General features: G+C 68.8%; 60 protein-coding genes, 3 tRNA genes and 1 pseudogene (1 of these 64 only partly in view). 7 read left to right on the forward strand and 57 right to left on the reverse strand.

The features are described 5' to 3' along the window. The 29 genes and pseudogenes from ACWDA7_RS20445 to rpsJ all read right to left on the reverse strand — a co-directional run. Nucleotides 1-347, reverse strand: a pseudogene (locus ACWDA7_RS20445) (DNA-directed RNA polymerase subunit alpha); the annotation flags it as partial. A 149-nt stretch (nt 348-496) separates the two neighbouring features. Beyond that, a complete protein-coding gene (gene rpsK, locus ACWDA7_RS20450) occupies nt 497-901 on the reverse strand; it encodes a 30S ribosomal protein S11 (protein ID WP_003956432.1) in 405 nt (134 codons plus the stop codon). 65 nt (nt 902-966) lie between these two features. After that, nucleotides 967-1,347: a 30S ribosomal protein S13 gene (gene rpsM / locus ACWDA7_RS20455; protein ID WP_037680379.1), complete on the reverse strand. Its 381-nt coding sequence runs from the start codon at nt 1,345-1,347 to the stop codon at nt 967-969. A 186-nt stretch (nt 1,348-1,533) separates the two neighbouring features. Further along, complete coding sequence (gene rpmJ, locus ACWDA7_RS20460) at nt 1,534-1,647, reverse strand: 50S ribosomal protein L36 (RefSeq protein ID WP_003998809.1); 114 nt, start codon at nt 1,645-1,647, stop codon at nt 1,534-1,536. A 59-nt stretch (nt 1,648-1,706) separates the two neighbouring features. Beyond that, nucleotides 1,707-1,928, reverse strand: coding sequence for a translation initiation factor IF-1 (infA, locus tag ACWDA7_RS20465; protein ID WP_003948620.1), 222 nt, complete (start codon nt 1,926-1,928; stop codon nt 1,707-1,709). A gap of 172 nt (nt 1,929-2,100) precedes the next feature. Then, nucleotides 2,101-2,937 carry a type I methionyl aminopeptidase gene (gene map / locus ACWDA7_RS20470; RefSeq protein WP_450605673.1) on the reverse strand — a complete coding sequence of 279 codons (837 nt, stop codon included), beginning with the start codon at nt 2,935-2,937 and terminating at the stop codon, nt 2,101-2,103. Between the two features lie 202 nt (nt 2,938-3,139). Continuing rightward, nucleotides 3,140-3,802: an adenylate kinase gene (locus tag ACWDA7_RS20475; RefSeq protein ID WP_450605674.1), complete on the reverse strand. Its 663-nt coding sequence runs from the start codon at nt 3,800-3,802 to the stop codon at nt 3,140-3,142. Further along, nucleotides 3,802-5,115 carry a preprotein translocase subunit SecY gene (gene secY / locus ACWDA7_RS20480; protein ID WP_450605675.1) on the reverse strand — a complete coding sequence of 438 codons (1,314 nt, stop codon included), beginning with the start codon at nt 5,113-5,115 and terminating at the stop codon, nt 3,802-3,804. The genes ACWDA7_RS20475 and secY overlap by 1 nt, the downstream gene beginning before the upstream one ends. Before the next feature lie 241 nt (nt 5,116-5,356). Beyond that, nucleotides 5,357-5,812, reverse strand: a complete 456-nt coding sequence (gene rplO, locus ACWDA7_RS20485) for a 50S ribosomal protein L15 (protein WP_265566063.1) — start codon at nt 5,810-5,812, stop codon at nt 5,357-5,359. 2 nt (nt 5,813-5,814) lie between these two features. Then, nucleotides 5,815-5,997, reverse strand: a complete 183-nt coding sequence (rpmD, locus tag ACWDA7_RS20490; RefSeq protein WP_030174559.1) for a 50S ribosomal protein L30 — start codon at nt 5,995-5,997, stop codon at nt 5,815-5,817. After that, a complete protein-coding gene (gene rpsE, locus ACWDA7_RS20495; protein ID WP_007494753.1) occupies nt 5,997-6,602 on the reverse strand; it encodes a 30S ribosomal protein S5 in 606 nt (201 codons plus the stop codon). Before rpsE ends, rpmD begins: the two co-directional genes overlap by 1 nt. Nucleotides 6,603-6,641: 39 nt before the next feature. Further along, complete coding sequence (gene rplR / locus ACWDA7_RS20500) at nt 6,642-7,025, reverse strand: 50S ribosomal protein L18 (protein ID WP_450605676.1); 384 nt, start codon at nt 7,023-7,025, stop codon at nt 6,642-6,644. Nucleotides 7,026-7,028: 3 nt separating this feature from the next. Continuing rightward, a complete protein-coding gene (rplF, locus tag ACWDA7_RS20505; protein ID WP_450605677.1) occupies nt 7,029-7,568 on the reverse strand; it encodes a 50S ribosomal protein L6 in 540 nt (179 codons plus the stop codon). Between the two features lie 24 nt (nt 7,569-7,592). After that, nucleotides 7,593-7,991 carry a 30S ribosomal protein S8 gene (rpsH, locus tag ACWDA7_RS20510; protein ID WP_007384075.1) on the reverse strand — a complete coding sequence of 133 codons (399 nt, stop codon included), beginning with the start codon at nt 7,989-7,991 and terminating at the stop codon, nt 7,593-7,595. A 210-nt stretch (nt 7,992-8,201) separates the two neighbouring features. Further along, a complete protein-coding gene (locus ACWDA7_RS20515) occupies nt 8,202-8,387 on the reverse strand; it encodes a type Z 30S ribosomal protein S14 (RefSeq protein ID WP_450605678.1) in 186 nt (61 codons plus the stop codon). Between the two features lie 5 nt (nt 8,388-8,392). Beyond that, nucleotides 8,393-8,950: a 50S ribosomal protein L5 gene (gene rplE / locus ACWDA7_RS20520; RefSeq protein ID WP_450605679.1), complete on the reverse strand. Its 558-nt coding sequence runs from the start codon at nt 8,948-8,950 to the stop codon at nt 8,393-8,395. Continuing rightward, complete coding sequence (gene rplX, locus ACWDA7_RS20525) at nt 8,950-9,273, reverse strand: 50S ribosomal protein L24 (protein ID WP_359396282.1); 324 nt, start codon at nt 9,271-9,273, stop codon at nt 8,950-8,952. The genes rplE and rplX overlap by 1 nt, the downstream gene beginning before the upstream one ends. Before the next feature lie 2 nt (nt 9,274-9,275). Further along, on the reverse strand, nt 9,276-9,644 hold the full coding sequence (gene rplN, locus ACWDA7_RS20530; protein WP_003998823.1) for a 50S ribosomal protein L14: 369 nt from the start codon (nt 9,642-9,644) through the stop codon (nt 9,276-9,278). Nucleotides 9,645-9,831: 187 nt separating this feature from the next. Continuing rightward, complete coding sequence (gene rpsQ, locus ACWDA7_RS20535) at nt 9,832-10,116, reverse strand: 30S ribosomal protein S17 (protein WP_360990539.1); 285 nt, start codon at nt 10,114-10,116, stop codon at nt 9,832-9,834. Continuing rightward, nucleotides 10,116-10,340 (reverse strand): 50S ribosomal protein L29, encoded by a 225-nt coding sequence (gene rpmC / locus ACWDA7_RS20540; protein WP_054217228.1) that lies wholly within the window; start codon nt 10,338-10,340, stop codon nt 10,116-10,118. The genes rpsQ and rpmC overlap by 1 nt, the downstream gene beginning before the upstream one ends. After that, nucleotides 10,340-10,759: a 50S ribosomal protein L16 gene (rplP, locus tag ACWDA7_RS20545; RefSeq protein ID WP_360990536.1), complete on the reverse strand. Its 420-nt coding sequence runs from the start codon at nt 10,757-10,759 to the stop codon at nt 10,340-10,342. The genes rpmC and rplP overlap by 1 nt, the downstream gene beginning before the upstream one ends. Before the next feature lie 5 nt (nt 10,760-10,764). Then, nucleotides 10,765-11,592 carry a 30S ribosomal protein S3 gene (gene rpsC, locus ACWDA7_RS20550; protein WP_359396269.1) on the reverse strand — a complete coding sequence of 276 codons (828 nt, stop codon included), beginning with the start codon at nt 11,590-11,592 and terminating at the stop codon, nt 10,765-10,767. Next, a complete protein-coding gene (gene rplV / locus ACWDA7_RS20555) occupies nt 11,592-11,939 on the reverse strand; it encodes a 50S ribosomal protein L22 (RefSeq protein ID WP_346173381.1) in 348 nt (115 codons plus the stop codon). The genes rpsC and rplV overlap by 1 nt, the downstream gene beginning before the upstream one ends. A 42-nt stretch (nt 11,940-11,981) precedes the next feature. Beyond that, nucleotides 11,982-12,263 carry a 30S ribosomal protein S19 gene (rpsS, locus tag ACWDA7_RS20560; protein ID WP_003948639.1) on the reverse strand — a complete coding sequence of 94 codons (282 nt, stop codon included), beginning with the start codon at nt 12,261-12,263 and terminating at the stop codon, nt 11,982-11,984. Between the two features lie 12 nt (nt 12,264-12,275). Continuing rightward, complete coding sequence (gene rplB / locus ACWDA7_RS20565) at nt 12,276-13,112, reverse strand: 50S ribosomal protein L2 (RefSeq protein ID WP_359396266.1); 837 nt, start codon at nt 13,110-13,112, stop codon at nt 12,276-12,278. Between the two features lie 40 nt (nt 13,113-13,152). Beyond that, the gene (rplW, locus tag ACWDA7_RS20570; protein ID WP_450605680.1) at nt 13,153-13,572 is read right to left on the reverse strand and encodes a 50S ribosomal protein L23; all 420 of its coding nucleotides are present in this window, start codon (nt 13,570-13,572) and stop codon (nt 13,153-13,155) included. Next, entirely contained in the window at nt 13,572-14,228 is a 657-nt protein-coding gene (gene rplD / locus ACWDA7_RS20575; protein ID WP_450605681.1) for a 50S ribosomal protein L4, read from the reverse strand. The genes rplW and rplD overlap by 1 nt, the downstream gene beginning before the upstream one ends. Nucleotides 14,229-14,236: 8 nt before the next feature. Further along, nucleotides 14,237-14,881 (reverse strand): 50S ribosomal protein L3, encoded by a 645-nt coding sequence (gene rplC / locus ACWDA7_RS20580; RefSeq protein WP_359396257.1) that lies wholly within the window; start codon nt 14,879-14,881, stop codon nt 14,237-14,239. A gap of 17 nt (nt 14,882-14,898) precedes the next feature. After that, on the reverse strand, nt 14,899-15,207 hold the full coding sequence (gene rpsJ, locus ACWDA7_RS20585) for a 30S ribosomal protein S10 (protein WP_003948644.1): 309 nt from the start codon (nt 15,205-15,207) through the stop codon (nt 14,899-14,901). A gap of 533 nt (nt 15,208-15,740) precedes the next feature. Here rpsJ and ACWDA7_RS20590 point away from each other — a divergent pair. Both ACWDA7_RS20590 and ACWDA7_RS20595 read left to right on the forward strand, forming a co-directional pair. Further along, nucleotides 15,741-17,402: an RNA ligase family protein gene (locus ACWDA7_RS20590; protein ID WP_450605682.1), complete on the forward strand. Its 1,662-nt coding sequence runs from the start codon at nt 15,741-15,743 to the stop codon at nt 17,400-17,402. A gap of 3 nt (nt 17,403-17,405) precedes the next feature. Next, nucleotides 17,406-20,216 carry a poly(A) polymerase gene (locus tag ACWDA7_RS20595; protein ID WP_450605683.1) on the forward strand — a complete coding sequence of 937 codons (2,811 nt, stop codon included), beginning with the start codon at nt 17,406-17,408 and terminating at the stop codon, nt 20,214-20,216. A 246-nt stretch (nt 20,217-20,462) separates the two neighbouring features. On the opposite strand, the gene tuf is transcribed toward ACWDA7_RS20595, so the two are convergent. From tuf to ACWDA7_RS20675, 16 genes are all read right to left on the reverse strand, one after another. Then, entirely contained in the window at nt 20,463-21,656 is a 1,194-nt protein-coding gene (tuf, locus tag ACWDA7_RS20600) for an elongation factor Tu (RefSeq protein WP_450605684.1), read from the reverse strand. Between the two features lie 141 nt (nt 21,657-21,797). Next, nucleotides 21,798-23,924 carry an elongation factor G gene (fusA, locus tag ACWDA7_RS20605; protein ID WP_359396244.1) on the reverse strand — a complete coding sequence of 709 codons (2,127 nt, stop codon included), beginning with the start codon at nt 23,922-23,924 and terminating at the stop codon, nt 21,798-21,800. A gap of 39 nt (nt 23,925-23,963) precedes the next feature. Then, nucleotides 23,964-24,434 (reverse strand): 30S ribosomal protein S7, encoded by a 471-nt coding sequence (gene rpsG, locus ACWDA7_RS20610; protein WP_003992340.1) that lies wholly within the window; start codon nt 24,432-24,434, stop codon nt 23,964-23,966. Between the two features lie 2 nt (nt 24,435-24,436). Then, on the reverse strand, nt 24,437-24,808 hold the full coding sequence (rpsL, locus tag ACWDA7_RS20615) for a 30S ribosomal protein S12 (protein WP_003948652.1): 372 nt from the start codon (nt 24,806-24,808) through the stop codon (nt 24,437-24,439). Between the two features lie 367 nt (nt 24,809-25,175). Further along, nucleotides 25,176-25,616: a DUF1707 and DUF4190 domain-containing protein gene (locus ACWDA7_RS20620; RefSeq protein WP_450605685.1), complete on the reverse strand. Its 441-nt coding sequence runs from the start codon at nt 25,614-25,616 to the stop codon at nt 25,176-25,178. A gap of 239 nt (nt 25,617-25,855) precedes the next feature. Continuing rightward, nucleotides 25,856-29,755 carry a DNA-directed RNA polymerase subunit beta' gene (locus ACWDA7_RS20625; protein ID WP_450605686.1) on the reverse strand — a complete coding sequence of 1,300 codons (3,900 nt, stop codon included), beginning with the start codon at nt 29,753-29,755 and terminating at the stop codon, nt 25,856-25,858. Between the two features lie 93 nt (nt 29,756-29,848). Continuing rightward, nucleotides 29,849-33,334: a DNA-directed RNA polymerase subunit beta gene (rpoB, locus tag ACWDA7_RS20630; RefSeq protein ID WP_450605687.1), complete on the reverse strand. Its 3,486-nt coding sequence runs from the start codon at nt 33,332-33,334 to the stop codon at nt 29,849-29,851. A gap of 733 nt (nt 33,335-34,067) precedes the next feature. Then, complete coding sequence (gene rplL / locus ACWDA7_RS20635; RefSeq protein ID WP_359396382.1) at nt 34,068-34,451, reverse strand: 50S ribosomal protein L7/L12; 384 nt, start codon at nt 34,449-34,451, stop codon at nt 34,068-34,070. Nucleotides 34,452-34,560: 109 nt separating this feature from the next. Next, a complete protein-coding gene (gene rplJ / locus ACWDA7_RS20640) occupies nt 34,561-35,094 on the reverse strand; it encodes a 50S ribosomal protein L10 (protein WP_450605688.1) in 534 nt (177 codons plus the stop codon). Between the two features lie 332 nt (nt 35,095-35,426). Then, nucleotides 35,427-36,299 carry a DUF1396 domain-containing protein gene (locus tag ACWDA7_RS20645; protein WP_450605689.1) on the reverse strand — a complete coding sequence of 291 codons (873 nt, stop codon included), beginning with the start codon at nt 36,297-36,299 and terminating at the stop codon, nt 35,427-35,429. A gap of 109 nt (nt 36,300-36,408) precedes the next feature. Next, entirely contained in the window at nt 36,409-37,290 is an 882-nt protein-coding gene (locus ACWDA7_RS20650) for a hypothetical protein (protein WP_450605690.1), read from the reverse strand. A gap of 178 nt (nt 37,291-37,468) precedes the next feature. Next, nucleotides 37,469-38,194, reverse strand: a complete 726-nt coding sequence (gene rplA / locus ACWDA7_RS20655; RefSeq protein ID WP_359396228.1) for a 50S ribosomal protein L1 — start codon at nt 38,192-38,194, stop codon at nt 37,469-37,471. Between the two features lie 93 nt (nt 38,195-38,287). Continuing rightward, on the reverse strand, nt 38,288-38,722 hold the full coding sequence (gene rplK / locus ACWDA7_RS20660) for a 50S ribosomal protein L11 (protein ID WP_039656267.1): 435 nt from the start codon (nt 38,720-38,722) through the stop codon (nt 38,288-38,290). A 282-nt stretch (nt 38,723-39,004) separates the two neighbouring features. Further along, on the reverse strand, nt 39,005-39,826 hold the full coding sequence (gene nusG, locus ACWDA7_RS20665; protein ID WP_450605691.1) for a transcription termination/antitermination protein NusG: 822 nt from the start codon (nt 39,824-39,826) through the stop codon (nt 39,005-39,007). 80 nt (nt 39,827-39,906) lie between these two features. Beyond that, nucleotides 39,907-40,194, reverse strand: a complete 288-nt coding sequence (secE, locus tag ACWDA7_RS20670; protein WP_450605692.1) for a preprotein translocase subunit SecE — start codon at nt 40,192-40,194, stop codon at nt 39,907-39,909. A 108-nt stretch (nt 40,195-40,302) separates the two neighbouring features. Next, nucleotides 40,303-40,375: transfer RNA gene (locus ACWDA7_RS20675), tRNA-Trp, on the reverse strand. A gap of 263 nt (nt 40,376-40,638) precedes the next feature. On the opposite strand from ACWDA7_RS20675, the gene ACWDA7_RS20680 reads away from it, so the two are divergent. Beyond that, nucleotides 40,639-41,865 (forward strand): pyridoxal phosphate-dependent aminotransferase, encoded by a 1,227-nt coding sequence (locus tag ACWDA7_RS20680; protein ID WP_450605693.1) that lies wholly within the window; start codon nt 40,639-40,641, stop codon nt 41,863-41,865. Between the two features lie 135 nt (nt 41,866-42,000). Beyond that, nucleotides 42,001-43,071 (forward strand): adenosine deaminase, encoded by a 1,071-nt coding sequence (locus tag ACWDA7_RS20685; protein WP_450605694.1) that lies wholly within the window; start codon nt 42,001-42,003, stop codon nt 43,069-43,071. A 391-nt stretch (nt 43,072-43,462) separates the two neighbouring features. Here ACWDA7_RS20685 and ACWDA7_RS20690 read toward each other — a convergent pair whose 3' ends face one another. Further along, nucleotides 43,463-44,074 (reverse strand): TetR/AcrR family transcriptional regulator, encoded by a 612-nt coding sequence (locus tag ACWDA7_RS20690; RefSeq protein WP_450605713.1) that lies wholly within the window; start codon nt 44,072-44,074, stop codon nt 43,463-43,465. Between the two features lie 154 nt (nt 44,075-44,228). On the opposite strand from ACWDA7_RS20690, the gene ACWDA7_RS20695 reads away from it, so the two are divergent. Beyond that, nucleotides 44,229-44,861 (forward strand): NAD(P)-dependent oxidoreductase, encoded by a 633-nt coding sequence (locus ACWDA7_RS20695; protein WP_450605695.1) that lies wholly within the window; start codon nt 44,229-44,231, stop codon nt 44,859-44,861. Between the two features lie 17 nt (nt 44,862-44,878). On the opposite strand, the gene ACWDA7_RS20700 is transcribed toward ACWDA7_RS20695, so the two are convergent. The 6 genes from ACWDA7_RS20700 to ACWDA7_RS20725 form a co-directional block, all read right to left on the reverse strand. Further along, nucleotides 44,879-45,934, reverse strand: coding sequence for a UDP-N-acetylmuramate dehydrogenase (locus ACWDA7_RS20700; RefSeq protein WP_450605696.1), 1,056 nt, complete (start codon nt 45,932-45,934; stop codon nt 44,879-44,881). Between the two features lie 258 nt (nt 45,935-46,192). After that, a complete protein-coding gene (locus ACWDA7_RS20705) occupies nt 46,193-46,621 on the reverse strand; it encodes a MaoC family dehydratase (protein ID WP_432931433.1) in 429 nt (142 codons plus the stop codon). A gap of 5 nt (nt 46,622-46,626) precedes the next feature. Further along, complete coding sequence (locus ACWDA7_RS20710) at nt 46,627-47,082, reverse strand: MaoC family dehydratase N-terminal domain-containing protein (RefSeq protein WP_359396378.1); 456 nt, start codon at nt 47,080-47,082, stop codon at nt 46,627-46,629. A gap of 656 nt (nt 47,083-47,738) precedes the next feature. Then, nucleotides 47,739-47,903 (reverse strand): 50S ribosomal protein L33, encoded by a 165-nt coding sequence (gene rpmG / locus ACWDA7_RS20715; protein ID WP_030798911.1) that lies wholly within the window; start codon nt 47,901-47,903, stop codon nt 47,739-47,741. A gap of 91 nt (nt 47,904-47,994) precedes the next feature. Then, a tRNA-Met gene (locus ACWDA7_RS20720) sits at nt 47,995-48,067 on the reverse strand. Between the two features lie 46 nt (nt 48,068-48,113). Beyond that, nucleotides 48,114-48,186 (reverse strand) — tRNA-Thr (locus ACWDA7_RS20725). Between the two features lie 401 nt (nt 48,187-48,587). On the opposite strand from ACWDA7_RS20725, the gene ACWDA7_RS20730 reads away from it, so the two are divergent. Beyond that, nucleotides 48,588-49,832, forward strand: a complete 1,245-nt coding sequence (locus ACWDA7_RS20730; protein ID WP_450605697.1) for an amidohydrolase family protein — start codon at nt 48,588-48,590, stop codon at nt 49,830-49,832. Between the two features lie 111 nt (nt 49,833-49,943). Continuing rightward, entirely contained in the window at nt 49,944-50,600 is a 657-nt protein-coding gene (locus ACWDA7_RS20735) for an SDR family oxidoreductase (protein ID WP_450605698.1), read from the forward strand. A gap of 57 nt (nt 50,601-50,657) precedes the next feature. Here the strand turns inward: ACWDA7_RS20735 and ACWDA7_RS20740 are convergent, their stop codons facing one another. The 5 genes from ACWDA7_RS20740 to ACWDA7_RS20760 form a co-directional block, all read right to left on the reverse strand. After that, nucleotides 50,658-50,870 (reverse strand): hypothetical protein, encoded by a 213-nt coding sequence (locus tag ACWDA7_RS20740; protein WP_450605699.1) that lies wholly within the window; start codon nt 50,868-50,870, stop codon nt 50,658-50,660. Between the two features lie 90 nt (nt 50,871-50,960). After that, complete coding sequence (locus ACWDA7_RS20745) at nt 50,961-51,434, reverse strand: NUDIX domain-containing protein (RefSeq protein WP_450605700.1); 474 nt, start codon at nt 51,432-51,434, stop codon at nt 50,961-50,963. A 175-nt stretch (nt 51,435-51,609) separates the two neighbouring features. Continuing rightward, a complete protein-coding gene (locus ACWDA7_RS20750) occupies nt 51,610-53,580 on the reverse strand; it encodes a hypothetical protein (RefSeq protein ID WP_450605701.1) in 1,971 nt (656 codons plus the stop codon). Between the two features lie 237 nt (nt 53,581-53,817). Next, nucleotides 53,818-54,999 carry an MFS transporter gene (locus ACWDA7_RS20755; RefSeq protein ID WP_450605702.1) on the reverse strand — a complete coding sequence of 394 codons (1,182 nt, stop codon included), beginning with the start codon at nt 54,997-54,999 and terminating at the stop codon, nt 53,818-53,820. Continuing rightward, nucleotides 54,996-55,206 carry the 3' end of a Chromate resistance protein ChrB gene (locus ACWDA7_RS20760; RefSeq protein ID WP_450605703.1) on the reverse strand. The gene runs 356 nt beyond the window's last position, so only the last 211 of its 567 coding nucleotides appear in the window; its start codon lies beyond the right edge, outside the window; its stop codon occupies nt 54,996-54,998. The genes ACWDA7_RS20755 and ACWDA7_RS20760 overlap by 4 nt, the downstream gene beginning before the upstream one ends.

The following is a 55,206-nucleotide window of genomic DNA, read 5'->3' on the forward strand; positions in this document are numbered from 1 at the left end:
ACACCGGCCGGGGGCGCGATGTCGGCGGCGGTGACCAGACCCGGGCCCTGCTTGCGCAGGTACATCACGACCGGCTCGTCGTGCTCCGAGGAGACGACCAGCTGCTTGATGTTGAGGATCAGGTCGGTGACGTCCTCCTTGACGCCCGGCACGGTGGTGAACTCGTGCAGGACGCCGTCGATGCGGATGCTGGTGACAGCAGCGCCGGGGATCGACGACAGGAGGGTGCGGCGGAGGGAGTTACCGAGGGTGTAGCCGAAGCCCGGCTCCAGCGGCTCGATCACGAACCGGGAACGGAACTCGTCGACGACCTCCTCGGTCAACGAGGGTCGCTGAGCGATCAGCATCTGTGGATCAGATCCTTCATTCGTGGACGCCCGCTATATGACGCCCGACGGGCCGCACCTGACAGAGTGCGGGTACTGCAAGGGTACGGGCGGTACGACCCCAAGGGGCCGTACCGCCCGAAACCGCTGTCCTGCGAAGCGGCCGTGCGTCAGACGCGGCGGCGCTTCGGCGGACGGCAGCCGTTGTGCGGGGTCGGGGTGACGTCCTGGATGGAGCCGACCTCGAGGCCCGTGGCCTGCAGGGAGCGGATCGCGGTCTCACGACCGGAACCCGGGCCCTTCACGAACACGTCGACCTTGCGCATGCCGTGCTCCTGGGCGCGGCGGGCGGCCGACTCGGCGGCCATCTGCGCGGCGAACGGCGTGGACTTCCGGGAGCCCTTGAAGCCGACGTGGCCGGCGGAGGCCCAGGAGATCACGTTGCCGGACGGGTCCGTGATCGAGACGATCGTGTTGTTGAACGTGCTCTTGATGTGCGCGTGGCCGTGAGCGACGTTCTTCTTTTCCTTGCGGCGCACCTTCTTGGCAGCGCCCTGACGACCCTTGGGGGGCATCTACTAACTCCTACGGGAGGTGGTCGGTCCTACAGCGAAGACCGTGGACAGATGTCCGCTGCGGACTACTTCTTGCCCGGCTTCTTCTTGCCGGCGATGGCGCGACGCGGGCCCTTGCGGGTACGGGCGTTGGTGCTGGTGCGCTGACCGCGGACGGGCAGACCGCGACGGTGACGGAGACCCTGGTAGCAACCGATCTCCACCTTGCGGCGGATGTCGGCCTGGATCTCACGACGGAGGTCACCCTCGGTCTTGATGTTGTTGTCGACGTACTCGCGGATCGCGACGAGCTGCTCCTCGGAGAGGTCGCGAACACGGGTGTTCGGGTCGATGCCGGTCTCCGCCAGCGTCAGCTGGGAGAGCGTCCGGCCGATGCCGAACACATAGGTGAGGGCGACCTCCACGCGCTTTTCGCGCGGGATGTCAACACCGGAAACGCGTGCCATTCAATGGCTCCTGGTGATCTTCGGAGGTCTTCCGCAGAGCCGGCTCCCGACCGCCGTACGAGGTACGAACCGGGTCCCCGGCCTCCGAACCGGGGGTATCGGAACCGTATGGCTCCGGGCACTGCGTATGAACATATTCAGCTTGCGTCGCGCGAATTTCTGCGGATGCAGAGGTGCGGTCGTGCGTCAGCCCTGGCGCTGCTTGTGGCGCGGGTTCTCACAGATGACCATGACCCGACCGTGACGGCGGATCACCCTGCACTTGTCGCAGATCTTCTTGACGCTCGGCTTGACCTTCATGGGATTGAGGTTCTCCGGGTCAGTGCCACCACCCCGCCGGAGCGGAGTGCGGGCAAGATCTACTTGTATCGGTAGACGATCCGGCCACGCGTCAGGTCGTACGGAGACAACTCCACCACGACCCGGTCGTCAGGGAGGATGCGGATGTAGTGCATACGCATCTTGCCGCTGATGTGTGCCAGGACCTGGTGGCCGTTCTGGAGCTCGACCTTGAACATGGCGTTCGGAAGAGACTCGACGACAGTGCCCTCGATCTCGATGGCACCTTGCTTCTTGGCCACGCTTCGCCCTTCGAATCGACTACCTTGATCGACTCAGGGTCCCGCATGCGGACATGCGAATACACGAGAGCCGACGAGTCAGTCTACGCCAGGCCCCTCGGAAAGACGAATCGTGGAAGTCTGCCCCATGCGCGAGATCATCATGCGCGCGGGGCCCCTCAGGCCGCCGGACTCAGGCCAGCGGGTCCGGGGCCGTCGTGATGCCGTATTCGGCGAGCTTCGCCTTACCGCCGTCCGGGGCCGTCAGGACCAGCGGGCCCTGCTCCGTCAGGGCGACGGAGTGCTCCCAGTGCGAGGACCAGGTGCCGTCCGTGGTGATCACGGTCCAGTCGTCCTCGAGCACCTCGGTCTTCGGCGTCCCCAGCGACACCATCGGCTCGATGGCGAGGCAGAAGCCGGGCACCAGCTTGGGGCCCTTGCCCCGGCGCCGGTCGACATAGTTCAGCAGATGCGGGTCCATGTGCATCTCGGTGCCGATGCCGTGCCCGCCGTAGTCCTCGATGATCCCGTACCTGCCGCCGCCCGGCTTCGGCTGCCGGCGGATGTACGTCTCGATCGCCCGGGAGACGTCGACGAGCCGGTTGCCCTGCTTCACCGCCGCGATCCCGGCCCACATCGACTCCTCGGTCACCCGGGACAGCTCGATCAGCTCCGGAGCGTGACCGGACCCCACGAAGACGGTGTACGCGGCATCCCCGTGCCAGCCGTCCACGATGGCGCCAGCGTCGATGGAGATGATGTCCCCGTCCTTGAGCACGACCTCGTCGGAGGGGATGCCGTGGACCACGACCTCGTTCGCCGAGGTGCAGATCGTCGCGGGGAAGCCTCCGTAGCCCAGGAAGTTCGACTTCGCCCCGTGCTCGGCGAGGACCTTGCGCGCCACCTCGTCCAGGTCCTTCGTCGTGGCCCCGGGAACGGCCGCCTCGCGGGTGGCCGCATGCACAGCGGCGACGACCAGCCCCGCCTCACGCATCTTGGCGATCTGCTCAGGGGTCTTGATCTGCACCATGGGGGCTGCGGCCTTTCTGGACCTGGAGATGACGGACACCATCAACGATAAGGGGCGGCCGATACTGCCCGGCCGCGCTCGGTGCCGGCGCCCGCTCGGGTCGGCCGGGATCCGGGTCCGGAAGCCGCGGCCGCGTCCGAGGGACCGCACACCACGGCCGCGGTCCCGAGTCGGGACCGCGGCCGGTGAGCGGTGAGGGCGACTACTTGGCGTCGACCTTCTGCTTGAGCGCCTCCATCGCGCGGCGGGTGACCTCTTCCACCTTGCCGAGCGCGGAGATCGTGGCTACCAGGCCCTGCGCCTTGTAGTAGTCGATGATCGGCTCGGTCTGCTGGTGGTAGACCTCCAGCCGCTTGCGGACGGTCTCCTCGGAGTCGTCGTCGCGCTGGTAGAGCTCGCCACCGCAGACGTCGCAGACGCCCGCCTGCTTCGGAGGCTTGTACGACTCGTGGAAGACGTGCGACGGCTCGTTGCGGCAGACCCGGCGGCCCGCGATGCGCTTGACGACCTCTTCCTCGGGGACCTCGAGGTCGAGGACCGCGTCCAGCTTCATGCCCTCGCTCTTGAGCATGTCGTCCAGCGCCTCGGCCTGCTGCACATTGCGCGGGAAGCCGTCCAGCAGGAAGCCGTTCTTCGCGTCCGGCTGCTCCATGCGGTCCTTGGCCATCGCGATGGTGACCTCGTCCGGTACCAGTTCGCCCTTGTCCATGAAGGACTTCGCCAGCTTGCCGAGTTCCGTCTGCTGGCTGATGTTGGCGCGGAACAGGTCGCCCGTGGAGATGTGCGGGATCGACAGGTTCTTGGCGAGGAACGCGGCCTGCGTTCCCTTGCCGGCACCGGGCGGTCCGACGAGGACGATTCGCATCAGCGGAGGAACCCTTCGTAATTGCGCTGCTGGAGCTGGCTCTCGATCTGCTTCACCGTCTCGAGACCGACACCCACGATGATCAGGATGCTGGTGCCACCGAACGGGAAGTTCTGGCTCGCCCCGAAGCCAACCAACGCCACTGTCGGTACGAGAGCAATCAGACCCAGGTACAGCGATCCCGGCCAGGTGATCCGGTTGAGCACGTACGAGAGGTACTCAGCGGTGGGCCGACCGGCCCGGATGCCCGGGATGAAGCCACCATACTTCTTCATGTTGTCCGCGACTTCCTCGGGGTTGAACGAGATGGCCACGTAGAAGAACGCGAAGAAAACAATCAGCAAGAAGTACAGAGTGATGTAAATCGGGTGGTCGCCCTTGGTCAGGTTCTGCTGGATCCAGGCTTTCCACCCCGAACCGCCCCCGGCGAACTGCGCGATCAGGGCCGGAATGTACAGCAGCGACGAGGCGAAGATGACGGGGATCACACCCGCCTGGTTCACCTTGAGCGGGATGTACGTGGACGTACCGCCGTAGGAACGCCGGCCGATCATGCGCTTCGCGTACTGGACCGGGATGCGCCGCTGCGCCTGCTCGACGAAGACCACCAGGCCGACCATGACCAGACCGACGGCGATGACGGTGCCGAACTCGATCCAGCCGCCCGCCAGGGTGCCCTGCTTCTTGATGGCCCACAGCGCGGACGGGAAGGTCGCGGCGATCGAGATGAACATCAGGATGGACATGCCGTTGCCGATACCGCGGTCGGTGATCAGCTCGCCGAGCCACATGACGACGGCCGTACCGGCGGTCATGCAGATGACCATCGTGATGGTGCTGAAGATCGACTGATCCGGGACGATCGAGGTCGCCACCGGGCAGCCCGAGAACAGGGCGCCGCTGCGGGCGGTGGCCACCAGGCCCGTGCCCTGGAGGATCGCCAGCGCCACCGTCAGGTAACGGGTGTACTGCGTGATCTTCGTCGTACCCGCCGAGCCCTCCTTCTTCAGGGCCTCGAGACGGGGGATGACCACGGTCAGCAGCTGGAGAATGATGCTCGCCGTGATGTAGGGCATGATGCCCAGCGCGAAGATCGTGATCTGCAGCAGCGCGCCGCCGCTGAACATGTTGACCAGACCGAACAGGCCCTGGTTGCCCTTGGCGACATCGATACAAGTCTGGACGCTCTTGTAGTCGACGCCCGGGATCGGGATGTGCGTACCGACCCGGTACACCACGATGATGGCGAGCGTGAAGAGCAGCTTCTTGCGCAGGTCGGGCGTCCTGAACGCCCGGGCGAACGCGGTGAGCACGGTGCCTCCTGCGACCCCCGCGCGACTGCGTCAAGGGTGACGGTCTTGAGATTCCGACTGGACAACGACATGAGTAACGGTCGACTACCGCCCAGAGTGCCCGTACTGCGGCGCCCTGTGAAAGTTGGCAGTGCTGGCCACCTTACCGGCGAGACTGCCCCCTTGGAACGACCAACCGGGGATACCCCGATGTGGGATATCCCCGGCGGGATCGTTCAGGCCATCGAGGCGTCCGAGGGAATCAGACGAGCTCGGTGACGGTACCGCCGGCGGCGGTGATCTTCTCCTTGGCGGAGCCGGAGACGGCGTCGACCGTCACCTGCAGCGCCACGGAGACCTCGCCCTGGCCCAGGACCTTGACGAGGCTGTTCTTGCGAACGGCGCCCTTGGCCACCAGGTCCTCGACCGTGACCTCGCCACCCTCGGGGTAGAGCGCGGCCAGCTTGTCGAGGTTCACGACCTGGAACTCGGTCTTGAACGGGTTCTTGAAGCCCTTCAGCTTCGGGAGGCGCATGTGCAGCGGCATCTGGCCACCCTCGAAGCGCTCCGGAACCTGGTAGCGGGCCTTGGTGCCCTTGGTACCACGACCGGCCGTCTTACCCTTCGACGCCTCACCACGACCCACACGGGTCTTGGCGGTCTTGGCGCCCGGGGCGGGACGGAGGTTGTGGATCTTGAGCGGGTTCTGCTCCGCCATGATCAGTCGACCTCCTCGACCGTCACGAGGTGGCGGACGGTGTGCACCATGCCGCGGAACTCGGGGCGGTCCTCCTTGACGACCACGTCACCCAGGCGCTTGAGGCCCAGGGAACGCAGGGTGTCACGGTGGTTCTGCTTGCTGCCGATGTAGGACTTGACCTGCGTGATCTTGAGCTGTGCCATCACGCACCCGCCCCGGCACGCGCACGCAGCAGGGCCGCGGGAGCGACGTCCTCGAGCGGCAGACCACGGCGGGCCGCGACCTCCTCGGGACGCTGCAGGCCCTTCAGGGCCGCCACGGTCGCGTGCACGATGTTGATCGCGTTGTCGGAGCCGAGCGACTTCGACAGGATGTCGTGGATACCGGCGCACTCGAGCACGGCACGCACCGGACCACCGGCGATAACACCGGTACCCGGGGACGCGGGCTTGAGCAGCACGACGCCGGCAGCCTTCTCACCCTGGATCGGGTGCGGGATGGTGCCCTGGATCCGGGGGACCTTGAAGAAGTGCTTCTTGGCCTCCTCAACGCCCTTGGCGATGGCGGCCGGCACCTCCTTGGCCTTGCCGTATCCGACACCCACGGTGCCGTCACCGTCGCCCACCACGACCAGCGCGGTGAAGCTGAAGCGACGACCACCCTTCACAACCTTGGCGACACGGTTGATCGCGACGACGCGCTCAACGTACGCGGTCTTCTCGGCGGCAGCAGCGCCGCCGTCACGGCCCTTCCGGTCCCGCCGCTCGCCGCCACCGGCACCGCCACCGCGGCGCTGGGGTCCAGCCATTGGAATTACCTCTCTCTGTTTCCGCTAGCTACGGCAGGCTCAGAACTTGAGCCCGGCTTCGCGGGCGGCGTCCGCCAGGGCGGCGATGCGCCCGGCGTACTGGTTGCCACCACGGTCGAACACGACAGCCTCGACACCGGCGGCCTTGGCACGCTCGGCGACCAGGGCGCCGACCTGCTTGGCCTGCGCGGACTTGTCGCCCTCGCCACCACGGACCGAGGTGTCCAGCGTGGACGCCGATGCCAGGGTGTGGCCCTTGAGGTCGTCGATCACCTGCGCCACGATGTGGCGGTTGGAGCGGGTCACGACCAGACGCGGACGCTCCGCCGTACCCGAAACCCGCTTGCGGATCCGGAGGTGACGGCGCTTGATCGCGGCGCGCTTGTAGGCGTCGCCCTTGAGGATCTTCTGTCCGTATGCCATGGCTTACTTGCCCGCCTTTCCGACCTTGCGGCGGATGACTTCGCCCTCGTACTTGACGCCCTTGGCCTTGTACGGGTCGGGCTTGCGCAGCTTGCGGATGTTGGCCGCAACCTCGCCGACCTTCTGCTTGTCGATGCCCTCGACCGAGAAACGGGTGGGGGCCTCCACCTTGAAGGTGATGCCCTCGGGGGCCTCGACGGTGATCGGGTGGCTGTAGCCGAGCGCGAACTCGAGGTTCGAGCCCTTGGCGGTCACGCGGTAACCGACACCGCTGATCTCGAGCTTCTTCACGTAACCCTGGGTCACGCCGGTGATCATGTTCGCCACCAGCGTGCGGGACAGGCCGTGCAGGGCCTTGTTCTGACGCTCGTCGTTGGGGCGGGTGACGTTCAGAACGCCGTCCTCACCCTTGACGATCTCGATCGGCGCCACGACGGTGTGGGTCAGCGTGCCCTTGGGGCCCTTGACCGAGACCGTGTTGCCGTCGATGGTGACGTCCACGCCGGCGGGAACCGCGATGGGGAGCTTGCCGATGCGCGACATAGCTGTTTCCTCCGTTCCCTTCCGTTACCAGACGTAGGCGAGGACTTCTCCGCCTACGCCCTTCTTGCCGGCCTGCTTGTCGGTGAGGAGCCCGTGGGACGTGGAGATGATCGCCACGCCGAGGCCGCCGAGCACCTTCGGCAGGTTGGTGGACTTCGCGTACACCCGGAGACCGGGCTTGGAGATCCGCTTGATGCCCGCGATGGAGCGCTCACGGTTCGGGCCGAACTTCAGCTCGAGGACGAGGTTCTTGCCGACCTCGGCGTCCTCGACCTTCCAGCCCGTGATGAAGCCCTCCTGCTGGAGGATCTCTGCGATGTGCGACTTGATCTTCGATGCCGGCATCGTCACGGAGTCGTGGTATGCCGAGTTCGCGTTCCGCAGACGCGTAAGCATGTCTGCGATCGGATCAGTCATGGTCATGAAGTGGCCTTCGGCCTCTCTCGCCGGGGTTTCCTGGTGCGCCATCCCTCTCCCCGATCCGAGACGGGACGGGTGCGGCGCGGTGGACCTACGGCGTAGTAAGTCGTACGGGCGGCAGACGCCCAACCCCACAAGCCTAATGCATGTGAGTTGGGCCGCCTGTCGACCCAGATGCTTACCGAGAGCCTGGCATCAACCCAACTGGGCTGGTTACCAGGAGCTCTTGGTCACGCCCGGCAGCTCGCCACGGTGAGCCATCTCACGAAGGCACACGCGGCACAGGCCGAACTTGCGGTACACGGAGTGCGGACGGCCGCAGCGCTGGCAGCGGGTGTACGCGCGCACACCGAACTTGGGCTTGCGAACAGCCTTGGCAATCAGAGCCTTCTTCGCCATCTCGCTTACGCCTCCTTGAACGGGAAGCCGAGGTGACGAAGGAGCGCGCGGCCCTCAGCGTCGTTGGTCGCCGTGGTGACCACGGTGATGTCCATACCCCGGGTACGGTCGATCTTGTCCTGGTCGATCTCGTGGAACATGACCTGCTCCGTGAGACCGAAGGTGTAGTTGCCACGGCCGTCGAACTGCTTGGGGGACAGACCGCGGAAGTCGCGGATGCGCGGCAGCGCGAGCGACAGGGTGCGGTCCAGGAACTCCCACATGCGGTCGCCACGAAGCGTGACGTGGGCACCGATCGGCTGGCCCTCGCGCAGCTTGAACTGCGCGATGGACTTACGGGCCTTGGTGACGGCCGGCTTCTGACCGGTGATCGTGGTGAGGTCGCGGATGGCGCCCTCGATCAGCTTGGAGTCGCGGGCGGCGTCGCCCACACCCATGTTGACCACGATCTTGACGAGGCCCGGGATCTGCATGACGTTCTCGTACTTGAACTCGTCACGCAGCTTGCCCGCGATCTCCTCGCGGTACTTGTGCTTCAGACGCGGAGTGGTGGTGGTCGCCATCAGATGTCCTCACCCGTCCGCTTGGCAACGCGGATCTTGTTGCCGTTGTCGTCGAAGCGGTAGCCGACACGCGTGACGACCTTGTTGCCGTCCTTCTCCACGACCAGCTGAACGTTGGACACGTGGATCGGGGCCTCGGTGGTCACGATGCCGCCGGCCTGCGAACCGCTGGCGGTCGGGCCGGCCTTGGTGTGCTTCTTGACCCGGTTGACACCCTCGACCAGGACACGCTCGTCGCGCGGGTAAGCGGCAATGACCTTGCCCTGCTTGCCCTTGTCCTTACCGGTGATGACCTGGACCAGGTCGCCCTTCTTGATCTTCATGCTTACAGCACCTCCGGCGCGAGCGAGATGATCTTCATGAACTTCTTCTCGCGCAGCTCACGGCCGACCGGGCCGAAGATGCGGGTGCCGCGAGGGTCGCCGTCGTTCTTGAGAATGACGGCGGCGTTCTCGTCGAAGCGGATGTACGAGCCGTCCGGACGGCGGCGCTCCTTGACGGTGCGAACGATGACCGCCTTGACGACGTCACCCTTCTTCACGTTGCCACCGGGGATCGCGTCCTTGACGGTGGCGACGATGACGTCACCGATGCCCGCGTAGCGGCGACCGGAGCCACCGAGCACACGGATGCAAAGGATCTCCTTCGCACCAGTGTTGTCGGCGACACGCAGTCGCGACTCCTGCTGGATCACGTCTATCTCCTGATCGTCTGCCGGTTCCCTCCGGGTGTTGAGGCCGGAGAGCCTGGCGGAACTGTCCTGCGGGAGGTGCCCCGCAGGAATTACTTACGCCTCTTCAGGCGGAAACCCACGCCGGGGGCCGGGACCTGACGGTACGGCCCCCAGCGGTGGTCAGCCGGGGCTTCGCAGCCCCCGCTGGTTACTTCGCCTTCTCGAGGATCTCGACGACGCGCCAGCGCTTGCTCGCGGACAGCGGCCGGGTCTCCATGAGGAGGACGCGGTCGCCGACACCCGCGGCGTTCTGCTCGTCGTGCGCCTTGAGCTTGTTCGTACGGCGGATGACCTTGCCGTACAGCGCGTGCTTGACGCGGTCCTCGACGGCGACGACGACGGTCTTGTCCATCTTGTCGCTGACGACGAGACCCTCGCGGGTCTTGCGGAAGCCGCGCGCCTCAGTGTTCTCAGTCACGTTCTTCTCGCTCATCAGGCGTTCTCCACCGTTTCGATGCCCAGCTCACGCTCGCGCATCAGGGTGTAGATCCGCGCGATGTCCTTGCGGACCGCCTTCAGACGGCCGTGGTTCTCGAGCTGGCCCGTCGCCGCCTGGAAGCGGAGGTTGAACAGCTCTTCCTTGGCCTCGCGGAGCTTGTCCAGAAGCTCCTCGTTGCCCAGCTCGCGCAGCTCGGACGCCTTGGTACCGGCCGACATCACGCTTCACCTGCCTCGCGCTTGACGATCCGGCACTTCATCGGCAGCTTGTGGGCCGCACGGGTCAGCGCCTCACGGGCGATCTTCTCGTTGGGGTACGACAGCTCGAACATCACGCGTCCGGGCTTGACGTTGGCGATCCACCACTCCGGAGAACCCTTACCGGAACCCATGCGGGTCTCAGCGGGCTTCTTGGTGAGCGGACGGTCCGGGTAGATGTTGATCCAGACCTTGCCGCCACGCTTGATGTGACGGGTCATGGCGATACGAGCGGCCTCGATCTGACGGTTCGTCACATACGCCGGGGTGAGCGCCTGGATGCCGTACTCGCCGAACGCAATCTGCGTGCCGCCCTTGGCAGCGCCGTCGCGCTTCGGGTGGTGCTGCTTGCGGTGCTTGACCCTACGGGGGATCAGCATGTCGGTCAGGCCTCCGTTCCGGTGCTCTCAGCCGGAGCGGCAGCGGGAGCGTCGGCCTTGGGGGCCTCGGCAGCCGGAGCCTGCTGCGGCTTGCGGCCGCGCCCGCCGCGCTCGCCACCGCGGCCACCACGGGCCGGGCGGTCGGCACCACCGCGGGCCGGGCGGTTACCCGCACGGGCGGCAGCGTTCTCGGCGCGGACCTCGGCGATGTTCTTGACGTCGCCCTTGTAGATCCAGACCTTCACACCGATACGGCCGAAGGTCGTCTTGGCCTCGAAGAAGCCGTAGTCCACGTTCGCGCGGAGCGTGTGCAGGGGCACACGGCCCTCGCGGTAGAACTCCGAGCGGGACATCTCGGCGCCGCCGAGGCGGCCACCGCACTGGATCTTGATGCCCTTGGCGCCCGCCTTCATCGCCGACTGCATGCTCTTACGCATGGCGCGGCGGAAGGAGACGCGGGAGGAGAGCTGCTCGGCGACGGCCTGGGCAACCAGCTGAGCGTCGGTCTCGGGGTTCTTGACCTCGAGGATGTTCAGCTGGACCTGCTTGCCCGTGAGCTTCTCGAGGTCGCCGCGGATGCGGTCGGCCTCGGCGCCACGGCGGCCGATGACGATGCCCGGACGCGCGGTGTGGATGTCCACGCGGACGCGGTCACGGGTGCGCTCGATCTCGACCTTGGAGATGCCGGCGCGCTCCATGCCGGACGTCATCATCCGACGGATGGAGACGTCTTCCTTGACGTAGTCCTTGTACAGCTTGTCGGCGTACCAACGCGACTTGAAGTCGGTCGTGATACCGAGCCGGAACCCATGCGGGTTTACCTTCTGGCCCATTACCGGGTTCCTTCCTTGCTGCTGACGACCACGGTGATGTGGCTGGTCCGCTTGCGGATCCGGTAGGCACGGCCCTGGGCACGCGGACGGAACCGCTTCAGGGTCGGGCCCTCATCGACGTAGGCCTCGGAGATGAAGAGGCTGTCGACATCGGTGTGGTCGTAGTTGTGCGCGGCGTTGGCAATGGCGCTGTCCAGCACCTTGCCGACCGGCACGCTCGCGGCCTGCGGGGCGAAACGCAGGACCGCCTGAGCCTCCGTGGCGTTCATGCCACGGATGAGGTCCACCACGCGGCGGGCCTTCATGGGCGTGACGCGGATGTACCGCGCCTGGGCCCTGGCTTCCATGGTTGTCCTTCCAGTGTCTGTCATGGTCATTCCACCCCGCTGCTAGCGGCGCTTCGACTTCCGGTCGTCCTTGACGTGACCCCGGAAGGTGCGCGTCGGCGAGAACTCGCCGAGCTTGTGGCCGACCATCGACTCGGTGACAAACACCGGAATGTGGGTCTTGCCGTTGTGCACCGCGATCGTGTGGCCGAGCATGGCCGGGACGATCATCGAGCGGCGGGACCAGGTCTTGATGACGTTCTTGGTGCCGGCTTCGTTCTGGACATCCACCTTCTTGATCAGGTGGTCGTCGACGAAGGGCCCCTTCTTGAGACTGCGCGGCATCTAAACCCGCTCCTAGCGCTTCTTGTTCGTCTTGCGGCGGCGGACGATGTACTTGTCGCTCGCCTTCTTGGCGGAACGAGTACGGCCTTCCTTCTGGCCCCACGGGGACACCGGGTGGCGGCCACCGGAGGTACGGCCCTCACCACCACCGTGCGGGTGGTCCACGGGGTTCATGACCACACCACGCACGGTCGGGCGGACGCCCAGCCAGCGCTTGCGGCCGGCCTTGCCCCAGTTGATGTTCGACTGCTCGGCGTTGCCGACCTCGCCGACAGTGGCGCGGCAGCGGACGTCGACCAGGCGGATCTCGCCGGACGGCATGCGCAGGTGGGCGTAGGCGCCCTCCTTCGCGAGCAGCTGCACGGAGGCACCGGCCGAGCGGGCGAACTTGGCGCCACCGCCCGGACGCAGCTCGATGGCGTGCAGGGTCGTACCGACCGGGATGTTGCGCAGGGCCAGGTTGTTGCCCGGCTTGATGTCGGCCCCGGGACCGTTCTCGACGCGGTCACCCTGCTGCAGGTTGCGCGGGGCGAGGATGTAGCGCTTCTCGCCGTCGGCGTAGTGCAGCAGCGCGATGCGCGCGGTGCGGTTGGGGTCGTACTCGATGTGCGCGACCTTCGCCGGCACGCCGTCCTTGTCGTGACGACGGAAGTCGATCACTCGGTAGGCGCGCTTGTGTCCGCCACCCTGGTGGCGAACGGTCACACGACCGGTGTTGTTACGGCCGCCCTTGCTGTGCAGGGGACGGACCAGCGACTTCTCCGGCGTGGACCGCGTGACCTCGACGAAGTCGGCGACGCTGGCGCCACGACGGCCCGGCGTAGTCGGCTTGTACTTGCGGATTCCCATTTCTCAGTCCTCGTCCGATATCGGACGATCCGGACCGCCCTTAGGCGGTCGGACCGCCGAAGATGTCGATACGGTCGCCCTCGGCGAGGGTCACGATCGCGCGCTTGGTGGCGGCGCGCTGGCCGAAGCCCGTGCGGGTCCGCTTGCGCTTGCCCTGGCGGTTGATCGTGTTGACCCCGGTGACCTTGACCGAGAAGACCGCCTGGACGGCCTCCTTGATCTGGGTCTTGTTCGCGCTCGGGGCAACGACGAACGTGTACTTGTTCTCGTCGAGGAGCGCGTAGCTCTTCTCCGACACGACCGGCTTCAGCAGGACGTCACGGGGGTCCGTGTACGCCTTGCTCGCCGGGGTGACGACGGTGTTCTTGCCCTCGGCGGCGTGGCGACGCGCCTTGGCGACGCGTGCGGCCTTGGCGGCCTTGGCGGCCTTCGAGGCAATGGCGGGGTGACGGATAGCCATCAGGCCTCGCTCCCTTCGGTGTCGTTGGCCTTCGGGCCGGACACGAAGGACTCGAAAGCGGCCTGGGTGAAGACCACGTCGTCGGAGACGATCACGTCGTACGTGTTCAGCTGGCCCGGCTCCAGGATGTGGACCTGGGGCAGGTTGCGGGCGGACAGCCACGCGGCCTCGTCGGCGCGCTCGACGACCAGGAGCAGGTTCTTGCGCTCCGAGATCTTGCCGAACAGCGTCCTGGCGGCCTTGGTGGAGGGGGTCTCGCCCTCGATCACGCCGGTGACGACGTGGATGCGGTTGTGGCGGGCCCGGTCGGTGAGGGCGTGGCGCAGGGCCGCGGCCTTCATCTTCTTCGGGGTCCGCTGCGAGTAGTCACGCGGCACGGGACCGTGCACGACGCCACCACCGGCGAACTGCGGCGCGCGGGTCGAACCCTGACGGGCGCGGCCGGTGCCCTTCTGGCGGTACGGCTTCCTGCCGCCACCACGGACCTCGGCACGGGTCTTGGTCTTGTGCGTGCCCTGGCGGGCAGCCGCGTTCTGCGCGACGACGACCTGGTGGATCAGCGGAATGCTGACCTTCTCCACGCCGAAGATCTCCGCGGGGAGTTCGACGCTACCGGCCTTCTCGCCGGCAGGCGAAAGGATGTCAACAGTGCTCATCGGTTACCTCAGGCCCCCTTGGCCGCGGTGCGGACCAGGACGAGGCCGCCGTTCGGACCGGGAACCGCGCCCTTGATGAGCAGCAGACCCTTCTCCGCGTCAACGGCGTGGACGGTCAGGTTCTGGGTGGTGACGCGCTCGTTGCCCATGCGACCCGCCATGCGGACGCCCTTGAACACACGGCCCGGGGTGGCGCAGCCACCGATCGAACCGGGAGAGCGGTGCTTGCGCTGAACGCCGTGCCCGGCGCCGAGGCCCTTGAAGTTGTGACGCTTCATGACACCGGCGAAGCCCTTGCCCTTGCTCTTGCCGGTGACGTCGACCCTCACACCAGCCTCGAACACCTCAGCGGTGATCTCCTGGCCGAGGGTGTACTCGGAGGCATCCGACGTGCGGATCTCGACGAGGTGACGACGCGGGGTGACGTCCGCCTTGGCGAAGTGGCCCTTGAGGGGCTTGTTCACCTTGCGCGGGTCGATCTCACCGAAGGCGATCTGGACGGACTCGTAGCCGTCGGCGTCGTTCGTACGGACCTGGGTGACGACGTTCGGCCCGGCCTTGACGACGGTCACGGGGACGACACGGTTGTTCTCGTCCCAGACCTGCGTCATACCGAGCTTCTCGCCCAGGATGCCCTTGATCTGCTTGGTCATCTCTCAGATCACCGGCCTCAGAGCTTGATCTCGATGTCGACACCGGCCGGGAGGTCGAGTCGCATCAGAGAGTCAACGGTCTTGGGGGTCGGGTCGAGGATGTCGATCAGGCGCTTGTGGGTGCGCATCTCGAAGTGCTCGCGCGAGTCCTTGTACTTGTGCGGCGACTTGATGACGCAGTACACGTTCTTCTCAGTGGGCAGCGGCACCGGGCCCGCGACCGACGCACCAGTACGGGTCACCGTTTCGACGATCTTCTTCGCCGAGGAGTCGATGACCTCGTGGTCGTAGGCCTTGAGCCGGATGCGGATCTTCTGTCCCGCCATGGCTACTTCGTAGTCCTGTCTCTTTTACGCTCTGGAACCCGGCGTTCCAGTCTTCCCTCCTCCGACCCACGTGGTCGGGCGTGTCGCGCTCCCGCTGACACAGATGCCCCTTGTTCGAACATCCCTGCTGGGGAACACGGCCCTTCCGGAACCGCGAGACCGGGGGCGGACCCGCCGGGTACCTGGCCGGTGCCGCACCCACGCTTCCCGGAAGATTCCCGTACGTCCGCCCCAGCGCTGCCGTGAGGCAGTTAGGGCGACGAGTACTGTGGGACTCGCTTCCGGTCCTCCCGGCGGGAGGCGCACAGCATCAACACTCGACCGAGCAACCCCGCTAGTCTGCCATAGAGGGCGGGGCGCTGGCCAATCGAGCCGGAGAGGATACCCGGACGGTTCCGCGGGTCAAACCCGGCTCGCCCCATCACAGCCGACCCGCGGGTCCGCACCCGGGGACCGCGGATAATCCCTCGCCCGCCGCCGCGCCGCGATCCTACGCTGACCAGGTACATCGGCCGTCACGGGGGACGTTCACCATGCGCACGCACTATCCGCGGACCCCGCATCTGCCCTGGTCCCCCGGCGCGACCGCCGATGATCTGCGGGTCACCGACCTGTCCGGGCTGCGCGGCCGCGAGGTCGTCGTCACCGAGAAGCTCGACGGTGAGAACACCACCCTCTACGCCGACGGCCTGCACGCCCGCTCGCTCGACTCGGCCCACCATCCCTCCCGCACCTGGGTCAAGGCGCTCCAGGCACGCATCGGGCCCGCCATACCCGAGGGCTGGCGGGTGTGCGGGGAGAACATGTACGCCCGCCACTCGATCGCGTACGACGCCCTGGAGAGCTGGTTCTACGGCTTCTCGGTGTGGGACGGCGACGGCCGCTGCCTGGACTGGGACCGGACGGTGGCCTTTCTGCACGGGCTCGGCATTCCCGCGCCGCGGGTGCTGTGGCGAGGCGTGTTCGACGAGCGGGCCCTGCGCGCTCTGCCGGTGGATCCCGGGCGCCAGGAGGGGTACGTCGTCCGGGTCGCGGACGGGTTCGGCGCGGAGGAGTTCGGGGAGCGCGTGGCCAAGTGGGTGCGCGCCGGGCATGTGCGGACGGACACGCACTGGATGCACGCGGCCGTCGTCGAGAACGGGCTCGGGCCGAGCGCCGCGTTGTGGGCGGTGCGCTCCGGGGCGGCTGTCGACGCGGCGGCGTTGGAGGAGGCCGTCGGGTTGCGCGGCGAGGGCGACCGACGGGCCGCCGCCCGGTTCGATCCGGCGGAGCGGTCGGGTGACGACCGGCTCGCCGGCGTACTGGCCGCGCTGCTGCACGGGGGCAGACGAGGGCGGCTCGCGGCACGGCTCGCCGGGGTGGTGGGCATGCCGCTCGCACGCCGGGTCGCCGATCTCGTGGGACTGCACCCGGCACTGCACCGGCCGTATCCGGACGCGGACCGGCGGTCCGGCCTGGTGCGGCTGTCCTACGCCGCCGACCTAGGTCTGCTGCACGCGGTCGCCCGGGCCACCGCGGCGACGGACGAGGCACGCGAGCAGGTGGAGTGGTCGGCGCTGCACGCCGAGTCCATCCGGGGGATGGACGAGGACGCGTTGCGGGAGGCGTTCGCCGAGCTGCCGGCCGATGCCGCCGTCCGGTGCCGGGCCGAGGCGCGCGAGGCGTACGCCGCGGGGCGGATCAACGGTGTCGACGAGGCGGTCGCCGCGACCTGGCGCTGGCGCTCCGGCGCCTTCCCGCAGCTGATCCAGATGGTCGGCCCGGCCGGCAGCGGCAAGAGCACCTTCGCCCAGGCGCTCCCGGACGTGGACGCGTACGTCTCCCTGGACGATCTGCGCGAGGCGCGCGGTGCACGCGCCGACCAGCGGGCGAACAAGGAGGTCCTGCGCGAGGGGCTCGGCCTGCTGGACAGGACGCTGGCAGCCGGAGGGACCGCGGTCTGGGACGCCACGTCCCTGAACAAGCAGCAGCGCTCGATCGTGCACGCGACCGCCCGCCATCATGATGCCCTGATCACCCACGCCGTGGTCCTGGTCGACGAGGACGAGCTGGTCCGGCGCAACGCCCACCGTGAGCACCCGGTGCCGCCCGCGGTTCTCACCGAGCAGTTGCGCCGCTTCGGCCCGCCGTATCCGGGCGACGCGCATCGCACCTGGTACATCGGCGCGAGCGGAACCGTCGAGGAAGAGGTCTGACCGGTGCGCACGAGCGAGGAGATCTATCACCGGGTGCGCTGGGACGCACGCTTCGACCCGGCCCGCTTCGTACTGGGCATCCTTCAGCGCGGCGCCGGTCCGAAGCGTGTTCCGCTGCCCGTGTTCGTACCCGGCGGCGAGATCCCGTGGCACCGGGTGCTGTTCTTCGAGGCGGACGGCGAGGTGGTGTGGGACCGGGCCACAGGTGTGGACCGGATCGACGCGACAGGGGCCGGTCGGGTGCGGGAGGTCCGGCTGCTGCGGGCACCGTTCTTCACGGCCCGTACGCCGCACGTCTGGGACGGCGAGGACTGGGTGCCCGCACGCCCGTACGCGGCCGCCTCCGGCCCCCTCGCGGACTCCGGCGGTGTGCGGGTGCTGACCTGGAACACCCTCTGGGACCGGTACGACGCCGACCGCATCGACAGCGCCCGGCGCAGGCCCGAGCTGCTGCGGGCCCTGCGTGACGCCGATGTGGACGTGATCGCGTTGCAGGAGGCCGAGGCGGATCTCCTGGCCTTGCTGCTGCGCGACCCATGGGTGCGGGCGGGCTGGACGCTGGGGACGGACCCGCGGGGACCGGACGTGGACACGTGCGGGCTGCTGCTCCTGAGCAGGTTGCCCGTCCGCGAGGCCGCGTCCCATGTGCTGGGCCCGCACAAGGCGGTGACCGCCCTCGTCGTGGAGACGGGCATGCGGCCCCTCGTCGTCGCGGCGACGCATCTGAGCAGCGACCACTCCGAGAACGGTGCGGACCGGCGCGCTGCCGAACTGGCCCGGATCGCCGAGGGGTTGGCGGAACTGAATGCCGACCTGATCCTGGTGGGCGACTTCAACGAGGGTGGTGACACACCGCAGCTGACGCTGGGGATGCGCGACGCGTGGAGCGAGGCGCACGGCGTCGGCGACACGACCCCGACCTTCGACCCGGGCACCAACCCGCTGGCCGCGATCTCCTCCCTGTCCGGCCGGGCATCCCGACTGGACCGGGTGCTGCTGCGCGGGGACGGTCTGCGGGTACGACGGGCCGAGCTGTGCGGCGACAAGCCCGCGGCGGAGGGGCTGTACCTCTCCGATCACTACGGTGTGCTGGCCGAGGTGACATCGGACGCAACGGAGGGAGACGCCCGCGACCGTCTCGACGCCCGGCCGACGCCCCGTACGGCACTGGCGTGGATCCCTCCCCGGGAACTGTGGCCGCCGCTGCAGGACATCCGCCGGGACCACGACCCGCAGATCCACCGCTGGCCCCCGCACGTGAACCTGCTCTTCGGATTCGTACCTGAACACGCCTTCGAACAGGCGGCATCGGTGCTCGCGGCGGCCCCCACGGCTCCCTTCGACGCCCGGCTGGAGGGTGTGCACTCGTTCGGCCACCGCGACCACGCCACCGTCTGGCTCGACCCTGCGGCCGGTGGCGAGGAGCCGTGGGCCGAGCTGCACCGCACCCTCCTGCGCCACTTCCCGCGCTGCCGGGGCCGCCACGCGGGCTTCACCCCTCATCTGAGTCTGGGCCGCACCACCGACCCGCACGCCCTGGCCGCCGTGTGCGAGGCCCGGCTCGCCCCGATGCCGGCCAGGGTCGGCGAGCTGTCGCTGCTCTCGCGGCGCGGGGACGAGCCGATGCGGGTGCGCGGGACGGTGGCGCTGGGCACGGGCGAGGTCCGCTGGACGGCGGAGACCCCTGAGTACGGATACGAAGCCGCCACGGCCGCCGACTCCGCCGTGGCCGACCGGATCACGCGCCGCATCGAGGACGCGATCCGCGACGGCGTCGTGCATGTCGCCGGCTCCCGGCGCATGGGCTGCGCGCTGCCCGGCGCGGACCTGGACCTGGTGGCGGCGGTGCCCGGCACCGTTGAACTCGCCGCCGTACAGGCGAAGTTGACAGCCTCCCTCCCCGAGGCGGCCGACGTGCGCGAGGTGGTCGGGGCACGCGTACCCGGTCTGCGGTTGCGGCTCGACGGGCTGGACGTGGACCTGGTCGTCGTGGCCACCGGCTCGATGGACCCCGCCGAGGCGGTGGAGCGCCGGGCCGAGCTGGGCGAGGCGGCAGCGGTCGCGCTCAGCGCGGTGAGCGACGGCGACGCCGTGCTCACCTCGGCGGGCGCACACGGGCCGGCCTTCGCGCGGCTGGCCACGCAGGTCAAGACATGGGCGAAGGCCCGGGGCCTGGACTCGGCACCGTTCGGGGGCCTGCCGGGCTTGGCCTGGTCCGTCCTGGCGGCCCGCACGGCGAGCGAGGCCGGGGACCTGCCGGCGCCCGATCTGCTGCGGCACTTCTTCGCGACCTGGGCGGCCTGGGACTGGCACGAGGAGGTGGCGCCGGCGGGACGCGAGGACGATCGGGCCCAGCCCCTCCCCCTCACCATCACGACGCCCTCCGCCCCGGTGCGCTCCTGCACGGACCAGGTCACGGCCAGCATGCGCGACCTCGTCACCGGGGAGCTGTTCCGTGCCTGGGAGTTGCTGGACACGACCACGGACCCGTACCCCTGGGCCGAGCTCCTGGCCCCTCCCCCGCTCCACCGCCGCCACGCGGCCTGGGCGGTCGTGACGGTGGGCGCGGGGGCGGACGAGGGGCGGGTACGGGGCAGAATGCGGGCCCTCGTCACCGACCTCGCGGAGGCGGCCCCGGCCTGCCACGCCTGGCCCCGCCCCTTCGCCACGGCTCCCGCCCGCTACGCCATCGGCCTGGGCCCCACCCCACCGACCGCCGACCAGCTCGCGGCCGTCGCGGAACGCCGACTGCGCGGACTGACCGGGGTCACACTCACGAGGGCCGAGGGGGGCGAGGTTCCGACCCTGCGCTGAGCGCCGGGGCTCCCAAACGCACTCGGCGAGTCTCAGCCGCCCGGGAGCTTCGCCCGCAACCGGTCGAAGACCACCTCGCAGTGCTGCTGCGGCGCCCTTGGTGAGGAGTGCAGGTGCTCCCCCGATCACCCGGATGCGCGCACCCCCGGCGCCGCAGGCGTGACACCGCACAACGCGAAGAGGCCCGTACGACCGGAGTCGTACGGGCCTCTTCAGGTCAGCTGATGACCCTCAAGCAAGCGGAACTTACTTGTTGATCTTGGTGACCTGGCCGGCGCCCACGGTGCGACCACCCTCACGGATGGCGAACTTCAGGCCCTCTTCCATGGCGATGGGCTGGATGAGCTCCACCTTCATCTCGGTGTTGTCACCCGGCATGACCATCTCGGTGCCCTCGGGGAGGGTCACGACGCCGGTCACGTCCGTCGTACGGAAGTAGAACTGCGGGCGGTAGTTGTTGAAGAACGGCGTGTGGCGGCCACCCTCGTCCTTGGACAGGATGTAGGCCTGCGCCTCGAACTCGGTGTGCGGGGTGACCGAGCCCGGCTTGATGATGACCTGGCCGCGCTCGACGTCCTCGCGCTTGATGCCGCGGAGCAGCAGACCGACGTTCTCACCGGCCTGGCCCTCGTCGAGCAGCTTGCGGAACATCTCGATGCCGGTGACCGTGGTGGTGGTCTTCTCGGTCTTGATGCCGATGATGTCGACGGTCTCGTTGACCTTGAGGATACCGCGCTCGATACGGCCGGTGACGACGGTGCCACGACCGGTGATCGTGAAGACGTCCTCGATCGGCATCAGGAACGGCTTGTCGACGTCGCGCTCCGGCTCCGGGATCGACTCGTCGACGGCCTTCATCAGGTTGAGGACCGACTCGGTCCACTTGGCGTCGCCCTCGAGCGCCTTCAGGGCGGAGACCTGGACGACCGGAACGTCGTCGCCCGGGAACTCGTACTCGGAGAGGAGCTCACGGACCTCGAGCTCGACGAGCTCCAGGATCTCCTCGTCGTCCACCATGTCGGCCTTGTTCAGGGCGACGACGATGTACGGAACGCCGACCTGGCGGGCCAGGAGCACGTGCTCCTTGGTCTGCGGCATCGGGCCGTCGGTGGCGGCGACCACCAGGATCGCGCCGTCCATCTGGGCGGCACCGGTGATCATGTTCTTGATGTAGTCCGCGTGACCCGGGCAGTCGACGTGGGCGTAGTGACGCGACTCGGTCTGGTACTCGACGTGCGCGATGGAGATGGTGATACCGCGCTGACGCTCCTCGGGCGCCTTGTCGATGTTGTCGAACGGGGTGGCCTCGTTCAGGTCCGGGTACGCGTCGTGCAGCACCTTGGTAATGGCGGCCGTGAGGGTCGTCTTACCGTGGTCGATGTGACCGATGGTGCCGATGTTGACGTGCGGCTTAGTCCGCTCGAACTTCGCCTTCGCCACTGGGGTCCTCCTGTGGAGTGGTTCTGTACGCCTTACTCATCGGCGCCAGGTGATCTTTGCTGGGGTGCCGCCCGCCGGGGTCCTTCACGGGGAAGAACCCCAGGCGGTCGGTGTCAAGCCTAAAGCGTGCAACGGGGTGCGTTACTCGCCCTTGGCCTTCGCGATGATCTCCTCGGCGACGTTCCGGGGAACCTCGGCGTAGGAGTCGAACTGCATCGAGTAGCTCGCGCGACCCGACGTCTTGCTGCGGAGGTCGCCGACGTAGCCGAACATCTCCGACAGCGGAACCAGGCCCTTCACGACACGGGCGCCGGCACGCTCCTCCATGGCCTGGATCTGACCACGGCGGGAGTTGATGTCACCGATGACCTCACCCATGTAGTCCTCGGGCGTGGTGACCTCGACGGCCATCATCGGCTCGAGCAGCACGGGGCTGGCCTTGCGCGCGGCCTCCTTGAAGGCCTGCGAGCCGGCGATCTTGAAGGCGAGCTCGGAGGAGTCGACCTCGTGGTAGCCACCGTCGATCAGCGTGACGCGCACGCCGGTCATCTCGTAGCCGGCGAGGATGCCGAACTGCATGGCCTCCTGCGCACCGGCGTCGACCGAAGGGATGTACTCCTTCGGGATACGACCACCGGTCACCTTGTTCACGAACTCGTACGAGGCGTCGCCGCCCTCGATGGGCTCGATCGCGATCTGGACCTTGGCGAACTGACCGGTACCACCGGTCTGCTTCTTGTGGGTGTAGTCCACACGCTCGACGGCCTTGCGGATCGTCTCGCGGTACGCGACCTGCGGCTTGCCGACGTTGGCCTCGACCTTGAACTCACGGCGCATACGGTCGACCAGCACCTCGAGGTGCAGCTCGCCCATACCACCGATGATGGTCTGGCCGGTCTCCTCGTCCGAGTGAACCTGGAAGGACGGGTCCTCCTCGGCCAGGCGCTGGATCGCGACGCCCAGCTTCTCCTGGTCGCCCTTCGACTTGGGCTCGATGGCGACCTGGATGACCGGAGCCGGGAAGTCCATGGACTCCAGGATGACCGGGTTCTTGTCGTCGGCCAGCGTCTCACCGGTGGTGGTCTGCTTCAGGCCCATGACGGCGACGATGTCGCCGGCGCCCACCGACTCGATCTCCTCACGCTTGTTGGCGTGCATGCGGTAGATCTTGCCGATGCGCTCCTTCTTGCCCTTGACGGAGTTCAGCACCGCGGTGCCGGACTCCAGGCGGCCCGAGTAGACCCGGACGAAGGTGAGCTTGCCGAGGTGCGGGTCGCTCATGATCTTGAACGCCAGCGCGGACAGCGGCTCCGCGTCGGACGGCTTGCGCTTGACGACCTCCTCCGGGTCGTTGACGGCGTGGCCCTCGATGGCCTCGACGTCAAGCGGGGAGGGGAGGTAGCGCACGACCGCGTCGAGCAGGGGCTGGACGCCCTTGTTCTTGAACGCGGTACCGCAGAACACCGGGGTGACCGTGGTGTCCTTGGACTTGCCGGAGGCGATGGTGATACGACGAATCGCGGCATACAGCTGCTCCTCGGAGGGCTCCTCGCCCTCCAGGTACAGCTCCATGATCTCTTCGTCGTTCTCGGCGACGGCCTCGAGCAGCTTGCCGCGCCACTCGTCGGCAGCCTCGGTGTGCGTGGCCGGGATGTCGACGACGTCGTACATCTCGCCCTTGGTCGCCTCGGCGGACCACACGAGCGCCTTCATGCGGACCAGGTCCACAACGCCCTTGAAGTCGGCCTCGGCACCGATCGGCAGCTGCATGACCAGCGGCTGCGCACCCAGGCGGTCGGAGATCATGTCGACGCAGCGGTGGAACTCGGCACCGGTGCGGTCGAGCTTGTTGACGAAGCAGATACGCGGAACGCCGTAGCGGTCCGCCTGACGCCACACCGTCTCGGACTGCGGCTCCACGCCGGCGACGCCGTCGAACACCGTCACGGCACCGTCGAGCACGCGCAGGGAGCGCTCCACCTCGACCGTGAAGTCGACGTGGCCCGGGGTGTCGATGATGTTGATGGTGTGGTCGACGTCTTCCAGCGGCCAGTGACAGGTGGTGGCAGCAGAGGTGATCGTGATGCCACGCTCCTGCTCCTGCTCCATCCAGTCCATGGTGGCAGCGCCGTCGTGGACCTCACCGATCTTGTACGAAACGCCGGTGTAGAACAGGATCCGCTCGGTGGTGGTCGTCTTGCCCGCGTCGATGTGGGCCATGATCCCGATGTTGCGGACCTTGGCCAGGTCAAGTGAAGTGGTAGCCATGAGGCTTCAGTCTTCTCTCGGTCTCGATGTGGGTAGCGACTACCAGCGGTAGTGCGCGAAGGCCTTGTTGGACTCGGCCATCTTGTGCGTGTCCTCACGCTTCTTCACAGCGGCACCGAGGCCGTTGGACGCGTCGAGGAGCTCGTTCAGCAGACGCTCGGTCATCGTCTTCTCGCGACGAGCGCGGGAGTAACCGACGAGCCAGCGCAGCGCGAGCGTGTTGGCACGACCGGGCTTGACCTCGATCGGAACCTGGTACGTCGCACCACCGACACGGCGGGACTTGACCTCAAGGGTCGGCTTGATGTTCTCGAGGGCGCGCTTCAGCGTGATGATCGGGTCGTTGCCCGTCTTCTCACGCAGGCCCTCCATGGCGCCGTAGACGATGCGCTCGGCGGTGGAGCGCTTGCCGTTCAGCAGCACCTTGTTGATCAGGGAGGTCACCAGAGGAGAGCCGTAGACCGGGTCGATGATGACCGGGCGCTTCGGGGCGGGGCCCTTACGAGGCATTCTTACTTCTCCTTCTTGGCGCCGTAGCGGCTGCGGGCCTGCTTGCGGTTCTTGACACCCTGGGTGTCGAGGGAGCCACGGATGATCTTGTAGCGAACACCCGGCAGGTCCTTCACACGGCCGCCGCGCACGAGCACGATGGAGTGCTCCTGCAGGTTGTGTCCCTCACCCGGAATGTAAGCGGTGACCTCGATCCCGCTGGTCAGACGCACACGCGCGACCTTACGCAGGGCCGAGTTCGGCTTCTTCGGGGTGGTCGTGAACACACGCGTGCAGACGCCACGACGCTGAGGGGAACCCTCGAGTGCGGGCGTCTTGTTCTTCTCGACCTTGTCCTGCCGGCCCTTGCGGACCAGCTGCTGGATCGTAGGCACTACTTCTCCGGTTTCTGTGTGCCGATAGGTACAGCTAACCTGGAACATCGCCGACCCACGCGGTCGGGTGTGTCGAATCCCGCAGACTCCCGCCGCAAGGCGAAAAGGGCGCAGATTACGGTGGCCGATGACGGCTCGCTATGCGGTTGAAGGCACGCACGAGAGCCAGGGCACACCCCAGGCACAAGGTCTGAGCGTACCTACCTCATTCGCTGTGGTCAAAACAAATGGGCCGCGCCCGCATCCCCGTGCGGAGCATGTCAAGCCCATACGGCCTATCTGATCTTTGAATCAACGATCCGCGCACCTCGGGCAGGTGTCGCACGCACTCCCGCGCCACCCGGCGCACACCTCGGCGACACCCGTGTCACCAGGTGAGCGCCACCGTCAGCACCAGAACGAGTGCCCAGCCTGCCGTGGACAGCCAGCCGAGGATCAGACCGGTCAGCGCGAGACCGTCGCCGGACTCACCCTTGCGGCGGATCTCGTCCCGTGCCACGTGCCCCAGGACGATCGCGGGAATGCCCGTGAGGCCCGCGGTGGGCACGCAGAGCAGGCCGCAGACCGCGGCGCCGACGGCCTTGTCGTTGGTCTTCGGCCGGGGCAGCACCATCTGCGGCACGAGTGCCGGCGGCGGCATGGGCCCCTGCGGCAGATCGGCCACGATCAGGGCCAGTTCGCCGAGCGTACGAGCCGCGTACGCCCGCGCCACCCGCCGCTCGAACTCCGGCTGCTCCAGTCGCCCTTCGGCGTACCCCGCCCGGAGTACGTCGACGGCACGCTCGCGGTCGGCGTGCGAGGCGAGCATGGGCGACTGCGCCGGCGGAGCCGGCTGACCGGGCCATGGCCGCGGAACGCCGGCCGCCCCGTGCTGCCAGGGTTGCCACGACGGATAGGACACCGAACACCTCCCCGTGGACTCCGAGTCCCCCCATCATGCGCCGAACCGGCAATTCCGGCACAGACGTTGACGGGATATGTGCCCCGGAAGGCCGAAGGGCGGCCACTCCGCACCGGAGTGACCGCCCCTCGACTCAAGCTGCTCGCTTACTGGTTGTACGGACCGTAGTCGTAGTCCTCCAGCGGAACGGCCTGGCCGGAGCCCGTGCCGAACGGCGAGTAGTCGATGTCGTCGTAGCCCACGGCCGAGTACATCGCGGCCTTGGCCTCCTCGGTCGGCTCGACCCGGATGTTGCGGTAGCGGGACAGACCCGTACCGGCCGGGATGAGCTTACCGATGATGACGTTCTCCTTGAGGCCGATCAGGGAGTCGGACTTGGCGTTGATCGCCGCGTCCGTGAGGACCCTGGTCGTCTCCTGGAAGGACGCCGCCGACAGCCAGGACTCGGTCGCCAGCGAGGCCTTGGTGATACCCATGAGCTGCGGACGACCGGAGGCCGGGTGACCGCCCTCCTGGACCACACGACGGTTCTCGTGCTCGAACTTCGAGCGCTCGACCAGCTCGCCGGGCAGCAGCTCGGCGTCGCCGGACTCGATGATCGTCACACGGCGCAGCATCTGCCGGATGATGATCTCGATGTGCTTGTCGTGGATCGACACACCCTGCGAGTTGTACACCTTCTGGACCTCGCCGACCAGGTGGACCTGGACGGCACGCTGGCCCAGGATGCGCAGCACGTCGTGCGGGTTGGTGGCACCCACGGTGAGCTTCTGGCCCACCTCGACGTGCTCGCCCTCGCTGACCAGGACTCGGGCGCGCTTCGAGATCGGGTACGCCGTCTCGTCGCTGCCGTCGTCCGGGGTGATGACGATCTTCTTGGTCTTCTCGGTCTCCTCGATGCGGACGCGTCCGGACGCCTCGGAGATCGGGGCGACACCCTTCGGGGTACGGGCCTCGAAGAGCTCGACGACACGCGGCAGACCCTGGGTGATGTCGTCACCGGCCACACCACCGGTGTGGAAGGTACGCATCGTCAGCTGGGTGCCGGGCTCACCGATGGACTGGGCGGCGATGATGCCGACCGCCTCACCGATGTCGACCAGCTTGCCGGTGGCGAGCGAACGGCCGTAGCACATGGCGCAGGTGCCGACCGCGGACTCACAGGTCAGGACCGAACGGGTCTTGACCTCGTCGACGCCCTGGGCCACGAGCTCGTCGATGAGGACGTCGCCCAGGTCGGTGCCAGCCGGGGCCAGCACCCTGCCGTCGACGACGATGTCCTCGGCGAGGCAGCGCGCGTACACGGACGTCTCGACGTTCTCCGCCTTGCGCAGCACGCCGTCGGCGCCGCGCTCCGCGATGTGGAGCTTGAGGCCGCGGTCGGTGCCGCAGTCCTCCTCGCGGATGATGACGTCCTGCGACACGTCGACCAGACGACGGGTGAGGTAACCCGAGTCGGCGGTACGCAGAGCGGTGTCCGCCAGACCCTTACGGGCACCGTGCGTGGAGATGAAGTACTCCAGCACGGACAGACCCTCACGGAACGAGGCCTTGATGGGCCGCGGGATCGTCTCGTTCTTCGCGTTCGACACCAGACCGCGCATACCGGCGATCTGGCGCATCTGCATCATGTTTCCTCGCGCACCCGAGTTCACCATCATGAAGATCGGGTTCGTCTTCGGGAAGTTCTCGGTCATGGCCTCGGCGACCTCGTTGGTCGCGTTGGTCCAGATGCCGATCAGCTCCTGGGTGCGCTCGTCCTTCGTGATCAGACCGCGCTCGTACTGGCGCTGGACCTTCTCGTCCGCGGCCTCCCACTTGGCGACGATCTCCCGCTTCGCGTCGGGGACGACGACGTCGGAGATCGAGACGGTGACACCGGAACGAGTGGCCCAGAAGAAGCCCGCCGCCTTCAGGTTGTCGAGCGTGGCCGCCACGATGACCTTCGGGTAGCGCTCGGCCAGGTCGTTGACGATCTGGGAGAGCTGCTTCTTGCCGACCTCGTAGTCGACGAATGGGTAGTCCTCGGGCAGCAGCTCGTTGAAGAGCGCACGGCCCAGGGTCGTCCGCAGGCGGAAGGAGTCACCCTGCTGCCACTCCGGCTCGCCCTCCTCGCGGGCCGGCGGGGTCCAGCCACGAGGCGGCATGGTGCCCACCGGGAAGCGGATGTCGACCGGTGCCTGGAGCGACAGCTCGGCGGCGTCGAAGGACATGATCGCCTCGGCGACGGACGCGAAGGAGCGGCCCTCGCCCTTGACGTTGCGGCCCTCGGCGTCCGTGGTGAGGAAGAACAGGCCGAGCACCATGTCCTGGGTCGGCATCGTCACCGGGCGGCCGTCGGCCGGCTTGAGGATGTTGTTCGAGGACAGCATCAGGATGCGGGCCTCGGCCTGCGCCTCCGCGGACAGCGGCAGGTGCACGGCCATCTGGTCACCGTCGAAGTCCGCGTTGAACGCGGTGCAGACGAGCGGGTGGATCTGGATGGCCTTGCCCTCGACCAGCTGCGGCTCGAAGGCCTGGATGCCGAGGCGGTGCAGCGTGGGCGCACGGTTCAGCAGAACCGGGTGCTCCGCGATGACCTCTTCCAGCACGTCGTACACGACCGTGCGGCCGCGCTCGACCATGCGCTTGGCGCTCTTGATGTTCTGCGCGTGGTTCAGGTCGACCAGGCGCTTCATCACGAACGGCTTGAAGAGCTCCAGCGCCATCGCCTTCGGCAGACCGCACTGGTGCAGCTTCAGCTGCGGACCGACGACGATCACGGAACGCGCCGAGTAGTCGACACGCTTGCCGAGCAGGTTCTGACGGAATCGACCCTGCTTGCCCTTCAGCATGTCGCTGAGGGACTTCAGCGGGCGGTTGCCGGGGCCCGTGACCGGGCGGCCGCGACGACCGTTGTCGAAGAGGGCGTCAACAGCCTCCTGAAGCATGCGCTTCTCGTTGTTGACGATGATCTCCGGGGCACCGAGGTCCAGGAGCCTCTTCAGACGGTTGTTGCGGTTGATGACCCGGCGGTACAGGTCGTTCAGGTCGGAGGTCGCGAAGCGGCCACCGTCCAGCTGCACCATCGGACGCAGGTCCGGCGGGATGACCGGCACGCAGTCGAGGACCATGCCCTTGGGGCTGTTGGAGGTCTGCAGGAAGGCAGACACGACCTTCAGCCGCTTGAGCGCACGGGTCTTCTTCTGGCCCTTGCCGGTGCGGATGATCTCGCGGAGACGCTCGGCCTCCTCATCGAGGTCGAAGGACTCCAGGCGCTTCTGCAGCGCCGCGGCACCCATCGAACCGTCGAAGTACGTGCCGAAGCGGTCACGCAGCTCGCGGTAGAGCAGCTCGTCGCCCTCGAGGTCCTGGACCTTGAGGTTCTTGAACCGGGCCCACACCTCGTCGAGGCGGTCGATCTCGCGCTGCGCACGGTCACGCAGCTGCTTCATCTCGCGCTCAGCGCCCTCGCGGACCTTGCGGCGCACATCGGCCTTGGCACCCTCGGCCTCGAGCTCGGCCAGGTCGGCCTCGAGCTTCTTGGCGCGGGCCTCCAGGTCGGCGTCGCGACGGTTCTCGATCTGCTGCCGCTCGACGGAGACGTGCGCCTCCAGGGAGGGCAGGTCACGCGTACGGCGCTCCTCGTCGACGTACGTGATCATGTACGCCGCGAAGTAGATGACCTTCTCCAGGTCCTTCGGGGCGAGGTCGAGCAGGTAGCCCAGCCGCGACGGAACGCCCTTGAAGTACCAGATGTGCGTGACGGGAGCGGCCAGCTCGATGTGGCCCATCCGCTCACGGCGCACCTTGGCGCGCGTGACCTCCACGCCACAGCGCTCACAGATGATGCCCTTGAAGCGGACACGCTTGTACTTGCCGCAGTAGCACTCCCAGTCCCGGGTGGGGCCGAAGATCTTCTCGCAGAAGAGGCCGTCCTTCTCGGGCTTGAGGGTGCGGTAGTTGATGGTCTCGGGCTTCTTGACCTCGCCGTGGCTCCACTGACGGATGTCGTCAGCGGTGGCCAGGCCGATCCGGAGCTCGTCGAAGAAGTTGACGTCGAGCACTATGCGTCAATCCCTCTCAGGGTCGTAAGTCTTTTGGTCTGTACGGGGGTCCCGGGGTCGGCGGGCCTTGGAGTCAGGCCCGCCGGACTCCCGTCAGACCTCTTCGACGCTGCTCGGCTCGCGCCGGGACAGGTCGATGCCGAGCTCCTCCGCAGCGCGGAAGACGTCCTCGTCGGTGTCGCGCATCTCGATGGACATACCGTCGCTGGACAGCACCTCCACGTTCAGGCACAGGGACTGCATCTCCTTGATGAGCACCTTGAAGGACTCGGGGATGCCGGGCTCGGGGATGTTCTCGCCCTTGACGATGGCCTCGTAGACCTTCACGCGGCCGGTGACGTCGTCGGACTTGATGGTCAGCAGCTCCTGGAGCGCGTAGGCGGCACCGTAGGCCTCGAGGGCCCACACCTCCATCTCGCCGAAGCGCTGGCCACCGAACTGGGCCTTACCACCCAGCGGCTGCTGGGTGATCATCGAGTACGGACCGGTCGACCGGGCGTGCAGCTTGTCGTCGACCAGGTGGTGCAACTTCAGGATGTACATGTAGCCGATCGAGATCGGGTCCGGGAACGGCTCACCGGAGCGGCCGTCGAACAGCCGCGCCTTGCCGGACGGGAGGACCATGCGGTCACCGTCGCGGTTCGGGATGGTGTGCTCCAGCAGACCCGCCAGCTCGTCCTCGCGGGCACCGTCGAAGACCGGGGTCGCGACGTTGGTCCGGGGGTCGACCTGGTCGGCACCGATCGCCTGCAGGCGCTGTGCCCACTCCTCACCGAGGCCGGAGACGTCCCAGCCCTGGCTGGCGAGCCAGCCGAGGTGGATCTCCAGCACCTGTCCCGGGTTCATTCGGGACGGCACGCCCAGCGGGTTGAGGATGATGTCGACCGGGGAGCCGTCCTCCAGGAACGGCATGTCCTCGATCGGCAGGATCTTGGAGATGACACCCTTGTTGCCGTGACGGCCGGCGAGCTTGTCACCGTCGGTGATCTTGCGCTTCTGGGCCACGTAGACGCGGACCAGCTGGTTCACGCCCGGCGGCAGCTCGTCGCCCTCCTCGCGGTCGAAGACGCGCACACCGATGACCTTGCCGGTCTCGCCGTGCGGCACCTTCAGCGAGGTGTCACGGACCTCACGGGCCTTCTCACCGAAGATCGCGCGCAGCAGGCGCTCCTCGGGGGTCAGCTCGGTCTCACCCTTCGGGGTCACCTTGCCGACGAGGATGTCACCGGCGATGACCTCGGCACCGATACGGATGATGCCGCGCTCGTCCAGGTCCGCGAGGACCTCCTCGGAGACGTTCGGGATGTCCCGGGTGATCTCCTCGGGGCCGAGCTTGGTGTCACGGGCGTCGACCTCGTGCTCCTCGATGTGGATCGAGGAGAGGACGTCGTCCTGCACGAGGCGCTGCGACAGGATGATCGCGTCCTCGTAGTTGTGACCCTCCCACGGCATGAACGCCACGAGCAGGTTCTTGCCGAGCGCCATCTCACCGTTCTGGGTGGCCGGACCGTCGGCGAGGACCTGGCCCTCGATGATCCGGTCGCCCTCGTTGACGATGACCTTCTGGTTGACCGAGGTGCCCTGGTTGGAGCGGGCGAACTTGGCCAGGCGGTACGTGATGTACGTGCCGTCGTCGTTGGCCGTGGTGACGTAGTCCGCGGAGACCTCCTGGACCACACCCGCCTTCTCGGCCTTGACCACGTCGCCGGCGTCGACGGCGGAGCGGTACTCCATGCCGGTGCCGACGAGCGGGGACTCGGACCTGATCAGCGGCACGGCCTGACGCATCATGTTCGCGCCCATGAGGGCACGGTTGGCGTCGTCGTGCTCGAGGAACGGGATCATGGCGGTCGCGACCGACACCATCTGGCGCGGCGAGACGTCCATGTAGTCCACGTCCTCGGGGCTGACGTAGTCGACCTCGCCGCCACGGCGGCGGACCAGCACGCGGCCCTCGGCGAAGCGGAGTTCGTCCGTCAGCGTGGCGTTGGCCTGCGCGATGACGAACCGGTCCTCTTCGTCGGCGGTCAGGTAGTCGACCTCGTCGGTGACCTGGCCGTCGTTCACCTTGCGGTACGGGGTCTCGACGAAGCCGAACGCGTTGACCCGGCCGTAGGAGGCGAGCGAACCGATCAGGCCGATGTTCGGGCCTTCCGGGGTCTCGATCGGGCACATGCGTCCGTAGTGGGACGGGTGCACGTCACGGACCTCGAAGCCGGCCCGCTCACGGGAGAGACCACCCGGGCCGAGCGCGGACAGACGACGCTTGTGCGTCAGCCCGGACAGCGGGTTGTTCTGGTCCATGAACTGGGACAGCTGGCTGGTGCCGAAGAACTCCTTGATGGAGGCGACGACCGGCCGGATGTTGATCAGGGTCTGCGGCGTGATCGCCTCGACGTCCTGGGTCGTCATGCGCTCACGCACGACGCGCTCCATACGCGCCAGACCCGTGCGGACCTGGTTCTGGATGAGCTCGCCGACGCTGCGCAGGCGGCGGTTGCCGAAGTGGTCGATGTCGTCGGTCTCGACGACGATCGACTGGCCGCTGTCGCCGACCGTCTCGGTCTCACCCGCGTGCAGCTTCACCAGGTACTTGATCGTCGAGATGATGTCCTCGACGGTCAGGATGCCCGCGTCGAGCGGGGCGTCCGCACCCAGCTTCTTGTTGACCTTGTAGCGGCCGACCTTGGCGAGGTCGTAGCGCTTCGGGTTGAAGTACAGGTTCTCCAGCAGCGTCTGCGCGGCCTCACGCGTCGGGGGCTCGCCCGGGCGCAGCTTGCGGTAGATGTCGAGCAGCGCGTCGTCCTGGCCCTGGGTGTGGTCCTTCTCCAGGGTGGCGCGCATGGACTCGTACTCGCCGAACTCCTCGAGGATCTGCTCGGTCGTCCAGCCGAGCGCCTTCAGGAGGACGGTCACGGACTGCTTGCGCTTGCGGTCGATACGGACACCGACCATGTCGCGCTTGTCGATCTCCATCTCCAGCCAGGCACCCCGGGACGGAATGATCTTGGCCGAGAAGATGTCCTTGTCGGACGTCTTGTCGATGGAGGAGTCGAAGTAGACACCGGGCGAACGGACCAGCTGCGACACCACGACACGCTCGGTGCCGTTGATGACGAACGTGCCCTTGTTCGTCATGAGCGGGAAGTCGCCCATGAAGACGGTCTGGGACTTGATCTCGCCGGTCTCGTTGTTGGTGAACTCGGCCGTGACGAAGAGGGGCGCGGCGTAGGTGAAGTCGCGCTCCTTGCACTCGTCGATCGAGTTCTTCGGCGGCTCGAAGCGGTGGTCGCGGAACGTCAGCGACATCGACCCGGAGAAGTCCTCGATCGGGGAGATCTCCTCGAAGATCTCCTCGAGACCGGACTTGGTGGGGACGTCCTGACCGGACTCCAGAGCCTCCTCGACGCGAGCCTTCCATGCGTCGTTGCCGAGCAGCCAGTCGAAGCTCTCGGTTTGCAGCGCGAGAAGGTTCGGAACCTCGAGGGGCTCCTTGATCTTTGCAAAGGAGATGCGCAGCGGGGCAGTGCTGGCGCCGTTGTTCGTATTCGCGGTCGAGGCAGTGCGCGAGGCGGCCAAGAGGGGGTCCTTCCGAGGGCTCGGACTCACTACGCGCGTCCCGGTCCCCACCGAGCACAGAGAAGGAAAGTCCCAGGTCGGAGACTTCCAGTCTGTGTACTCAAGCAGAGGGCGTACTCCTGGTGACGGGCAGGAGACAGCTAACAGGCAGCGCAAAGGGTCAGTGTAGCCACTTGGCACACTGATGTCCAGTGCGGGTTTGCAGGCCCACGCCGGAGACCCTCTCTGTCCCTCAATACCTGCGGCAAGCCACGCCCTCGATGCACATCGATACTGCCCTCTTCGTCGTCGATCCATGCCTCGGATCCGGATCGTTGTGACGACGCGTCCTGAGAATTGCGCGCTGCGTTCGGTTCGTCAAGGCCCCCCTGCCCAAACCGGGTGCTGCCCTCGTCACGTGCCACCTGCCGCCGGGGCCCTCGGGAGGCAGGACGAAGATCACCATACTCCCCGCGGCGACGGGCGCAAGGCAGCCGCCGCCACGCCCCTCGGAACGGCGAAGGGCGACCACCCGGATGGATGATCGCCCTTCGGTGCGCTCGCGTTACAGCCCTGCGAGTGAGCCGCGCCGAGGACCCGCAGGGGGCCGCTACGGCGTTCGAGTGAGCCGCGGCCGGCGGTCGCGAGAAGACCGCGTGCGGCCTACACGAAAGAGCCGTACGGGGCGGCTGCCCCGTACGGCCCTGTGAGCCCCTGTGCGGGCCCGTGAGTCCGGTGCGGACCCGAAGAGGTGTTACTTGACCTCGACGGAGGCGCCGGCGCCCTTGAGGGACTCGGCGGCCTTCTCGGCGGCGTCCTTGGCGACCTTCTCCAGGACGGGCTTCGGGGCGCCGTCCACGAGGTCCTTGGCCTCCTTGAGGCCCAGGGAGGTCAGCTCGCGCACGACCTTGATGACCTGGATCTTCTTGTCGCCGGCACCGGTGAGGATGACGTCGAACTCGTCCTTCTCCTCCTCGACCTCGGCGGCGGCGGCCGGGCCGGCCGGGCCCGCGACGGCGACCGCGGCGGCGGCGGTGACGTCGAACTTCTCCTCGAACGCCTTCACGAACTCGGAGAGCTGGATGAGGGTCATCGACTCGAACTCGGCGAGCAGTTCTTCCTGGGTGAGAGCCACGATGGCTTCCTTCCACTAATTCGGCTGGTGCCGGATGTACATGTCTGGCGGGCGTACGTTCGGCCCGCTACGACCTCCGCCTCAGGCGGCGGTGGTCATTTCGGGGGCCGAATTACTCGGCACCGCCCTGCTCGTCCTGCTTGGCGCGAAGCGCGTCCACGGTGCGGACGAGCTTCGACGGGAGCGCCTGGAAGACCTGAGCAGCCTGCGTCTGCTTGCCCTTCAGAGCACCCGCCAGCTTGGCGAGCAGAACCTCGCGGGACTCGAGGTCCGCAAGCTTCTTGATCTCGTCGGCGGACAGCGCCTTGCCGTCAAGGACACCGCCCTTGATGACGAGGTTCGGGTTGTCCTTGGCGAAGTCACGAAGACCCTTCGCCGACTCCACCGGGTCACCGGTGACGAAGGCGACCGCCGTCGGACCGTTGAACAGGTCGTCGAGCGAGGAGATCCCGGCCTCGTTGGCCGCAATCTTGGTCAGCGTGTTCTTCACCACGGCGTACTGGGCGTTCTCACCGAGCGAACGACGCAGCGTCTTCAGCTGCGCCACGGTGAGACCCCGGTACTCGGTCAGCACGGCGGCGTTCGAGCTACGGAACTGCTCCGTGAGCTCGGCTACCGCGGCAGCCTTGTCGGGCCTTGCCTCCATAGAGCGTCGGCCTCCTTCCGGGTGATGGGACCGCTCGGAAGGGGCTGGGGAAAACGAAACGCCCCGGCGCAGGCGCACGGGGCGGACTCGACCGGCTGCACGTGCGGGGAACGCACATGCTCCGGGAGTTCTTCCACTGTCACCTGCGCGGGTCGTCCGCAGTTCAGCGGATCCTTCGGCCGCCGCGCCCTCTTCCGAGCACACGGCAACGACCAGCGGTCTTTGGCTTCTGTAGGAGAGTACGGGAACGGATCGCCGTCGGGCAAATCCGTTCCCACGCTCGGCCGGGCTCGGCCCCGGGGACCCGTCCCACGAGGCTCGGCCCGCGGGGGTCAGCCCTGCTGGGCGCCCTTCATCATCTCGGCGAGGTCGGCCGAGTCCTTCGCGGACGGAGCCGTCACCGTCACCGGCTTGTTGTAGTCGACGAAGGTGATGGTCATGTCCAGCGGTCCCTTGTCGGCGTCACCGCGCATCCGGAACTGCTTGGTGTGGTTGCTGCCGTCGATCCACATGTCCATGGACATCTTGTCCGCGCCCATCTTGGCGTACTGGTCGAGGCCCTTCTCGCGCTGCTCGAGGGTGGCCTTGTCCAGCTTCTGGGCCTTGAGGGAGGCGCGCATCTCCGCGACGGTGATGTCGCCCTTGTAGTGGGTCGTCCGCACGCCGTCGACGGTCTCGGTGCCGACCTTCGTCACATGCTTGGAGCCGGTCAGGAACGTGGAGTCCTGGGCCGGGTTCTGGTTCGCCTGACCGGCCGCCCCCATCTGGTCCAGGTTCTTCTGCATGTCCTCGCCCAGCGCGCCCAGGTCGAGCTTCATCCAGTGCTTGCCGCCCAGCTCCTTGGCAGCCTCGTCACCCGCGCCGATGTACATCACCTTGTCGACGAGGCGGATCTCGACCGGGCCCCCGGTCTTCTGCTCCGACGACGTCATCTTCATGCTCATGGCGAGCGGCTTCATGGCCATCCGGGCATCGGCCCTGACCTGGCCCGCGCCCGGCATCGTCCCGGTCATCCGGTAGTGCAGGGACGTGATGCGCTCGGAGTTCTTCGCGGCCGCGGCGACGGCCGCGGCGGGCGACATCCGCGGCGACTCCTCCGCACTGTTGCCCTTCGAGCAGCCGACCGCTCCGCCGCCCAGAACCAGGGCCGCGAGCACCGCGCCGGCCACACCGCGCTCCACCCGGTTGCGCACAGCAAAGGTCATGATTCCCCCCAGCGAACACATGGTTGATCCACAACAAGACCGCGAGCGTATACCCATGGACTGACAAAGGCGCGTCAATTCCGGCGTCAAGCAGTGAACGGGGATGTTGCTATGAACCCCGGGTGCTCATCAGTTCCTTGAAGTCCGCGGTGTCCGCCGCCGGGGGCCGGCCGGCCGAGACCTTCACGCCGTAGTCGCGGTAGTAGGCCGTGGCGGACATGCGGCCGCCGGCCAGCTCGCCCTTCTCGACCTTCTTGACCAGCAGGGCGTGGTCGTCGACCCAGATGTCGACGGTCTCCCTGGTCACCCCGGCCTGCTCCAGCCGCTCCCGCAGCGCGGCCGCGTCCTCTCCGCTGAGGTTTGCCGGGGTAACCGTGCCCGAGTAGTGCGTGGTGTGGCGGCCGCGCACCGTCTCCTCGCCGACCCTGCGCACGGCCCCGCAGGCGAGCAGGAGCCCGACCGGGCGGATCGGGGCGGTGTCGCGCAGATGGTCCGTGAGATACGCCCCGGAGCCGCCCGACAGCGCCGCCAGGTCGTCGTAGCCGTACCTGATCCAGTGCCGGCCGTCGAGGCGGCGGGCGAACGGGGCGCCGACCTTCGCGTAGTAGGCGTCGGGCAACAGCCGGGCCTCCATGGAGGTGCTGTTCAGGTTGCGCATGGTCTCGGCGAGCCGGCCGCCGGTGTAGGTGATGCGCAGGGTGCCCACGGACCCGTGGGACCAGCCGAGCGCCCCGTCCGTCTTCAGGGCGAGCATGGTGCCCATGGCGGTCGTGGACTCGATCCGCGCGGAGCCGGCCCTGGTGGTGGCCTTCTCGACGGCGCGCAGGGCGGTCACCGACCGGGAGTCGGCCCGCCCGGTGCGGCCGCCGGAGGGCGCTGCCGCGCCCCTGTGGGAGTCGCCGTCACCGAAGAGGCCGCACCCCGCCACGGCAAAGAGGGCGGCCACCGCCGCGATCGGGAGGATCCCGCGCCGCACGATCCTGTCCCTCATCCGTTCCCCCTTGTGCGCTGCGTGATCTTCACGCTAACTCCGCGGCGGGGGACCCGGCACGCGCCTGGCTCGAAACGGCGTGTGCCGCATCTCTCGCCGGACGAAAAGCGCCGGGGCCCGCACCTCGGAAGGTGCGGGCCCCGGCGTCAGCTGCGCGTGACCGCGGCTGCCGTCAGTGTCAGACGGCGGCCGGGTCCTCCTCGACGAGGAGGTTGCGGGTGCGGTTCGGGTCGAGCGGAATGCCGGGGCCCATCGTGGTGGTGATGGCGGCCTTCTTGATGTAGCGACCCTTGGCGGCGGACGGCTTCAGACGGAGGATCTCCTCCAGCGCCGCGCCGTAGTTCTCCACCAGCTTGGCGTCGTCGAAGGACGTCTTGCCGATGATGAAGTGCAGGTTCGAGTGCTTGTCGACGCGGAACTCGATCTTGCCGCCCTTGATGTCCGTGACGGCCTTCGTCACGTCCGGGGTCACGGTGCCGGTCTTGGGGTTCGGCATCAGACCACGGGGACCGAGCACGCGGCCGAGGCGGCCGACCTTGCCCATGAGGTCCGGGGTGGCGACGACGGCGTCGAAGTCCAGACGGCCCTTCGACACCTCGTCGATCAGCTCATCGGCGCCGACGATGTCGGCGCCCGCGGCACGAGCGGCCTCGGCACGGTCACCGGTCGCGAAGACCAGGACCCGGGCGGTCTTACCGGTGCCGTGCGGGAGGTTCACGGTGCCACGGACCATCTGGTCGGCCTTGCGCGGGTCGACACCCAGGCGGAAGGCGACCTCGACGGTGCCGTCGAACTTGGTCGTGGAGGTCTCCTTGGCCAGACGGACGGCCTCGAGCGGGGCGTACAGCTTCTCCCGGTCGACCTTGGCGTCCGCAGCGCGGAGAGCCTTGCTGCGCTTGCTCACAACTGCTCCTGTGGGTTCTGAAGGAGGCGTGGTACGGGCCGAGCAGGCCCTGCCACGTGCGGCCGGAGCCGCATGGTTCTACGAAGGTGGGGTTCAGCCCTCGACCGTAACGCCCATGGAACGGGCGGTGCCGGCGATGATCTTCGAGGCGGCGTCCAGGTCGTTGGCGTTGAGGTCGGGCATCTTGGTCTGGGCGATCTCGCGGACCTGCGCCTCGGTGATCTTGGCGACCTTGGTCTTGTGCGGCTCGCCGGAGCCCTTCTCGATGCCCGCGGCCTTGAGAATCATCTTGGCGGCCGGCGGCGTCTTGGTGACGAAGGTGAAGGAACGGTCCTCGTAGACCGTGATCTCCACCGGGATCACCCAGCCACGCTGCGACTCGGTCGCGGCGTTGTAGGCCTTGCAGAACTCCATGATGTTCACGCCGTGCTGACCCAGCGCGGGGCCGACCGGCGGGGCCGGGTTGGCCGCGCCGGCCTGGATCTGGAGCTTGATGAGCCCCGTGACCTTCTTCTTCTTGGGAGGCATTGCTCTCTCCGGGTCCTTAGTGAGAGTTTTCCGCCATCGATCCGGATCATCCGGATCGAGGCATACCGCACAACGATAGCGGGTACCGTTGCAGGCCCAAAAACGAGCAGGTCAGGCCAACGTCCGGCCACCGCTGGGAGCAGCCCCGGACAGCCTGTCCGACCTGGTCGGACGTGTGCGTACGGACAAGCATCGCGGCACGGCCCGGGCTCGGTACCCGCACGCGACAGAGCCCCTGCCCGACGGGAAGTCGTCGGCCAGGGGCTCTGTCGGACAGTCCGACTAGTTCTTCTGGATCTGGTCGAAGCTCAGCTCGACCGGGGTCTCGCGGCCGAAGATCTCCACCAGGCCCTTGACCTTCTTGGAGTCGGCGTTGATCTCGTTGATGGTCGCCTGCAGCGTGGCGAACGGGCCGTCGGTGACGGTGACCGAGTCGCCGACCTCGAAGTCCAGCACCTGGACCTCGACCTTGCGCTGCGGAACCGGCTTGCCCTCGGCCTCGGCGGCCTCGCGGGCGGCCTTCTCCTCGGCCTCCGGGGCGAGCATCTTGACGATCTCGTCCAGGGTCAGCGGGTAGGGGTCGTAGGCGTTGCCCACGAAGCCCGTGACACCCGGCGTGTTGCGGACGACACCCCAGGACTCGTTCGTCAGGTCCATGCGCACCAGGACGTAGCCCGGGAGCTTGTTCTGACGAATCGTCTTGCGGTCGCCGTTCTTGATCTGGACGACCTCTTCCTGCGGCACCTCGGCCTGGAAGATGTAGTCCTCGACGTTCAGCGATACGGCGCGCTGCTCGAGGTTGGTCTTCACGCGGTTCTCGTAGCCGGCGTACGTGTGGATCACGTACCACTCGCCGGGCAGGGAGCGCAGTTCGTCGCGGAGCTTCTCGACCGGGTCGAGCTCGGGCTGCTCCTCGTCCGCACCGGCACCGGCACCGGCCTCGGCCTCGTCCACCACGTGCACGGCGGCCTGCTCGGCCGGCTCGCCCGCCTCGGCGTCCGCAGCCTCGAACTCGTCGTGCTCGTCCGCGCCCTCGACGATGTCGAGCTCGTCATCCACGGACTCGTCCGGCTCGATGGCGTCGTTCAGGTTCGGGTCAGACACGGTGGCTGCTTCTTCCTGGATACATGGGGGTGGAACACGCGAAAGGGACGCCGGGCACGACGGCGTCCTTCGCTCTCGGCTCAGCCGAAGACGTACTTGGCGGCGTGGCTGAGCCCATAGTCAATCAAAGTCACCAGGGCAATCATGATCGCGACGAAGAAGATCACCACGGTGGTGTACGACGTCAGCTGGTTCCGCGACGGCCAGACGACCTTGCGCAGCTCAGCGACGATCTGGCGATAGAAGATGGCAAGGCGCTTCAGCGGGCCCTTCTTGCCTCGCTTGCCGCCCTTGCGGGTCTTCTTCGTCGACTCCTGCACCTCATCCTGGGCGTCAGGCATGTCGATGGAGCCCACGGCGTCCGTCACTCGTCCTCACCTGAATTCCCGGGTCGTGACCGTGCCGCGCCCGGTGGAGCCGCACGGCGAGTGCAATACAAATGTACTGTGCGCACACTGCCTGGTAGGAGTGTGTAGCAGGGCCGGAGGGACTTGAACCCCCAACCGCTGGTTTTGGAGACCAGTGCTCTACCAATTGAGCTACGACCCTTTGTTGTGTACCCCAACGTACCGCATCCGACCGGGTGCTCGGTGTGCACCCGCGAGATCGCTGCCGCTGGAGGCCAACGAGGTGAGAGTGTACGTGGTCCGCGGCCGGGCGTCGAACAGAAAGTGCCCGTACGGGCTTTGCCGGTGAAAGATCGGCCCGGAGCCTCCCCCGGATCCGCACGGATGTTCAGTTGCCGGTCCGGTCCGGCTCAGTCTGTGAAACCCGCGTGCCGGGCGCGTTCCCTGTCTGAAACCATGGATCGCATGAGCGCTGCAACCCCTCCCACCGAGCGCCGGGTCTCCGCCCGAGTCGGCGCGATCACCGAGTCCGCCACCCTCGCCGTGGACGCCAAGGCCAAGGCCCTCAAGGCCGCCGGGCGCCCGGTGATCGGCTTCGGCGCAGGTGAGCCCGACTTCCCGACGCCGGACAACATCGTCGAGGCGGCCGCCGAGGCCTGCAAGAACCCCAAGTACCACCGGTACACCCCGGCGGGCGGTCTGCCCGAACTGAAGGCCGCGATCGCCGCGAAGACGCTGCGCGACTCCGGCTACGAGGTGGACGCCTCCCAGGTCCTCGTCACCAACGGCGGCAAGCAGGCCGTCTACGAGGCCTTCGCCGCGATCCTCGACCCGGGCGACGAGGTGATCGTCCCCGCGCCGTACTGGACCACGTACCCGGAGTCGATCCGGCTGGCCGGCGGCGTCCCGGTGGACGTCGTCGCCGACGAGACGACCGGTTACCGCGTCTCCGTCGAGCAGCTGGAGGCGGCCCGCACGGAGAAGACGAAGGTCCTCCTGTTCGTGTCCCCGTCCAACCCGACCGGCGCGGTGTACACCGAGGCCGAGACCGAGGCCATCGGGCGCTGGGCCGTGGAGCACGGCCTGTGGGTGCTGACGGACGAGATCTACGAGCACCTCGTCTACGGCGACGCGGTCTCCGTGTCCCTGCCCGCCCTCCTGCCCGAACTGCGCGACAAGTGCATCGTGGTCAACGGCGTCGCCAAGACGTACGCCATGACGGGCTGGCGCGTGGGCTGGATGATCGGCCCGAAGGACGTGATCAAGGCGGCGACGAACCTGCAGTCGCACGCGACGTCCAATGTGTCGAACGTCGCGCAGGTGGCGGCGCTTGCCGCCGTCTCGGGCGGCCTCGAGGCGGTCGCGAAGATGCGCGAGGCCTTCGACCGGCGCCGCAGGACCATCGTGCGGATGCTCAACGAGATCGACGGCGTGGTCTGCCCCGAGCCCGAGGGCGCCTTCTACGCGTACCCGTCGGTGAAGGCACTGCTCGGCAAGCAGATCCGCGGCAAGCGCCCGCAGAACAGCGTCGAGCTGGCCGCGCTGATCCTGGACGAGGCCGAGGTCGCCGTCGTTCCGGGCGAGGCCTTCGGCACCCCCGGCTATCTGCGGCTGTCGTACGCCCTCGGTGACGAGGACCTGGTCGAGGGCGTCAGCCGGCTCCAGAAGCTGCTCGGCGAGGCACGGGACTGACGTCCAGCTCCCCCGGTCACCCAGGCGGCCGTCTCCCCGGATCCGGGGGGCGGCCGCCTCGTTCTTCCGTACGAGCAAGACCACTAAAGAGGAAAGCGCTACCGGTCCGGCGAGGGCGTACGGCAGGATCTTGGGATGGAGCACGTACGGGATGTCTCTGAGCTGCCGAAAGCCCACCTCCACCTGCACTTCACCGGGTCGATGCGGCCCTCCACCCTGCTGGAGCTCGCCGACAAATACGGTGTCCGGCTGCCCGAGGTCCTGACCGAGGCGCTGGTCAGCGGGGAGCCGCCCAAGCTGCGGGCGACGGACGAGCGGGGCTGGTTCCGTTTCCAGCGGCTGTACGACGCGGCGCGCTCGTGCCTGAGGCAGCCGGAGGACATCCAGCGGCTGGTACGGGAAGCGGCGGAGGAGGACCTCAGGGACGGCTCGGGCTGGCTGGAGATCCAGGTCGACCCGACGTCGTACGCGCCGCGCCTCGGCGGTCTGATCCCCGCGCTGGAGATCATCCTGGACGCCGTCTCCGCCGCGATGCGGGAGACGGGCCTCGGGATGCGCGTCCTGGTCGCCGCCAACCGGATGAAGCACCCGTTGGACGCACGCACGCTGGCGCGGCTCGCGGTGCGGTTCCAGGACCGCGGTGTGGTGGGCTTCGGCCTCTCGAACGACGAGCGCCGGGGCATGGCCCGGGACTTCGACCGGGCGTTCGCGATCGCCCGGCACGGCGGCCTGCTGTCCGCTCCGCACGGCGGCGAACTGACCGGCCCCTCGTCGGTCCGCGACTGCCTGGACGACCTGCATGCCGACCGGGTGGGCCACGGCGTGCGCGCGGCTGAGGACCCGCGTCTGCTGAAGCGTCTGGCGGACCGGGGCGTGACGTGCGAGGTGTGTCCGGCGTCGAACGTCGCGCTGGGCGTCTACCCGAAGCCCGAGGACGTCCCCCTGCGCACTCTGTTCGACGCGGGCGTCTCGATGGCCCTGGGCGCCGACGACCCGCTGCTGTTCGGCTCCCGGCTCGCCGCCCAGTACGAGATCGCCCGCCGCCACCACGGTTTCACGGACGAGGAGCTGGCCGAGCTGGCCCGGCAGTCGGTACGAGCCTCGGCGGCCCCGCAGGACACGAAGGCGAAGCTCCTGGAAGGCGTGGACGCTTGGCTGAGCGGCCCGGTCACTCGCATCGGGCCCGGGCCTGCGGGTACGGCCTGAGGCAGCTCGGGACGCCGGGGCGGCGCGCGTGGGTGTGCCGGGTGCCGGACCGGGCCAGCTCGCGGCCGGAGGACGTCCGTCGGGCAGGCGGAGTGGACGTGATGACGATCCGGGTCGTCCCGGACGTCCGCGCGTGTCGCGCTCCGGCAGGAGGACGGGCCGGTCCCCCTCGTTGTGGGTGGTCAACAGGTGACCTGGTGCGCGGCGTCGCGGACGGTGTGCCATCCCCTCAGCGCTGGCGGTCAGCAGGGCGGCTTCCTGCGCGGCGTCGCGGACGGTGCCGGGCTTCTCCGTGGGGGTGGTCAGCAAGGCGGAATCGTGCGCGACGCGCGGCGGTGCCGGTCCGCCAGGTGCGAGTGGTCAGCGAAGCGGTCTCATGTACGCGTCACCGTCAGGCCGGGCCCCCGGCGACGGAGATCCCGCCCAGCACGGTCCGCGCGAGCCGGCGCGCGAAGTCGTCCACAGGCGGCCTGACGCCGGTCTCCGTCGCGTCGTAGGCGAACGCCCGCTGCGCACAGGCGCCAAGGAGCAGGGACGCGGCGGCGAAGGTGTCGGCGTCGGCGCGGACCCGCCCGGCGGCCTGCTCGGCCCTGAGGTAGGCGTCGAGTCCCTCGATGGGCACGTGCGGCCCCGCCCCCAACTCCCGCATCGCCTCGTCGTGCCGCCGTTTGAGCTGTGTCTCCGCGTACAGCGAGGCGGCGATCGGAAAGCTCTGCTCGTAGAACAGGGCCGCCTGGCGGACGATCTCGGTGAGGTTCTCCTCCACGGTGCGCTGCCCCGGCTCGGCGACGAGGCTGCGCAGCAGCGGCGTGAGTCGCGGCAGGCGCTCGTGCAGGACCTCGATGAACAGTTCCTCCTTGCCGGCGAAGTACTTGTACAGCGCCGCCTCGGAGCAGCCGGCCGCCTTGGCGATCTCCTTGGTGGTGGCCCGTGCCAGTCCGACGGTGTGCATCAGCTCGTGGGCCGCGTCGAGGATGCGGGCACGGGTCGGCTTCGGCTGCATCTGTTGCATGGGCACCAAGGATTCCATGGACGTTCCCCGGGCCTTGACGGGTGGGTGAGTGCTTACCCACCCTAGAGCAGGAGTGGGTGAGTGAATACTCACCCACTAGCTGTCCCCCTCTCGCCCCTTTCTCACCCGGCGTACTGGAGTACCCATGAAGCTCGCCGTTTTCGGTGCCACCGGAGGTATCGGTCAGGAGATCGTCCGGCAGGCGCTGGTCGCAGGACACGAGGTCACGGCGGTGGTCCGGGACCCGGCCCGGCTGACCGTGACCGGGACGAACCTGGAGGTGTTCCGCGCCGACCTGACCGCTCCGGAGGCGGTCCGCCCCGCCGTCGCCGGCCGGGACGCCGTCCTGTCCGGCCTCGGCGCGCGCAGCCGCAAGGACGCGGGAGTCGCCACCCGGCTCACCCGTACGGTCCTGAGGGCCATGGAGACCGAGGGAGTACGCCGGCTGCTCGTGGTCACCGCCGGCCCGGTCGGTCCCGAGTCCGAGGGCGACGGAATGCTGGACCGCGCCGCTCGCAGCCTGATCTCGGCACTGCTCAAGGACGTCTACGACGACCTGAGGGAGATGGAGGCGGAGCTGGCCCGCAGCGCCACGGACTGGACGGTCGTCCGCCCGCCACGCCTGCAGGACAAGCCGCTCACCGGCACGTACCGCACGGTCGTCGGCGGCTTCCCGCGCAGGGGCCGCTTCATCGGCCGGGCGGATGTCGCCCACGCGATGCTGACCATGGTCGGTGACCCGGGAACGGTGAAGCAGGGGGTGGGCGTGGCCTACTAGCGCCCACCCCGGGCGGCTCAGAGACTCACGCCCACCGTGACCGGCTCGTTGACCAGCGTGATCCCGAAGGCCTCGCGAACACCGGCGACGACCTCACGGGCCAGGGCGAGCAGGTCCTCGGTGGTGGCGCCCCCGCGGTTGGTGAGGGCCAGGGTGTGCTTGGTGGAGATTCGGGCGCGTCCGCTGCCGTATCCCTTGGTGAAGCCCGCCTTGTCGATCAGCCAGGCGGCCGAGGTCTTGGTGTGGCCCTCCCCCGCCGCGTACGCGGGCGGCGCCACCTCCGCGCCCAGCCGCTCTTGCACACGCGACAGGAACGCGGCGAACTCCTCGTCCGTGAGGATCGGGTTGGTGAAGAAGGAGCCCGCCGACCAGGTGTCGTGGTCCTCCGGGTCCAGCACCATGCCTTTTCCTGCGCGCAGCTTCAGGACGGTCTCGCGGGCGGCGGCCAGCGGCACCCGGTCGCCCGCCTCGACACCGAGGGCGCGGGCCGTCTCGGCGTACCGCATCGGGGCGGAGAGTCCCTCCGCGTCCTCCAGCTCGAGGCGGACGCGGAGCACGACGAAACGCTCCGGGTCCGACTTGAAGCGGCTGTGGCGGTACGAGAACGCGCACTCCGCGTTCGGGATCGTCACCGTCTCGCGCGTCCTGCGGTCGTACGCGATCACCTCGGTGATCGTCGAGGAGACCTCCTGGCCGTACGCGCCCACGTTCTGGATCGGGGTGGCGCCCGCGGAGCCGGGGATTCCGGCGAGGCACTCCACGCCGGCGAGCCCGGCCTCCACGGTGCGGGCGACCGCGTCGCTCCACACCTCGCCTGCCGCCAGCTCCAGCGCCGTACCGTCGAGCCGGAAGCCCTTCGTCGCGATGCGCAGCGCGGTGCCGTCGAAGCCCTTGTCACCGACGACCAGGTTGGATCCGCCGCCGATCAGCAGAAGCCGCGTACCGGAGTCGTCGGCCTCCTGGACGGCGGCGATCACCTCGGCGTCGGTGGTGGCGGTGAGCAGACGGGTCGCGGGACCGCCCAGCCGGAAGGTGGTCAGCGGGGCGAGCGGGGCGTCATGGAGTTCCTGCACGCGCCAAGACTACGAGACGGCGCCCGCAGCCCCGCACCCCATGAGTACGGCCCCGCCGGGACCGGCGGGGCCATACGTCGTCACCCGGAGCGAGCCGGCGGCGGTGATCCAGCGCGTCGGGCCGGGAGCGGCGGGTCGCCGATCCCGTACGGGACAGGACCCGGATCGGCGGAGTGGCGATCCCGTACCGCACGGGCCGCCGATCGCCGGAGTGGCAGCCCCGGCCCGGGGCGGGGCTGCCACTCGCCGAACCTTCGGTCAGGCCAGCCGTACGACCGCTCGTGACATGCCCAGCACCTTCTGGCCGGCGCTGGTCGCCGTCAGGTCGACGCGGACGGTGTGGTCGTCGAGTTTGGCCGCCACCTTGCCGCTGACCTCGATCAGGGCGCCCTCGTCGTCGTTGGGGACCACGACGGGCTTGGTGAAGCGGACGCCGTACTCGACCACGGCCCCCGGGTCGCCGACCCAGTCGGTCACCACGCGGATCGCCTCGGCCATGGTGAACATGCCGTGCGCGATGACGTCCGGCAGGCCCACCTCCTTGGCGAACTTCTCGTTCCAGTGGATCGGGTTGAAGTCACCGGAGGCACCCGCGTACCGCACGAGCGTGGCACGCGTGACGGGGAACGACTGGGCCGGCAGTTCGGTGCCGACCTCGACGGCGTCGTAAGCGATCTTCGCGGTCATCGGCGTCATGCCTCCTCTTCCGGCGCCCGGGCCACGAGCTTCGTCCACGCGGTCACCACGTGCTCGCCTGCCTCGTCGTGGACGTCACCGCGGATGTCCAGGACGTCGTTGCCGGCCAGGGACTTGATCGACTCGATGGTCGAGGTGACGCTCAGCCGGTCGCCGGCCCGGACCGGGCGGATGTAGCTGAACCGCTGGTCGCCGTGCACGACGCGGCTGTAGTCCAAGCCGAGCTTGGGGTCCTCGGTGACCTGGCTCGCGGCCTTGAAGGTGATCGCGAAGACGAAGGTCGGCGGGGCGATCACGTCGGGGTGGCCGAGCGCCTTGGCGGCCTCCCGGTCGGTGTAGGCCGGGTTGGCGTCCCCGATCGCCTGCGCGAACTCGCGGATCTTCTCCCGGCCGACCTCGTACGGGTCGGTGGGCGGGTAGGACCGCCCCACGAAGGACTGGTCGAGCGCCATGGACTCGGACACCTCCTGGTAGTTCCTCGGATCCGGTCTCGCCGGAAGCCGCTGCCCCATTGCACGGTCGGCTCCGTGTTCGGCCGGTGGGACCGATTCTGGATCCATCGACCGATTCTGCTGTCGGCCGGGGCGGCCGATGAGTGCGGTTCCGGTCGACGTGACCGATTCTTCGTCTTGAATCGGCCGGTATGGCCGAATCCGTCTGCGTGGTGTGACATAACCGGCCTCTGGCCGCCCGGACCCATCTTGCTCGGTCGAGCCGCACGCCGGTGGGACCGTCACCTTCCTGCCGCCCGTCCCGCCCGGCCGTCCGGTCTGGTCATCCCATCCGGTCGTCGCGTCCGGCCGTTTCCGGATCGACTAGGTGGCCGGTCGCGCCCTGTCCGGGGCGGGCGTCGCGCAGCCGGCCACTCGGGGATGGGGCCGCACGTACCGAGGGCCGCCGCCTCGACAGCCGGCGCAGTGGACCCAGGCGCGCCCGGCCGACCGACTCACAAGTGGACCTAGATCCGACCGAGCCGCGCAGTGAACCGGCAGGCCCGTCGTGTCTCACCGTCCGCTTCGCCGAGGCCCCACGGGCCCTCGGGCGCACCAGCCAACGCCGCGAGGCCGCCCCCCTGGTTGCTGGGGACGGCCTCGCGTACGAGCCTTCGTTATCGCGTCTCGCGGTGCGCGGTGTGCGAGTTGCAACGCGGGCAGTGCTTCTTCAGTTCAAGACGATCCGGGTTGTTACGCCGGTTCTTCTTGGTGATGTAGTTCCGCTCCTTGCACTCCACGCAGGCCAGCGTGATCTTCGGGCGGACGTCGGTGGCAGCCACGTGAGTGCTCCTTGACGAACGGTTGGACGATATGTAAACGCAGGAAAGAGTAGCCGATCGAAGGACCGACCCCACAATCGGCTACTGTCAGTAGCGGTGACCGGACTTGAACCGGTGACACAGCGATTATGAGCCGCTTGCTCTACCGACTGAGCTACACCGCTTCGATGCGATCGGGCCCCGCCTCGCGGCGGGAACCTCTCACATCAGAGCCCCAAAACGGAATCGAACCGTTGACCTTCTCCTTACCATGGAGACGCTCTGCCGACTGAGCTATTGGGGCGAGCGATGAAGACATTACACGGTCGCCTACCGTTCGCCCAAATCCGTTTCGCGGCACCCGCCCGGCCTGTTCCCAGGCTTCACCGCAGGTGTCCCCACGCCCCTCACCCGCCTCAAGCCCGGCGGCCCGGCCGGCCGCCGGAGAGCCGTTTCCGTCCGCGCTGCGGCAGCGAACCCGTCCGCCACTGCGGCCACAGGGGTGACAGCGTCGGCCTTCCCGTAATCCAGCAGCGGCGGGACTCCGCACGCATACAGGGCCGTAGCGCAGTCGTCGGCCTGGAAAGCCACACCGATACGACTATTGCGCTCCTCCCCGCTGCGGCCGGGTGGTCACCCTAGGCTCGACCTCGGCTGCGTGATCTTGTCCCTGGTGCGCAGCCGCCGGCGAACCACAGGAACGCGATGCCCGACAGCCGACCGCAGCCGCCCCGCCTCTCGTCCTCGCCGTCGGCCCCGGCGGGCCCGGCGGCCCTGCTGCTGTGCGGGGCCCGGCTCACGGACGGCCGGACCGTGGACGTGCGGCTGAAGAACGGACGCATCGAGGCCGTGGGCACCGCCGGGAGCCTGGCCACGGCATCGGCCGGTACCCGTGTCGACCTGCGCGGCTATCTGCTGCTGCCGGCCCCCGCCGAGCCGCACGCCCACGGCGACACGGCCCTGTCCGCAGACGTCGACGAACCGGTGTCCTTCCAGCCCGACGACGTCCAGCGTCGTACCACCGAGGCCGCGTTGCTCCAGCTCGGGCACGGTGCGACGGCTCTGCGCTCGCATGTGCGCATCGGGGACGCACAGGGTCTCGACGCGCTCACGGCGGTCCTGAGGACGCGGCGTTCACTGTGCGGACTCGCCGAGCTCACGGCGGTGGCGATGCCGCAGGTGCTGACCGGGGTCGCCGGTGCGGACGGGCTCGCGATGCTGCGCGACGCCATGAAGATGGGCGCCTCGGTGGTGGGCGGCTGCCCGGACACGGACCCCGATCCGGCGGGGTACGCGGAGCTGGTCCTGGAACTGGCCTCCGAGTTCGGCTGCCCGGTCGACGTGCACACGGACGCCGGTGATCCGGCACGTCTGGCGCGGCTCACGGCGATGGCGGGAGGCCTGCGGTCCGGAGTGACGCTGAGCCCGTGCGGCGGTCTCGGGCGTCTGCCGGCGGCAGCGGCGGCCCGTGTCGCGGAGCGCCTCGCCGCCGCCGGGGTGACGGTGGTCTGCCTGCCGCAGGGCGGCTGCGGAGCGGTCGAAGGACGCGGCACGGCCCCGGTACGGCTGCTGCGGTCGGCAGGGGTGCGGGTCGCGGCCGGCAGCGGAGCGCTCAGGGACGTGTCGAACCCGGTGGGGCGCGGGGACCCGCTGGAGGCCGCGTACCTGCTGGCGTCCCGGTACGGGCTGTCCCCCGAAGACGCCTACGACACGGTGAGCGCCTCGGCACGGGCCGCTCTCGGGCTGCCCGAGGTGCGCGTGGAGGCGGGCTTCCCCGCGGAACTGCTCGCCGTACGCGGTGACCGGCTGGCGAGTGCGCTGTCGCTCGCGTACAGCCGCATCGTCGTGCACCAGGGGCGCGTGGTGGCTCGGACGAGCGCGGTACGTGAGTACTCCACCTCCGCGGCGGTGGCTCTGGACCTGCCCCGGCAGGGACGGGCTCAGCCGTGACCGGACGGCGTGCGAGAGGGCGCACGCGAATGGCCGGTGTGCGCCGGTGGAATCGGAGCCGTGGGTGAAGTCGCGCGGCAAAGGCGTCCCTCGCGGCGTACGGTCGGAAACATGCGCATTGTCATCGCTGGTGGGCATGGTCAGATCGCGCTGCGGCTGGAGCGGTTGCTCGCCGCGCGCGGAGAAGAGGCCGCGGGGATCATCCGCCGCGCGGAGCAGGCCGACGATCTGAGGGCGGCGGGTGCCGAACCGATCGTGTGCGACCTGGAGTCGGCGTCGGTCGAGGAGATCGCCGCGCACCTGGAGGGAGCCGACGCGGCGGTCTTCGCGGCGGGCGCGGGCCCCGGCAGCGGAGTGGACCGCAAGTACACCGTGGACCGGGATGCGGCGATCAAGTTCGCGGACGCCGCGGAACGCACCGGCGTACGCCGCTTCGTCGTGGTCTCGTCGATGGGCGCGGATCCGGAGCACCCGGGCGACGAGGTCTTCGACGTGTATCTGCGCACGAAGGGCGAGGCCGACGCCTACGTACGCGCCCACAAGTCCCTTGACTGGACGATCCTGCGCCCCGGCGCACTGACGGACGACCCCGGCACCGGTCTCGTCCGCCTGGAGGCGCACACCGGCCGAGGCTCGGTCCCGCGCGACGACGTGGCGACGGTCCTCGCGGAACTCGTCGACACACCGGCGACGGCGGGTCTGACCCTGGAACTCATCGGCGGTTCGACACCGGTGTCCGTGGCGGTGAAGTCGGTGGCGGGCAACTGACCGGAGCCCGGTCCCGGACCAAAGCCTCCGGGACACCGCGGAGTTGAGAAGCGCCCTTCAGAAGAGAGGGAGCTGACCGGGGAATTCGGGTACGGCGTACCCGTCGAGCGCGGGTTGCGCGGCGTCGGTCTGCGCGAGCCGACGCGACCCGGGACAGGAGACGAGCCCCCCGCTTGCCCGCGCCCCCGGCGGGTCGTGCCGCGCGAACCGCCCCGCGACGACGGCGATTTCCCGACGGCACTCGGGGCAGTTCCTGCGGCGGGACGACATGGCCTCAGCGTACGAGAACGCGGCAATGCGGTGCAGAACCGACGGTCCGGCCCGAGCAGGAGTCAGTGTGCGGACGGCGCCGACGAGGTGTCAGCCGATGTAGGGGTCCACCCGGGTGTCGTCCATGGCGTGTTCGATCCGCAGCCGCATGGTGGGGTGCACGTCCAATCCGCCGAGGTCCGTGGGTTCGACCCAGCGGACCTGGGTCGTCTCGGAACTGGTGCGGAGCCGTCCGCCGACCGGGCGCGCCCGGAAGCAGATGCTGAACTGCTGGCGGACCTCCCCATCGTCGTACCGCATCACGTGCCCGGGGTCCGTGTAGATCCCGGAGAGTCCGAGGACCTCCACCTCGATGCCGGTCTCCTCACGCACCTCGCGGACGACGGTGTCCCCGATGTACTCGCCGATGTCGTGCCCACCACCGGGCAGCGCCCACCGGCCGTTGTCCGACCGCTGAACCATCAGCACGCGACCGGCGCGGTCCCGCACGAAGGCCACGACCGAGGGGACGACGGAGTTGGCGGGCGGGGCTTCGGGATCGTGCAGATAGTCGATACGACCCATGGATCGGGCTCCCGGTGGTACGACGCGAAGACGAGCGAAGACGGGCCATGACCGGGCCGCCTCTCGCAAGTGTGCTCCTCCGCCGCCTTCTTGCGGCTCAGTGCCGTCCCGCCCCGGTGCGCGCCAGTGGTACCGGCGTCGGGGTACGGGCGTGGTGCCGGACTCGGTACGGCACTCAGGGCGACCGCTGCCGGCTTGAGGACGTGGCCCGTGGCGGCCTGGGCTGTTCGACGTCGCCGCCGGCCGCTTCCATGCCCGCGTGCATCGCGGATGACCAAGGAGCGAGCGCGGGCCCGCCGCGGGTGACACGACGGGCGGCCACGACGGCCCAGAGCAGAGCGAGCAGGCTCGCCATGTGGACGGGGGTGAGGGCGTGGAACATGCCGCGCCTGCGTCCGACGACCGCGAGAAGAATCCCCACCACGGATCCCGCCAGCGACAACTGGACGGCGCCCCGGGACACCGTGCGGGCCGCGGTCACCGCGCGCAGGACGCACCAGGCGTCGGCCAGACCGTCCACGCAGACCAGGTCCGCCGACCAGGACGCCTCGACGCCCGGTGCGCCGGGCACCCCTACCGCGATGTCCGCGGCGGCCAGCGCCTCGGCGTCCGTACCCGAGACGACCAGGACGCCCTCGCCAAGATCCCGGAGCTCGCACACTCGGTCGGCGAGACGTTCGCCTCTGCCGACGACCTGGTCGGCGAGGGAGAGCAGTGCGCGGATGCGGTCGTCGTCGGTCAGTACCACGTGCGCTCCGGTGGCCCGTGCCGCGGCCAGCACCGGCACGGCCAGCGGATCGATCCGGCCGCCCTGCTGTTCCTGCCGGTGGTTCACCAGGACGGCCGAGTCGATCACGACGGCTGAGACCCGGTCGAGCAGGCGCAGTGCGGTCGGGTCCAGCGGTACGACACCGCGTTTCGCCAGTCCGCGTCCGACCGCCGACGCGAAGCCCTCCCGCCCATAGCGGGCGGCTCGCGGCACAGCGGCGAGCAGCGCGTTCGCCGCCCGCGCCGGACTGCGCGTCAGGACCAGCACGGCGGCGGCGGTGAGCGGGGCGAACGCCTCCAGCCGCGCCTCCCATGTCCCGACGGGTCCGGACGGCCGGGACCTGGCGCGCAGGTGCCGGGCCGGCCGGGTGTGCGGTACGCAGTCCGGGCCGGGGCACAGATCCTTCTCGCGCCGCTCCCACACCTCGCGCCGTGCGCGGACCTCGCCGAGGAGCAGCATCCGGCTCGCCGTGTCGACGGCCGGCATGGCGACGCCATCGCACAGCCCGTTGACGACGGCGCTGACCAGCGACAGCAGCAGATCGGCCTGGGGCGGCCCGATCCGCCGCATCAACGGCCTGCGCAGTGCCCGTTCGAGTTCCAGCGCGGCGACCAGCGTGGGCACGGCCCGGGGCAGCGGTGGCAGACGCAAGATCCGCTGGGCGGCTCCGGCGCACACCGCGACGCAGTCGACCAGCAACTCGGTCGCCACGGCCGCGACCGGCACGTCGTCGCCCGGGGTGACCGGCTGCGCCCAGGGGAAGTCCGCGTCCTGCACGCCATGGGCCTGCTCGGCCGCCCTGATGGTGGCCAGGATCCGGTCGATGCCCACGCGTCTCTCGTCGAACGCCAGCAGTACCTCACCGGTCACGGCGTTGATCTCGGCCCATCGCACCCCCTCCAGGCTTCGCAGCGACCGGGTCACCGCCTTGGCCAACCGCTCCTGCAGGTGACCGCCGTGCGCAAGCCCCCGCACCTCGATGTGCGCACGCCCGTGACCGGTCCAGACGCTACGGGTGTGCCGCCGCGGATGAAGGTCGACCAGCGCATGCCCGACCCGCGCGGCGCTCGCGGGCGCCCCCATGGCCCTGAAGACCCTGTGCCGGGCTGCCGACGTGACGATGCGCCCCGCGCCCTCGGCGGTGTGCAGACCCGCCTTGGTCACTCCGACCGTCGCCCCGCCGACGGCCCTGACCAGGAACCACGCCCCCCGGCCCCCGGCGCGAGCCACGGCCGCCACGGCTGTGCGCACCTGGTCCGGGGGCACTGTCCGAGCCGGGATCCGGCCCGGCAGAGCGAGAACGGACGCCACGCTTCCGGCCACGCCCAACATGTACCCGTACCACCGGGCGCCCCACACCCGATCAGGGGAAGCCATGCGGCGTGAACACCAGAGCCGGTTTCGGGGGACGGTCTACACGCCGTCAGCCGCGGATGGCGGCCACGGGATTCGGCCCTCGGATTCGGGTCTGAGGGCGCAGCCGACTGAGCAGGCACGGCTGACGGAGCTGCGGGGCTGCTGGGGTGAAGGGACTCGCCAGGACGCGCACGCCGGGCCAGGGCCCCCTCCTCGCGGGCCCGGCCCGCCGTGCGCTGATGGGCCAACCCGCCGGCTCTACGTGCTCGCGCCCCTGGGTGCCCTGGCCGACAGGACGACGGCCCCCGCCGACAGCAGAACCACGAGCGCCGCGTAACCGTAGGCGAGGGTGGCGGCCGAAGCGACGGCCGCGACAAGGAGGGGACCGCCCGCATCCCCGAGTTCACGGCCGAGCTCGGCGGCGCCCATGGTCTGGCCGAGACGTTCCGTGGGGGTGCTCGCGGCCAGCGCGGCGAAGCCCAGCGGGGTGATCAGGCCGGTTCCGGCGCCGGTCAGAGCCGCGCCCAGCAGGACTCCGGCCACACCGGGCAGTGTGGCGCAGGCCAGCCCGGCAGCGGTGACCAGCAGCCCGGCGACCATGCCGGAACGGGTGGTGAGATGTCCCTCGTCGAGGGCGCGCCCGGCCCTTGGCTGTACGACGGCCGCGCAAGCGGCGAGCACGGACACGGCGGCTCCCGTGGCGACGGTGCCCAGCCCGGCCGCCCTGCCGGAGACAGGCAGGAAGCCCACGCCCACCGACAGGGCCGCGGTCGCGGCGGCCAGCGCGGAGGTCGGGGCGAGGAAGGCGGGGTCGGCCACGCGCCGGGCCAGGTCCAGCACGGTCTGCCGGACCTTCGGCAACGGGGGGACGACGGGTACGGCGAGTGCGGCCCAGGCGGCGACCGCCGCGCCGAGCACGGCCAGTACGGCGAACAGCAGCCGCAGACCGCCCGCCCAGACAAGGACACCGCCGAGCAGTGGGCCGAGGGTGTAGCCGATGGACTTGTAGAAGCCGTAACTGCCGAAGGCCCGGCCGTGCTTGGCCGCCGGGTTGAGCCGGGCCACCAGTGCGGAGGCCGACGGGGAGAACGCGGAGGCCGCTGCGCCCTGGCCGAGGCGGGCCGCCCAGAGCCAGCCGGGGCTGTCGGCGACGACGTACAGGCCGGAGGCGGCCGAGAAGGCTATGAGCCCGCCGAGCAGCACGGGGCGGGCGCCGATGCGGTCTGCGAGTGTGCCGAACACCGGCTTGAGGAGGACTTCGGCACCGTCGTACAGGGCGAGGAGCCCGCCCAACACCATCAGCGAGGTGACCGCGTCCTCCGAGAAGCCGCCCAGACTCGCGGCGATGCCGTGTGCACCAAAGGCGGTCGTGAACCCGGCCCCGTACAGCGGCCATGTCTGCCGACCGGGTGCCGGGCGCACCGGCTCCGCCCGGCTCACAGGGTCTCCTCCGGCGCTTGGTGCAGGGCCGCGAACACGCGTTCCGCGTAGTCCTCGCAGGCTGCGGCGCACTCCTTGAGCCGTCTGCCGGCCTGCGCCGCGTCCGGGGCGCCGAACACGTCGCGGGCCGTCAGATCGCGGTGCCAGCGTCGCAGCCGCTCGAGGGACTGCTCTTCCTCTTCGAGTTCGGCGAGGGTGAACTTCGCG

Source organism: Streptomyces sp. NPDC001156 (assembly GCF_053598275.1).

What these genes read in the sequence shown, in the direction of transcription:
- rplF (WP_450605677.1), bottom strand. Translation starts at nt 7,568, where the DNA reads ATGTCGCGCATCGGCAAGCTCCCCATCGCGGTTCCCGCCGGCGTGGAC.
- ACWDA7_RS20690 (WP_450605713.1), bottom strand. Translation starts at nt 44,074, where the DNA reads ATGCAGCCGAAGCCGACCCGTGCCCGCATCCTCGACGCGGCCCACGAG.
- ACWDA7_RS20750 (WP_450605701.1), bottom strand. Translation starts at nt 53,580, where the DNA reads ATGGCTTCCCCTGATCGGGTGTGGGGCGCCCGGTGGTACGGGTACATG.
- rpsS (WP_003948639.1), bottom strand. Translation starts at nt 12,263, where the DNA reads ATGCCGCGCAGTCTCAAGAAGGGGCCCTTCGTCGACGACCACCTGATC.
- rpsM (WP_037680379.1), bottom strand. Translation starts at nt 1,347, where the DNA reads ATGGCACGCGTTTCCGGTGTTGACATCCCGCGCGAAAAGCGCGTGGAG.
- rpsH (WP_007384075.1), bottom strand. Translation starts at nt 7,991, where the DNA reads ATGACCATGACTGATCCGATCGCAGACATGCTTACGCGTCTGCGGAAC.
- ACWDA7_RS20710 (WP_359396378.1), bottom strand. Translation starts at nt 47,082, where the DNA reads ATGGCGCTCGACCAGTCCTTCGTGGGGCGGTCCTACCCGCCCACCGAC.
- rpmJ (WP_003998809.1), bottom strand. Translation starts at nt 1,647, where the DNA reads ATGAAGGTCAAGCCGAGCGTCAAGAAGATCTGCGACAAGTGCAGGGTG.
- ACWDA7_RS20745 (WP_450605700.1), bottom strand. Translation starts at nt 51,434, where the DNA reads ATGGGTCGTATCGACTATCTGCACGATCCCGAAGCCCCGCCCGCCAAC.
- rpsK (WP_003956432.1), bottom strand. Translation starts at nt 901, where the DNA reads ATGCCCCCCAAGGGTCGTCAGGGCGCTGCCAAGAAGGTGCGCCGCAAG.
- ACWDA7_RS20705 (WP_432931433.1), bottom strand. Translation starts at nt 46,621, where the DNA reads ATGACCGCGAAGATCGCTTACGACGCCGTCGAGGTCGGCACCGAACTG.
- rplV (WP_346173381.1), bottom strand. Translation starts at nt 11,939, where the DNA reads ATGGAAGCCAGGGCCCAGGCGCGGTACATCCGCGTCACGCCCATGAAG.
- map (WP_450605673.1), bottom strand. Translation starts at nt 2,937, where the DNA reads ATGGTGCAGATCAAGACCCCTGAGCAGATCGCCAAGATGCGTGAGGCG.
- ACWDA7_RS20475 (WP_450605674.1), bottom strand. Translation starts at nt 3,802, where the DNA reads ATGCGAATCGTCCTCGTCGGACCGCCCGGTGCCGGCAAGGGAACGCAG.
- fusA (WP_359396244.1), bottom strand. Translation starts at nt 23,924, where the DNA reads ATGGCTACCACTTCACTTGACCTGGCCAAGGTCCGCAACATCGGGATC.
- ACWDA7_RS20730 (WP_450605697.1), top strand. Translation starts at nt 48,588, where the DNA reads ATGCCCGACAGCCGACCGCAGCCGCCCCGCCTCTCGTCCTCGCCGTCG.
- ACWDA7_RS20735 (WP_450605698.1), top strand. Translation starts at nt 49,944, where the DNA reads ATGCGCATTGTCATCGCTGGTGGGCATGGTCAGATCGCGCTGCGGCTG.
- rpsG (WP_003992340.1), bottom strand. Translation starts at nt 24,434, where the DNA reads ATGCCTCGTAAGGGCCCCGCCCCGAAGCGCCCGGTCATCATCGACCCG.
- ACWDA7_RS20590 (WP_450605682.1), top strand. Translation starts at nt 15,741, where the DNA reads ATGCGCACGCACTATCCGCGGACCCCGCATCTGCCCTGGTCCCCCGGC.
- rpsQ (WP_360990539.1), bottom strand. Translation starts at nt 10,116, where the DNA reads ATGAGCGAGAAGAACGTGACTGAGAACACTGAGGCGCGCGGCTTCCGC.
- rplX (WP_359396282.1), bottom strand. Translation starts at nt 9,273, where the DNA reads ATGAAGATCAAGAAGGGCGACCTGGTCCAGGTCATCACCGGTAAGGAC.
- rplE (WP_450605679.1), bottom strand. Translation starts at nt 8,950, where the DNA reads ATGGCGACCACCACCACTCCGCGTCTGAAGCACAAGTACCGCGAGGAG.
- rplW (WP_450605680.1), bottom strand. Translation starts at nt 13,572, where the DNA reads ATGGCTATCCGTCACCCCGCCATTGCCTCGAAGGCCGCCAAGGCCGCC.
- ACWDA7_RS20645 (WP_450605689.1), bottom strand. Translation starts at nt 36,299, where the DNA reads ATGACCTTTGCTGTGCGCAACCGGGTGGAGCGCGGTGTGGCCGGCGCG.
- rpmD (WP_030174559.1), bottom strand. Translation starts at nt 5,997, where the DNA reads ATGGCACAGCTCAAGATCACGCAGGTCAAGTCCTACATCGGCAGCAAG.
- rplK (WP_039656267.1), bottom strand. Translation starts at nt 38,722, where the DNA reads ATGCCTCCCAAGAAGAAGAAGGTCACGGGGCTCATCAAGCTCCAGATC.
- rpmC (WP_054217228.1), bottom strand. Translation starts at nt 10,340, where the DNA reads ATGTCGGCCGGTACCAAGGCGTCCGAGCTGCGCGAGCTGGGCAACGAG.
- rpsJ (WP_003948644.1), bottom strand. Translation starts at nt 15,207, where the DNA reads ATGGCGGGACAGAAGATCCGCATCCGGCTCAAGGCCTACGACCACGAG.
- ACWDA7_RS20515 (WP_450605678.1), bottom strand. Translation starts at nt 8,387, where the DNA reads ATGGCGAAGAAGGCTCTGATTGCCAAGGCTGTTCGCAAGCCCAAGTTC.
- rplJ (WP_450605688.1), bottom strand. Translation starts at nt 35,094, where the DNA reads ATGGAGGCAAGGCCCGACAAGGCTGCCGCGGTAGCCGAGCTCACGGAG.
- rplP (WP_360990536.1), bottom strand. Translation starts at nt 10,759, where the DNA reads ATGCTGATCCCCCGTAGGGTCAAGCACCGCAAGCAGCACCACCCGAAG.
- rplO (WP_265566063.1), bottom strand. Translation starts at nt 5,812, where the DNA reads ATGGCGGAGCAGAACCCGCTCAAGATCCACAACCTCCGTCCCGCCCCG.
- ACWDA7_RS20680 (WP_450605693.1), top strand. Translation starts at nt 40,639, where the DNA reads ATGAGCGCTGCAACCCCTCCCACCGAGCGCCGGGTCTCCGCCCGAGTC.
- rplR (WP_450605676.1), bottom strand. Translation starts at nt 7,025, where the DNA reads ATGGCATACGGACAGAAGATCCTCAAGGGCGACGCCTACAAGCGCGCC.
- ACWDA7_RS20650 (WP_450605690.1), bottom strand. Translation starts at nt 37,290, where the DNA reads ATGAGGGACAGGATCGTGCGGCGCGGGATCCTCCCGATCGCGGCGGTG.
- rpsC (WP_359396269.1), bottom strand. Translation starts at nt 11,592, where the DNA reads ATGGGCCAGAAGGTAAACCCGCATGGGTTCCGGCTCGGTATCACGACC.
- rpsE (WP_007494753.1), bottom strand. Translation starts at nt 6,602, where the DNA reads ATGGCTGGACCCCAGCGCCGCGGTGGCGGTGCCGGTGGCGGCGAGCGG.
- rplD (WP_450605681.1), bottom strand. Translation starts at nt 14,228, where the DNA reads ATGAGCACTGTTGACATCCTTTCGCCTGCCGGCGAGAAGGCCGGTAGC.
- ACWDA7_RS20695 (WP_450605695.1), top strand. Translation starts at nt 44,229, where the DNA reads ATGAAGCTCGCCGTTTTCGGTGCCACCGGAGGTATCGGTCAGGAGATC.
- rplC (WP_359396257.1), bottom strand. Translation starts at nt 14,881, where the DNA reads ATGACCAAGCAGATCAAGGGCATCCTGGGCGAGAAGCTCGGTATGACG.
- ACWDA7_RS20740 (WP_450605699.1), bottom strand. Translation starts at nt 50,870, where the DNA reads ATGTCGTCCCGCCGCAGGAACTGCCCCGAGTGCCGTCGGGAAATCGCC.
- ACWDA7_RS20620 (WP_450605685.1), bottom strand. Translation starts at nt 25,616, where the DNA reads ATGCTCGCCTCGCACGCCGACCGCGAGCGTGCCGTCGACGTACTCCGG.
- ACWDA7_RS20685 (WP_450605694.1), top strand. Translation starts at nt 42,001, where the DNA reads ATGGAGCACGTACGGGATGTCTCTGAGCTGCCGAAAGCCCACCTCCAC.
- rplB (WP_359396266.1), bottom strand. Translation starts at nt 13,112, where the DNA reads ATGGGAATCCGCAAGTACAAGCCGACTACGCCGGGCCGTCGTGGCGCC.